Here is a 57,671-nt window from a genome sequence, read left to right on the forward strand (position 1 = left end):
ATAGAGACCACCGGTATTGTAGCCAGGCAGGAAAACGGCGTTCTGATTCTGACCGTGCCTAAAAAGCCTGAACTGAAAGTAGAAGTGGCGTAAGGGAAAGTAAAGCAAGCAGTTGTTTGAAGTAGGCCCGAAAACCTACCTCAAACAACTGCTTATTGTTGAACAGCCGCGTAGCTGGTTTCAACACACTTACATAATGCTACTAGAAGTAACATTAGTTATACAATTTGCGCCTTCCAGTAAATATAAATAGAGGGTAGATCACTCTGATAGTAGAAAGAAATAGCTTGCCATCGTTTGCTGCGCCAAGCGTATAAGTAACTGATTATAAAGTCATTAAAACAAGCAACGTAATGGATGCCGGAGGGTGGGATGTCATCTACGCCAGTGACGTGGCGCGGTTGAATGTAGTATTGGGCCAATCGTCGCAGCAGTTTATGCCAACGTTTAGCTGCAACAACACAGCCATGCAGGTTTCCTTCAGCGGAAACTTTGGCCCCTGGATGATTACACCAGGGGGAAGCGCTAACCGGATCAATGTGCAGGTACCTGTCACGCAAGGCACATTGACTGCACCGGGTTTCGTCAATTTTTCACTGACCGGCATCCAGCCTGTTATGAACATCGCCCTCGCCTTTGTTGAAGACGACACCAACACGAGCCAACAGGTCGTTTTCGACATTCGGTCAGTGGCCACGTCGCCAGCGTCAGCGGCGGATGGCGACATCTACGTAGCCAACCCCGATGTGAGCGGGTTACTGAATCAGCGCGACCCGTCGGGAACGGTGGCGAGCATGCTCGAAAGCAATTTGCCACAGTGCTTCATTGCCAACCAGGCCGCCATCTCGTTTGTGTTTGCGGCCCTGTTTACCAATCCGCAAAATCTACCCTGGCTAATACCCAAAGCGACCAGCGTTGCCTATTTCAGTTCATCAGACCAGTCGATTCAGGCCATTGCCATCCGAACGCTTACGCAATCGCCCTGGGGACCGGCGGGGCTGTCGACGGCCGTTGATCCCAGTTTGCTAAGCGCCGGACAAAACCTGTTCTACGCTCTCTCGCAGGGGGTATTCATGAAAAACCTGCTGCTGCCCGCGCTGCCGTCGGCATTGGGCAACGGCATCACTACCGACGTGTTTCAGTTCAACGGGCCAACGCAGCCGAACCAGCAAAACGCCTGCTCGATCACCAACACACGGCCGTTCAGTACCCAGTCGGTAGAGAACGCGGGGACGCACTATTACCCGCAAATCAACAGCTTCACCATGAGCATCAGCAACAACCAGATCATCACCACGGCGTCGGGGCAATTTGATGTGACGGGGCTGGCTGGGGCCTGGGTATCGTTTGACAACCTACAGGTCATCAACACGATTACGTACAACGCAGCTACGCAGAAGCTTCAATATCAACTGCTTAGCCAGACTGCGCCGTCTACTACGCGGCATATTCCGTGGGAGTACTGGTTTCTGGCGCTGGGAGCCATTATTGGGCTGATTGTCATTGCCATCATCAACATTGTGGTTACGGTGATCGAAAACGCCGTGCAGAATGCCCTGAGCGGAACCGGTAACCTGGCCGTGGTGGGGCTACCTGCCAGTACCGCAACCTGGGCCGGGGGTGGCTCCATGACCATTGCTCAGGCCGATCTGGAAAGTGCCCTGGTGATTCGCGGGCAGAGTGCATAGCCGCTGCCGCTTGGTAGTACCCTGCTCTTATTGTTTTCCATCGAACCAATTCATACACAACCAACATGGTAACGCAAGCAAACGCAATGACCACAGACAGCGGTGGCATTGACCTGATGGGCTGGGACACGGTGTTCGCCCTTTCGCTCGATGCGCTCAACGACTCCATCGTGGCGCAGAAAACCACACCGTCGGCTTTCAACGCTACCGACCCCCAGGGAGGCGCGGTGGTAACGGGCACCTGGAACCCCTGGACGATTACGGGCGGCGAAGGCACGGGCATCTACATCAAATGTCCGGTTAATACGGGGCAACTAACCGTACCTGGTATGCCCACTCCGTTTACACTCGACGGAGGCTACGTGTGCGTGGAGATTACCCTTGTACAAAGTAAGGCCACTGAGCAGCTTGCCGACGCAACGGCTCAACCGGGTACGGGAACGACGTACCAGTTTCAGGCCAATGGCAGTTCGGCAGATCCGTTTCAGCAGCCCAAGGTTCAGGGCGTTAGTTTCACCACCGTGACGGGCTATCTGGTATATGCCTGCCAGGATGCGTTCGGGGCTTATTTCAACCAAAATCTGTCGGCTTTCGACGCGGTCTTTTCGGCGGTTCGGCTGGAAGAGGAGGCCGTCGACGCGGGCAAACAGTGGCTTAAACCGGCGGTGTCGCTCTACGCCATGGCCTCGCCGGGGTCGTCGGCCACCGCATCCGGTGACGCCCCCACTACCCCCTGCGATCAGCAACAGGCGGGGGCTTATTTCGGCATCCTGAGCCTGATAGCGCCCCCGTCGGGCGCACTGCCCCAGCAGAACTTCGACCTCCAGATGTTCGACCCGTTTACCAGTACAACCCCGCCCACCAACTCGGTGTTTGCTGTTTCGGCGGCCCTGGCTATGCAAAACGTGGTGATGCAGTCGGCAGCGCTGTGCGTCAAAAATGCGTCGGTGAGTGATTTCAATATTGTCGACACGGGCATCATGGTCACGAACGTCAATACGCTCAACTGGGGTGACTTTCAACTCGACAAAGACGACCCGACCAGTATTGTCACGCCCGTGATCGCCCCCGGCAATTTTAAGCTTAGCCTCGACGGTACGCAGTTTCACCTCTCGATCACCGAGGCCCTGTTTACCACACCCGACGGCAGCTGCGACGTTAGGCTCACGGCCGACCAGTTCTTCAACTTCGGGGCAACGAAACTCGCCGACGGCAAGTACTATTTCACCCCCGACCCCGGCCTGGGAACCAACAGCATCCGGGCCGACGTAACGGCCAATAAAGGGTTCGAGATTGCCATGATCATTGAGAGTGTCGTGGTGGGTGTGCTGTTTGGTTTCCTGGGATCGTCGTTGGGTGAGGCTCTGGGCGATGCCGTGTCGTCGGCCACCTCGTCAAGCACGGAGGGTACCGTTGAGGGCACCTCCGAAGGCATTCAGAACAGCATTAACCAGATGACCGAGGAACAAGTAGAGCAGGGCGTGAGCGACTCAGTTGAGGATGCGACGAACTCGATTGAGTCAAACGGCGAAAACAGCGGCGGCAAAACTGGTATGTTTGCCAACAAGTTTAAGGTGTGGGGCGGCGTATTGGGAGGCCTGTTTGGGATTCCGGTTGGGCTGCTGCCACAGATCATGACGGCCATTTACACGGGCGAAATTACCGAGGGCAACGTGCCCACCCTCGACGACTTCGCCGCCAACTTCACGGGGGCCGTGCAGTGGCCGCAGGTGCCGAACTGGCAGGTAACGGGCGGCACGTTTCAGGGTGCCTTTCTGCTGGGAGGCAGCGCATCGGCCACGGCATCATGAACACCCCCGGCAACGACATCAGCGGCGAGATCTCCACGTTTGGGTGGGACACGGTCTTTGCTGTGCGGATCGACAACGTCAACGCGGCCATTGCCAGCCACCATACCTCGCCCACCACGTTTAGCTACACCGACCCTGCCGACGCCAACGTGTATTGCTCAGGCGGGTTCGGGACCTGGTCGGTGGTGCGTGGTGGCGACGGTGGCGGTGTAAACGTGCAGATACCGCTTGAGCAGGTGACCGGCCAGATGAACGACAACGCAGCCTACGTGGCCTATACCTGCGCGGCTGCCTCGGTGATCGTGACCGTTCGGCTGACGTATTTCGACACCAGCCAGCCCACGCAGCAGAACCTGAAGGTAAACCCCGTTAGCACCTCGCCCGATGTGCCGGTGGTGGAGCTTTATTCGAGCGATTTTTCCACGAATCCGGTCGTGCCCGCCTATGCCGTCTATGCACTTCAGGCGGCGGTGATGAACTGGTGCACGGCTAATCTGGCGGCCTTTGAACACGTTTTTTCGGTGATCGATATCAATGGTGAAGCCGACACGGGCGATTGGGCCTTTCTGAAGCCCACGTCGGTTTCGTATGCCTACGTAGATGGCCCTACTGACGACGATGCTTTTCTGGGTGTTCTAACCATGACCACGGGCACACCGTCGGGTGGATTGCAACAGGTGCTCGACACGCGCATTGTGCAGGGCACTGAAGAGGGGGCTTTTTGTTTGTCGCGGGGGTTGCTGATGAACAAACTGATACTGCCTAATCTGCAACTCCTCTGGCCCAATCTACAAACGGGCCAGGTGACTATTTCAGACGATACGCTACAGCTGAACCCCAACGAATCAGTGGCCTTGCCGCAGACGCAGTACCAGGGCAACACCTACACGCCGCAGCTCAACGAGTTTACGCTCACCATAGAGGGTGCGCAGCTTACCATTGATGCCTATACCGAAACGGTGGTGCAGGATGGGGTCACGGCCTGGTGCCGCAACGTGGAGCAATACACGATTGTGAAGGGCACCAACAGCAGCGGGCAAACCACGCTGGCCTACCAGGCGGTAGGTACGCCACAAACCAGCAACGGCCACTACATTGCCGAGTGGGTACAAATCACCGATACCATTCTGGCCGTCGTGCTGGGTATTGCCCTGGCGGCACTGGCCATCCTGTCAGGCGGAGCGGCCGTGCCGATCATTGCCATTGTGGGGGCGCTTATTGTGGGGGCCGTGGCACTCTCGCCCACCATCAACGGCATGATTCAAAACAACGATGCCCCCGCCATTGACCTGCTGCAAGAAAACATCTACGCCCCCATTGTCTGGACAGATAGTCAGGCGTTTGCGGTCAGCACAGTCGATCTGAACGGCTCACTTCGACTGGGCGGCGCGTTGGGTTTCACCACTGCGCCGCCCAGTGTGGAAAGGCCGACATAACTCGCCAATAAACGGGTGCCGAACCCTTAAACTTCTTTTAATCATGTCTGTACCATCACCAGATACAACATCTCCCGCCAACGCCATATCTACCTTTGGGTGGGATGTAGCCTTTGTTGCCACCTTTGCGCAACTGAACGCGGCGCTTGGCGCATCGGGTAGCCTGCCCACCACGTTCGCCCACCAGTTACCGCCGCCTCAGGTCGGTACGGTGTGGGGGCAATGGGCAAGCTGGACCCTTGTGGGCGGCGCACCCAGCAACCAGCTCTGGATTAACGCCGTTGTTGGCCAGGGAACGCTTACCACCGCCAGTGGGCAAACCGATATCAGTGGCTCGACCTGGACCGTGCAATTTAGTGCTGCGCTAACCAACAGCACAACCACACCCGGAGGGGGTACCGTATGGCATCTGACCGTGGCCGGGGGAGTAGATGCGCCCGTGCTGGTGGGCAAGACGCAGGTGTCTGTCACGGGGCCGGATCTGTATGTGCTGGAGGCGTTGATGGGTCAAGTACTCCTGCCCCAGGTAGCGTCGCTCGACCTGTCGGCTGTTGGCATTACTACCAACGACCCCAGTTTGGCACCAGATCAGCCCTGGCTGATGCCAACGGCGGCGGCCTTTGCCTGCGAGTCGCTACCAGCCGACGATGAGCGTGGGGGAATATATGCGCTGCTGGCCATGACCGAAAGCCGGTCGCCACTGGGCAAACAGTTGCTAGTCGACACCCGCATCCTCGACGGTGCGCCCGATGGCACCACCGGGGCATGGCTACTGGGGCCAACGTTGTTGACAAGTCAGTTTCTGCTGCCGGCTGCACAGGCGCTGGTGCAGGGATCTGATGCCACCAGTTTCAGCATAGACCCCACGGGACTTACCGTCTACAACAATGCTACCATGACCTGGGGGTCGTTTAGCTATGGCGAAGACACCAACAACACCGCCATCGTAACCCCACAGATACCGCAGGGTAACCTTGAGCTAAGCCTCGATGGGGCGGTGGTACACCTGTCGCTGACGGACATCAATTTCCCTAATCCAGCCTGGGCCGGGCCGGGACAGATTACAATTGCTTTCGATGCCGAACAGTTTATCACGTTTGCATTTGTGGTGCGCAGCGACGGTGGTTTGGTGATGGTGCCGGACTCGAAAACGTTCAACAGCACCGGCAACATCACCATCATTCCCGACAAGACCGAGATCGGGTTTCAGATTGCGCTCGATGCCGTCACCGAAGTACTGATGGCGTTTGTGGGCGGGGCTATCGAGGCGGTTGGCGAGGGTGCCAGCGAGGCCATGGAAGCAGGTACGCAGGGGGGCTACAATGCCGAGTTTGACGAGATCGAGATGGAAGATCTGGGCAACAAAGCCAACCCGGATGTACAACAGACCGAAGAAGAGGCAGCCGATCAGGCAGGTGATGCTCTGGCCAATGGGGGCGACGCAAGCTATGTGCAACAGTTCAAGAGCGCCATTATTGCCAATCGGTGGAAGATTCTGGCTACCGTTGTGGAAAAGATGGTCACGTTTCCGGTCGGGAAGGTGTCGGAGATTGCCTTGTGGGTTGCCGAAAAAGACTACGACAAGTTACCCACCCTACAGCCGTTTGTGGCCAAAGGCATAGCCCCGGTGCGCTGGCCCGGTGGCGCTACCCTTACGCCCACAGGCGGCAGTTTGGAGCAGAGCCTGCTGATCTGGGGCAAGCTGACAGATTAAACAACCTTACATTCTTTTCAATGTAACGGCAAACTCTTCACCCGGCCGCCCATGACGTCGTCGACGGGGTACTGGATCAGGAATGCGTCGGGGTCACTGTCGGTTATGATGTTGCGCAGGTTGCTGATTTCCAGGCGGGTAACTACCACATAGAGCACATCCACAGGCCGTTCCAGCGAGCCACGCTTGCCGTAGCCCTGTTCGCCTTTCAGGATCGTAATGCCCCAGCCAGCCGCCGACACCCGCTCGCGGATGGCAGCGTATTGGTCCGACACAATAAGCACCGCTGTGTATTCTTCAATGCCGTGTACGATGAAGTCGATGGTTTTGGAAGCGGCGAAATACGTGACCATCGAGTACAGCGCCAGTTCGATGGTCAGAAAAAAGGCGGCGGCCCCGAAGATAACTACGTTCAGCAGCAAAATCACGTCGCTGATTTTTAGCGTCGGCACGTTGCGGCTGATCACCAGCGCGGCCACCTCCGTACCGTCCAGCACCGCCCCACCGCGCATGGACAGGCCAATGCCCGCGCCAATGAAAAAACCGCCAAACAGGGCCGTCAACAGCAGATCAGGCGTGACGTCGGGGTAGGGGACGAACGCGATACAGGCCGACAGTCCGGCGATACCGAGGGTGCTTTTCAGGGCAAAATCGCGGCCAATTTGTCGATAGCCCAGCCAGATAAACGGCAGGTTGATCACCACAATGCCCACCGCCAGCGGCACCGCCGTTTGCGAGGCCAGCAGCATAGATATACCCGTTACGCCCCCATCGATAAACTGGCTCGACAACAAAAATCCCTTCAGCCCCAGCCCTACGCTGAGGATACCGGCGATGATAAAGGCCGCATCGCGGAGGTAGTGGGTTTTTGTTATAGTAAGCATTTGGGCATGATACATACTGGAACGTACCATTCTTAAAACGCTTGGAAGACGGTTTGATCTCCGCTTGTCAGTTTTATCTTTCGTACGGCACCTGTGCCTTCAAAGCTGTAGGCCATGCCCACTATTCGGCTGGATTGCTTTGGGGCTGGTAGCTCATAGGCCAGCCGGTCATTGACGTAAAAACGAAGTGTACGTTTGTCGCCCTGGCACCGTACGCCTACCCACTTGCCAAACTCCGTGCCGAAGGAAGCTAAGTTTGCTGTCTTGCCACTAACGAGCGTATCGAGGCAGAATAGCGTTAACGCAGCGATGCATCCTTTACGGCATAAGGGTATGTTGATGGCACTACGTTCTGTAATCAAAGCGATGGCTGTATGCTGACAGATACCCGCCCCCTGGCCACCTTCGTTTTGGAGTTGGCAGCTAAACGTAAACTCATCGGTGGCCGTGGGCTTGAAATTACCTACGTTATAAAACTGCACTGTTGGCGGAACCGGTTGCAAAGCAATGCCCTGAGCGGTGATGGTTTTGGGAGAAATACGTAAAAAATCATGTTCGATAATAGCTGCCTTTTCCAGATAAATAGGCACCGGTTTTCGATGTATTAGTCCTAGCCAGCCCGCTGTAGGAATAGTGAGCGTGTGCCTGCTGACAATCTGACGGCCTACCAGTAAACGGGCTTCGTACGAACCGGGATAATAGTACAGCGAGGTAAACTCATGCGCCGTTTTCGAGACCTGCTGTCGGCGCGCGGGGTCCCAGCTTTGTTGAATAAACACCGAATCGGTAGGCGATGCCGTTGCGTCGTAGGTGAAAATGACCGAGTTGGGAATGTCTTGGGTAACGGGGCGGCTGCCGAAGCGGTAGGTAGCAGGTACGTCTGTTTGACGGCGGCTACGAAACAGGCCTGCCCCCACCAAAATCAGTAGTAATATGCCCCCGCCAATCCAGCCGATAGAACGCCAATCGGTGTAGCGGCTGATTGAGCGACTTGCTGGTACCTGGGGTGTGGCAGGCAATGAGGTGTCAGCCTGATCAACGGCCTGACGAAACGTACGCCAATCGGCGTAGCCCGCAAATTGGGCCAGTACATTCAGTGTAGTCACGCTAGGTAGGTGGTCATAGCGTACGCGCCCCCACAGCCGGCGTAGGGTACTTACACTAAGACTTACCTGCGTCTGGACAACTATTCGCTCGCTGAGCCGTTCGAAGTCGACGCTCTGCCAGGTCTGGCTTGCCCCCCAGCCTAGTTTTTCTTCAATTTTCAATCGGCACTGATGCCAATAGACACCCTCTTTATCCATTCATTATCAGCGTGATACAACTTGAACAGAGTTGAACAATTCTTGATCAGTAGCCTTTGCTGACCCTGCCATAGCTTTGGCTTAATCAATAAATCGTCAACCTAACACGCATTCCTATGGCACCAAACGTAGTAGTCAGTATCTGTGTGTGCACGCTCAGTGTATTGTCGGTGATGGCACAACCGGCGAGATCGGCCAAGAAAGTAACTGGTACGATCAGTATACCAATGGAGCCAACGTATTGGACGTTCGATTCCAGTAAGGTTGAGTTTATCACGCACCGGTCGGTGAAAGCAGTGCGAGGCAAAAATAAGGCCTTCTATCAGCTCTTCCTTAAAGACCTACCATTCACCGATGGGACGATTGAATTTGATGTTGAACTTACCGGAGTCGGATTTCCAGGGGTCAACTTTCGCCTGTCGGCTGATAAGAAGCATAGCGAAAACGTCTATATCAGGTCGTTTGGGCCTGTGCCCCCTGAGGTACGCACGACATTGCAATATGCACCGGTTGTTGATGGCGTGAGCATGTGGGACCTGGCTGACGACTACCAAACGGGTGCTACCATCTACCAGCAAGGGTGGAACCACGTAAAGCTTGTTGTCTCCGGCAGGCAAATGAAAGCCTATGTCAATGATATGAAGACCCCTGCGCTTCATATTCCTCACCTGGAAGCTGTTACCACTACGGGGGGTCTATCACTGGCAGGAAATGTGATCTATGCCAATGTGCAAATTGACCCCACCCGTACGGAAAGCCTACCGCCCGAATCTGGCTACAACCCTTTGGCAGCAGACACCCGCTACCTGAGGCATTGGCAGGTGACGGGTGCCATCAACTTTCCCTTTGGCAAAGAGCCCTTGTTCCCATTGCCGAGCATGTATGGCACGCTAACCCAATCTGACTTGCCAGACAGTACCACGACCTGGGAGCGTATCGAAGCGAATCGAAGAGCGATGGTCAACCTGTCGAGTAAGTACGGCGGCGTAGCTAACGATGGCCGCCGACTGGCCTGGCTTAAGACCAGCGTGTATGCTGACCATGACCAGGAAAAAACAATGTTACTGGGCTTCAGTGACGAAGTCTGGCTGTTTGTAAACGGACAAATTGTTCATACCGGTAAAAACTATTTCGGCACACCAAATGCACAACAAAATGGCCGGTGCACTATTGAGAATGTCACGATACGTCTACCCTTGAAGCAAGGTGAGAATGAAATCCTGGTTGGTTTAGCCAACTACTTTTACGGCTGGGGCCTAATTGCCAGGTTTGCCGATACAGACGGTATCCGATTTAGCAACTGAAGAGGTTAAACCTCTTTAGTTGCTGAAATCTACATCCGGGCGGTCTAGTTTGCGGTCGTTGCGTTTGCGGCCGTCCTGGGGTTTGCCCAGGGGAATTTGCAGCACTAGTTTGTAGAAACGTACCTCGCGGCGACCGGTGGTGGTCTGGTAGGCAAGGGGTTGGTCGTAGATAGAGATAAACCGGCGCGAGTTGAACACGTCGTTGACAATCAACGCTACGCTGGCCCGGTTTTGCCAAAAACCTTTGCGCACGGCCAGGTCAGCGCCGTTTACAGCCTCGCGGTAGCCTTGCAGTGCCGCCACCCGCGCATCGCGGTTGATGGTGGCCTGCGCCGAGATGTTGGCGGGGAATTTGTACGTCAGGTTGAGCTTGCCGTTATACGTCCACGACGAGTTTTGCAATGTGGTCGACTGAACACTGAAGTTGCGGGCGTTGACGTTGACAAAACCGCTCAGGTTACGCCCCAGGCTAACTTTCAGGGTTTGTTCAACCCCATATTGCACCTCGGCGGTGATGTTCTGGAAGGTGGTAATGAGTACCGTCGGGTCGGTGGGCGAGGTGTAGGTAATGGGCTTTATGGTGTGGTCTTCCAGGATATAATAGGCCGTGGCAAGCCAGCTCATCTGCCCCCACGACGTGCTGTAGTTCAGTTCGGCGGTGTTGATAAATTCAGGCTGCACAGACGGGTTACCAATCGTGATGTTTTGCCGGTCGTTGGCCTGAATACCGACAAACACATGGCGGAAATTAGGGCGACCTACCTTGCGGCTCAGGCTAAGCCCGATTTCGCGGGTGGGGCTAAGCATTTTGGTGAGCGAAAACGACGGGAAAAACGCCCGAATCAGGTTCTCACCATTCTTGCCGGGGAAATAATACCCGAAGCTGCTCCCGTCGAACCGCGACAGCCCGTTCAGGCTTGACTGCTCTAGCCTCAGACCCGCCTGTAGACTGAAGTTGTGGCGTAACTTACTGGTGTACAGTATGTAGACGGCGTTAACAGTCTCGGTGATCTGGGCGTTTTGCGAATAGTTGGTGAGCAGGTTGTAAGCCTGCGTGGTGTTGTCGAGTTGGTTGAAAAAGTACCGTTGGTCGCGGGCGTAGGTAAAGCTCCGCAAACCCATTTCCAGCTTCGACGAGTCGCTTAGGGGATGAACATAGTCCAGCTGGGCCAGGTACTGACTGCCTGTGGTCTTACCGTCGATGCGGTCACGTTCGGGGTAGCCTGGCTGCGAAACGCCTGGCAACGTGCCACCATCAGTCAGCAGAGAAGTAGTGAGCCAATCGGCAGCGTTGCTAAACTGGTTGCGGGTAAACGACGTCAACAGAGCCAGTTCGCGGCCTTTTCGGGCAAAATTGTGCTTATAATCGAACTCAAGGCCGAGGTTGCTGAAGTCATTCTGAGGCACCGTTTGGCGGTTGCCGTAGCCCGTCAATGTGCGGTTGGCCGAATACGTAAAGTAGGGTTGGTTGCTCACCGTGTTGAACGCCCCAGACGCCAGCGTAGCCGCCACCGAAAATACGTTCTGCGCATTGGGCGTGTACTCCGCCGCCAGTCGCCCGTTGTGAAACCGGTTGTCGAGGTTGGTCAGCGTGTTTTGCTCGAAGTAATTCAGTGCGGTGCCCGCCGCGTCGCGGTTAATGCGCCGCACCGAGCCGGTGACGGGGTTTTGGGTGGCATTAAACGCATATAGGCCCGTGAGGCTCCACGGCCCGCGTCGCCATTCTACGTTGGCCGAGGCATCGTAGCGGCTATTGTTGCCCACCCCCAGCGTGGCAATACCCGAATAGCCCGGCGCCCGGTTTTTCTTCAGCACCAGGTTCACAATCCCGCCCGACGTAGAGGCGTCGTAGCGGGCGGGCGGGTTGGTGATCACTTCGACGGTTTCAATCTGGTTGGCCGGTATCTGCGCCAGCGTGAGTTGGGTGGGTTTGCCGTTGATATAGATCGTGGTGGCCAGGTTGCGCAGCGTGGCGTTGCCGCTTTCATCGACCGAAATAGAGGGCACGTTTTTGAGTACGTTTTCGGCCGTACCGCCAATGGTGGTCAGGTTCTTGCCCACGTCGAAGGTGCGTTTTTCCATGCTCAGCGACACCGTGCCTTTCTCAGCTTTCACTTCAACTTCTTTCAGTTGTTTTGCGTCGGGCTGCACCGATAGCGTTACGTCATTGGTACGGTCAGCTTCGCTAACTACTTTGTTTACAGTTACATAGCCAACAAACGATGCCCGTAGCGTCAGTGGTCCGGCGGGTAGTTTATCTACTGAAAAATGACCTTTGTCGTCGGTTTGGGCACCACCCACCAGGCTGTCTTTCTCGCTGACGTGCTGGTAAGCGGCCACCGTAGCAAAGGGCAGTGGTAGCTTTGTGGCCTCGTCTATCACCTGCCCGCCAATATGCCCCGGAACGGTCTGCGCCAAGGTGGGGAAGGAGAGGAGGAGAAGGTAGAAGAGATGTTTCATGGTGAAGGGGATTTTTCAGTTTAGCGTTTGATGTTGCTTCGGCGTAGCCCGGACGCGGGACCGCCCCCGCCCTGCGCCAATGCGCGAAGCAACTGAAAACTCAAAACTGTTAATGATGTAATTGATATTTCAACGCCAGGTTCACGATGCGGCCTTCCTGCGGTGCCCAAAGGGGGGCGAAGGAAGGGTTTCGCACATCGCCGGCATAGACAGGGCCGGTGAGGTTGATCTGCTGGACGTTGAACAGGTTTTCGGCATTCAGGATAATGTGCAGCGGGCCAAACATACGCTCGACGGCCAAAGCCCAGAAGTAATAATTTGGCACCGACTGGTTGTTATACAGGTACTGATCGCCCACCCAGCTCGACTCGATACCCATGCGCCATTTGCCTTCAATGTCGTAGGCCACTGTTAGCGAAAACTTGTCGCGGGGGTTAAACGGAATGTAGGTGGGCGTGCTCGTGTCCACGCGCCGGGCTTCGGTGTGGTTGTAACCCAGGTAAAACGCCAGTGCGTCGTATTCCATACGCAGGTAGGTGTCCGTGCCAATGCTGCGGTAGTTGAAGGGTGCGTTGCGGAGTTCGGTAAGCGGACGCGGGTCAGGGTCTATGGTAGGGGCAAGTAGCGCTACTACAGGGTTGCTGACGTAGGTGTAGAAAAACGCCTGATCGAGTTGCACCGAGAAATGTTCGCCGATGTTGCCCCGGTAGGCTACGTCCATGTTCAGGCCCAGCGACCGTTCGGACTGGATGTTGGGGGCCAGCGGCAGCAGGTTGCGGTAGCGGGTGCTGGCGGCGGGTTCGCCCGTGACCACGTTGGCAAAGACGTTGGGCGTTTTGTAGCCCGTGCCCACGCTCGTGCGGATGGTCCAGTGTTCGCCCGGCTTGGTCAGGATAGACAGTCGGGGCAAAAAGAAGCTACCAAACACGTTATGGTGGTCAAGCCGTAGTCCGCCTTGGAGGGTCACAACCTTGCTCAGCGCGTAGTCGTCCTGCACAAACGCGCCGACGGTATTGTAGGTGAAATCGGTCAGGAACGAGCCGTCTGTAAAGCCCTTCGTAAACTGTTCGGTAGTCAGGTTTATGCCCGTTACCATGGTGTGGGCACCGTGCTTGAGGTAATCGCTGGCTTCGGCATAGCCCGAAATCTGACTGGCGTTGAACCGAAACCCCGCGTCGTTCTGCTTCCGGTTGAACGTGCTGACGGTACCGCGCAGGGTCAGCGTGTGGTTTTCGCCGAAGGTATGGTCGTAGGTCACGTCGCCGGTATGGCGCAGCAGTTTGTTGGCCTGGAAGTAAGGATTGGCACCGTTGGGAACCGTACCTACTTCAGAGACAAACCCACCGTCGCGCCGTTCGGTTACCAGGGCATACCCCGCGTTGATACGGTTGCGGGCATTGGGCGTGTAGAACAGGCGCGGGTGAATGGTAAACTGCTCGATCAGCGGCACGTCCGACAGCCCATCGCCGTTGACGTCAACGGCGGGCTGGTTGGTGTAACCAGCAAAGAGCGTGGCCCCGAAGGTCTCAGTAAACTGCTTGCTGCCATACGCGTTCAGGTTGCTTTCGCGCAGGGTGCTCCGGTTAGCCACCACGGTCAGTTCGGGTTCAACACCCGGCCGCCGCGACACCAGGTTGATTAGACCGCCAATGGCCCCGCCACCGTAGAGCGTAGAGGCCGATCCTTTCACGATTTCCACCTGCTTGAGGTCCAGCGGCGGTATTTGCAGTACGCCCAGGTTGCCCGAAAAGCCTTCGTACAGCGGCAGCCCGTCGCGCAGAATCTGGGTATATTTTGGGTCAAGCCCCTGCATCCTGACGCCCTGGTTGTTGGTGGCCAGTGAGGTGCGCTGAATGTGAATAATCGAAATGTCGCCCAGGATGCTGCCCACGTTGCCGGGCACCACGGCGGCTTCTTCGTCCATATCGTCCTGCCCCAGTACCTCTACCTTAATCGGTAGGTCTTCAATGCGCGAATTGGTCCGGGTCGACGTGACGGTCACTTCTTCCAGCACCTCCTGGGCGGCGGCCAACCGCACCATAATGGCCGAATCAGGACTGCTGAGGGGGATCGTGAGTGCGCGTTGCTGCGTGGTATAGCCTACCAGGCTGATCTGAATGGTGGCTTCACCGGTGGGTAGGGTAAGTTTGGCCCGGCCCGCCACGTCGGTGATATCACCCACCACGGGTGCTTTTGTGGTGCGGATGGTAACGCCCATCAGGGGCTGTTGCGTGAGGCTGTCGAGTACCTGAAACGCCACCGGCGACGATTGGGAAAAGCCCGCAGTGGCTGCGCCCGCCAACAGACAGAGCGCAAAAAGTAAGTGTTTGACCATAGCGATTTGTTGTATTCAACCGTAAAGCTACCGACTGAATAGGATGCAAATCTGTGTAGAATAACTTTTCAGGCCTGAACCGTTTAGTTTGCCTAACTAGAGGGCCTGTTTCACTTCCCCCCACTCAACACGACACCAATGACTTCTGAATCGTCAGACAACCCTCATTATCATCAGCTGTCGCACACGCTCCTGTCGCTGGCTATTATCACGCTGGCTATTTATCTGGGGCAGGACATCCTGGTGCCCCTGGCCATGGCTGGTTTGCTGGCCGTTTTGCTCCGCCCGGTGGAAGGCTGGCTTATCAGGCGCGGTATGCACAAAGTAATCGCTATCAGTTTAGCCCTGGTGCTGGCTATTGTGGTCATTGCAGGCTTCACCATACTGCTATCAGTGCAGCTAAGCAACTTTGCCGAGGACCTGCCCAAACTGAAACAGCACCTGGGCGAGGTGTATCATAGTGTTCAGAGTTGGGTGCGCAGTCAGTTTCACGTGAGCTACGGGCAGCAGGCCAAATACATTCAGAAAGCACAATCCGAGACGCTTTCCAGTCTGCAAAGTGCCGATACACTGGGTATTATCACTGGTCCGCTGGGTACGCTGATTCTGCTGCCGATCTACGTGTTTTTGCTGCTGTACTACCGCACCATGCTGCTCCACTTTGTGGTAGTGCTCTTTCCGCAACGCCACGCCGACCGAGTGCGCGAGGTGCTGGGCGAAATGAAGGCCGTTATCCAGAGCTATGTGGTAGGCCTGCTGATCGAGACTACCTGCGTAGCGGTGCTCAATTCGGCAGGACTATTTCTGCTAAAAGTCCAGGATGCTATTCTGCTGGGTGTGATGGCCGCCATCCTGAACCTGATTCCCTACATCGGAGGCCTGGTGGCCACGTTGCTCACGGTGCTGGTGGCTATGAGCTACCAACCTGATCTGTCTGTCGGGTTGGGTGTGGTGGGGGTATTCCTGCTCGTACAGTTCATTGATAACAACCTGCTGGTACCGTTCATAGTGGCCTCGAAAGTGAAGATCAACGCGCTGGTGTCTATCGTGGCGGTGCTCATTGGCGGGGCGCTGGCGGGCGTATCGGGTATGTTTTTGTCTATCCCGGCCATTGCCATCCTGAAAATCATCTTCGACCGTGTCGACAGCCTGCGGGCGTGGGGCGTACTCCTCGGCGACCAAACCCCCGAACAGGAGGGAAGCAAGCTGTTCCGCCTCCCCAAACGCCGCCGCAAAGCCACTATCACCGAGGGGTAACGCAGCTAATTTCTATTCGGTGATTAGTTTTTCCTTCAGTGTAGTGAAATCACGTTCACTCATTTTTGTTTTAGCAAAACAAAGGAAATCGCCTCTGAATCTGAAAATATGATACGACTCCTTCAAAAAAGTGAGGGCCTCCGCTTTTTCAGCGTCTTGCAGGTGCACATACTCAAACAAAATAAGCGTTGGGTTATACGTTTTTAAATCGAGTTGGGAGAGAATTTTATAATCATAACCCTCTGTGTCGATATGTAATAAATCCAGGCGATTAATCTTGTTTTTTGTTAATAATTGGCTCAATGTCAGTCCATTAACGTCTGTAGCTATAATATATGGTTCCAAAATACCATCTAGATGATGCACTATGTTTCCTCTGTTGAACGAACCCAGTTGGTCATACCACGGTGGCAAGTTGGCGATGTAGTTATTGGCGTCTTCGCTTACTGAATAGAAAACCTGGTTTGTACCATCATTGATAGCGGCATTTTCAAACAGGAACCTTGAGTCTTGCGTATAATTCTTTTTTAGCCTATCAAATAAATAAGGTACAGGTTCAACAAAAAGGACCTGCCAGTTTGTGTTTTTCTTGACTAGTTTAAAGATAGGGTCGCCACTAACGCCATCGTTTGACCCTATCTGAACTATGGTTAAACTGGTATTGGCAAGGTACTTATTGATCCAGAATGTAGGCGACTCTTTATCTGGTACCAATCGTCTATACACGGACTGTATTAAATCGCCCAATTGTGACAGGCTCTTTACCAATGGCTTTGTTTCCATAGTGTTGCTTTTTACACCATCCTGCTGACTCTTAGATTGTGGCAATGATGCTGTCGGCACCTCTGGCAACCAAAACACCCGTTGTACAACTCGACCTGCACTAAAACTAGAACAATGAAAGCGTAAAACCAGGCAATATTGCTTCGCCCGAGAGGCAGGTCAGGTTGGTGATTTCTTCAGCTTCACTATCAGGGCGGTATACGTAGGCCGTTCGCGTGTCAGCATCAATTAGCCAGCCTAGCTGGCAACCATTATCCATCCAATCGACCATCTTTTGTTTAGCATCGGCCAGCCGGTCAGAAGGTGATTTCAGTTCCAGCACAAAGTCGGGGCAGAGGGGGACGAACTTACGTCGTTGCTGCTCGGAGAGTGCTTCCCAACGCGCCCGACTCACGCCCGCCACGTCGGGCGATAGCACCGACGTGTCAGGCAACCGAAACGCCGTGGATGAATCAAAGAAATAGCCCCACTTCGCTTGCCGGTTCCAGATGCCGAAGTCAATACTCAATTCAAAGTTCCGGTTGCCTGTCTCGCCACCTGTTAAGCTCATAAGTATGATATCACCGTTTTTCCGGCGCTCAAAACGCAGCGAAGGGTTGTCCTGACAAAACCGCACAAATTCGTCGTCAGTAAACCGCATGTCTTCCGCAAAATGCATCCGTACTGTTTCCATGGAACTAAACTAAGCTTTTCCTGCTAAATCGTGGCAATGGTGCTGTCGGCTCCCTCGGTCATGTCGGCGGGCACATCGGCGACGGGGGGGATGATGATTTCGTCGAAGAGCTGGGCCTGCATCACGTCGGCTTCGGTCACGTCGAAGAAGCGCTGCTGGATATTGAATGGTTCGGTGCCTTCGGCGGGTTCACACTTTTTGTAGGTGCCGTCTTCCTGTAGCTCGTAGGCATTGACGGTGTCGAGCAGGTTATAATCCAGGATCAGGATGGCCTGCTGACGTACCCGCAAATCGGCGAGGTAAAACAACGACTCGATACGCCGGTCGAAGCTGCGGACCATCACGTCGGCGCTACCGCCGTAGATCTTGGGTTCGCCCAGGTTGTGGAAGTAAAAAATGCGGGTGTGCTCCAGGTAATCGCCCACGATAGAGCGGATGGTGATGTTTTCGCTCAGCCCCTTCCGGCCCGGACGCAGGCAGCAAATGCCCCGCACAATCAGCCGGATGGGTACGCCCGCCTGCGAGGCGGCATACAACTCATCAATCACCGTTTTGTCTTCCAGCGAATTGATCTTGATGCAGATACCGCTGCTCAGCCCGCGCCGGGCGTGGTCGGCTTCGGTGCGGATCAGGTCGACCAGCTGGTTGCGCATGTCGCGGGGGGCGGTGAGCAGGTACTGGTAGCCGCTGGGCAGCGAGTGGCCCGTGATGACGTTGAAAAACTCCGAAATGTCGTTGGTATACGTCTCGCTCGTGGTCAGCAGCCCAATGTCGGTATACATCCGGGCGGTGTCTTCGTTGTAGTTGCCGCTGGAGAGGTGGGCGTAGCGCACCACGCGGCTGCCCTCGTTGCGCACCACCAATAGCAGCTTCGTGTGGGTCTTGAACCGGCTGATGCCATAGATGACAAAGCAACCCGCTTTTTGCAAACGCTGCGCCTCGCGGATGTTGTTTTCCTCATCGAAACGGGCCTTCACCTCAAACAAGACCGACACGTGCTTGCCATTTTCGGCGGCTTTCAACAACGCCTCCGTAATGCGCGACCGTTTAGCCAGGCGGTATACGGTGAGCTTGATAGCCAGCACGTTAGGGTCTTCGGCGGCCTGTTCCAGCAGTTGTAGTACGGGCTCGAAGTTGTTATAGGGGTGGTGCATCAGGATGTCGCGCTCCCGAATGGCCTCGAAAATATCGCCGATTTTTTCGCGCTCTAGCCCCACCGGCGGCACGGGTGGGTGCGGCGCGGGCATGTCGTTTTTAAACTCCGGGTGGCGGATAATCTGCCACAGGCTGGTGAAGTCGATGATTCGGGTGGCTTCGAACAGGTTGCTGTCGTCAATTTCCCAGCGTTTTTTCAGCAGGTTAATCATCCACGACGAGGCCGCCGAGGTCATGCTTTCGGCTTCTACCTCTACCCGCACCACGCGCCCCAGTCGGCGGTTTTTTATCTTCTGCCTGATCTCGTCCAGAAAGTCGACTTCGTCGTCGTCTTCGCTTTCGTCCAGGGCAAAATCGCCGTTGCGGGTGATCTTAAACAGGTTCACCGACGAAATACTCACGTTGCGGTAGAGCTTGTGAATGTGCTGGCGGACGATCTCTTCGATGGGCAAAAACACGATGGCCTCGTCGCGGTCGAAGGGCATAAACCGGGGCAGGTTGGCCGGAATCTGCACGAACGAAAGCCGCTGACTATCGTCTTCGTCATCTTCATCGCGCCGGGCCGACGTGGTGTGAGGGTTGTGCGTTACCACGCCGAAAATGAGCACCCGCGCCAGCAACACCGGAAAGGTGTGCGTATAGTCGTAGAGCATGGGCGTCAGCGTCGGGAAAATCGTCCGGTCGAAGTAATCAGTGGCTTGCAGTTGTTCGACGTCGGTGAGGTCGGCATAGCGGGCCAGCACAATGTCGTTGTCGGCGAAAATGGGCATCAGGTCGTTGACAAATACCTGTTGCTGCTCCTGGCTAAACTGCTGTGCTGCCCGAAACAGGGCCTTTTTGAAGGGGCCTTCGCGCAACCCCGAATAATCGGTACGTTCTTTATGGTAGTCGAGGTAGTTGTAGAGGCTACCAATGCGGATGGTAAAAAACTCGTCGAGGTTTGAGGCGGTAATGGCCAAGAACTTCAGCCGTTCCATCAGCGTCCGGGCGGGGTTGCGGGCCTGATCGAGCACGCGCTCGTTGAACTTTAGCCAACTCAGGTCGCGGCTAATGTAGTTACTCTGTTCTACTACATTGCTCACGCGGGCGGCGGTCTTCGGACTGGTACGGTCGGTGGCATCGGCCGTGCCTGCATCGCCCGCCCGGTTGGTGAGGCGCGAAACAATAGTGCCCAGGATGTTGCGGCTGCGTTGAGGTTGGTTAGGAGAGGACATAGGGGTAGGAGGTAAAGAGGCAAGAAGCAAGAGATAAGAAGCAAGAGACAGGAGATGCCCGGCGGCTTACTGACTCTTGTCTCTTGCTTCTTATCTCTTGTCTCTCTGTATTAACAAAAAACCGGGCCTTTCGACCCGGTTCCCGTATTAACTTATTACTAAACGTCTACTTTGGCATACTTCGCGTTCCGCTCGATAAAATCGCGGCGGGGTGGTACTTCATCACCCATCAGCATCGAGAACACGTGGTCGGCGTCGGCGGCCGATTCGATGGTCACGCGCTTCAGGCTGCGGCGGGCGGGATCCATGGTGGTTTCCCAGAGCTGCTCGGCGTTCATCTCACCCAGCCCTTTGTAGCGCTGAATGTGTACGTTCTCTTCGCGGCCTGAGCCAGCCAGTTCGCGCACGGCAATTTCGCGTTGGGCTTCGGTCCAGCAGTAGCGCTCTTCCTTGCCTTTCTTCACCAGGTAAAACGGTGGCTGAGCAATATAGAGGTACCCGTTTTCGATCAGTGCGCGCATGTTGCGGAAGAACAGCGTCAGCAGCAGCGTACGGATGTGGCTACCGTCAACGTCGGCATCGGTCATGATGATGATCTTGTGATACCGGAGTTTTTCCAGGTTCATCACCGTCTCGTCGCCCAGTTTTTCCAGCCGAACGCCCAGGGCCGTCCAGATATTCTTGATCTCTTCGTTTTCGTAGATCTTGTGCTCCAGGGCTTTTTCCACGTTCAGGATCTTACCACGCAGGGGCAAAATGGCCTGGAACGCCCGGTTACGGCCCTGCTTGGCCGACCCACCGGCCGAGTCACCCTCTACCAGATACAGTTCGCACACGCGGGGGTCGGTATCTGAGCAGTCGGCGAGTTTGCCGGGCAGGCCCGCGCCACCCATGAAGTCCTTGCGGTCGGTCATGATGCGCGAGTAAGCGAGGTCAGCGGCAATACGCGCCTGCGCCGAAATCAGCACTTTGCGCACAATGGCCTGGGCTTTCTTGGGGTTCTCTTCCAGCCAGCGTTCCAGCATTTCGCCCACGATCTGACTCACGGCGCTCACCACCTCCTGGTTGCCCAGCTTGCCTTTGGTTTGCCCTTCAAACTGCGGTTCGGCCACTTTCACCGATACCACGGCGGTGAGGCCCTTACGGAAGTCGCCGCCTTCAAATTTCACTTTGGTGGCGTTCTTCGGAATCAGGCCGGGGTTACGCTCCAGGTATTTGCCAAACACGCGGGTAATGGCCGACCGGAAGCCCTGCACGTGGGTACCGCCCTCATGGGTGTTGATGTTGTTGACGTATGACTGGACGTTTTCGCCCGCCTCCATGTTGTACACCATTGCCACCTGCGCGGGGGTGCTACCTTTTTCGCTCTCCATGTAAATCGGCTCCATGCCGTCGAGGGCGGGGCGCGATTCGTCGAGGTATTTCACAAACTCGCTCAGGCCCCCCTCCGAATGAAACGCGGTGGTGTTGATCGGGTTGCCCTGCTCGTCAAGCTCGCGCAGGTCGGTAAGCTGGATTTTGATGCCTTTGTTGAGGTAAGCCAACTCGCGCAACCGTCCGGCTACGGTGTCGTAGCGGTAGGTAGTTTCGGCGAAAATCGACTCGTCGGGCTTGAAATGAACGGTGGTGCCGGTGTCGGTGGCGGTGCCAATCTGGCGCACGTCATATTGGGGGTGGCCAATGTGGTATTCCTGCTCGTAGGCCTTGCCGTCGCGGTGTACTTCCACACGCAGCATGGTCGAGAGGGCGTTCACGCAGGATACGCCCACGCCGTGCAGGCCGCCCGATACTTTATAGGTGTCTTTGTCGAATTTACCCCCGGCGTGGAGCACGGTCATCACCACTTCGAGCGAGTCGCGGCCGGTTTGTTTGTTGAGACCCACCGGAATACCCCGGCCGTTGTCTTTCACGGTAATTGAATTGTCGGGGTTGATAGCCACTGAGATGGTGTCGCAGTACCCCGCCATGGCTTCGTCGATAGAGTTATCGACCACTTCCCAGATCAGGTGGTGCAGGCCCTTGATGCCCACGTCACCGATGTACATCGAGGGGCGTTTCCGAACGGCTTCGAGGCCTTCGAGCACCTGGATGTTATCGGACCCATAGTTGGCCCGCGAGGGGTCAGCTACTTCCTGAATATCTGCGTCAACAACTTCGTTTGTCATGCGGTATTTGTGTATGTGGTTTTTGACGAAAAAAGGTCTCGGGAAAGCCGAAAAACAGGCACGTTGAGTGCTTGTATCAGATTGTAAAAATACAAAATTAATTGGTCATTTCCCAGCGAAATAGCAAGCGTTGTCTTACTATAATGAAGTTTTCGGCATGAATAACCCGTACGCAGAACAGCTTGGAAATTAGGGCGGTTTAGCGGGTAGTTTTTGGGTAATCGAAGGAAAGGTTTTTGGGGTGGCCCCTCGCTCGTGCCAGCACCCTCAAAAATAAAAAAGCGAGCCAGTTGCCCGGCCCGCTTTCACTGTATACTGCTTACTGTAGTACTGTTCACTGAAAAATTACCACCCCTGGTTCTGCGTCAGCACCTTGTTGATGTCCAGTTCGCGCTGGGGGATGGGGAAGAGGTTGTTGCGGTCGATGAACGTGCGCTGCTCTCGTTTGAACCGCAGGGCATCACCGTTGGTGTAGTCGGGGATGTCGTTGAGGTCGCGCTCGGAACCCGCCGCCCCGAAGGCCGGAATCGGCGCAGGTTTGGCGCGGGCCAATGGCGCACCATACACAAACGTGTTGAGGCCCAGCTTGCCCGTTCCCCAGCGGCGCATGTCGAAGAGGTGAACGCCCTCATTGGCCAGCTCGACTACTTTTTCACGCCGCACCAGTTGCCGCATCTTGGCCTGACTAGCCACCAATTCCGGGGCCACGTTGGGCATACCCGCCCGCTTCCGCACGGCGTTCATGGCCGTAGTCACGCTGGCGTCGATCTGGTTCAGCTCAATTTTGGCCTCGGCGTAGGTGAGCAGGATGTCGGCGTAGCGCAAATAGGCAAAGCCCGTTTTCGAGATAAACATGTCCTGCGCATCATCCAGCGTGTATTTCGACCAGAGCAGACCCATGCCGTTCTTCACGGGGCCAAAGGCGTTGGTCAGGTCTACGTTGGTGCCGGGGGCGTAGGTGTTGTTGGTGAAATTGAAAATGGGCGTGGTGGCGTCGTAGATGTTGAATACCGCCCGCCGCCGAACGCTGCTGGCCGTGGCCGTAATCGTGTCACCATCCATCGATACGGTGAACTTCAGCCGTGGGTCGCGCTTTTCGCGGGGTTTGGCGGGGTCGTACACCTTCGATTCGTCAATGCGCTTGCCGTCAATGGCTTCGAACTTGTCTACCAGCGCCTGCAATGGGAACCGCCCCGACTGCCCGCTCAGCGTGCGTGACCCCTGCCCCAACGCGATGTACGACACGGGGTTTGCCTGGTCGGTGGGTAGCAGAAACTCAAACATGATCTCCCTGTTCGCGTTGGCTTGCTGCCCCGCCAACGTAAACAGAGCCGCGAAATTGGGGTTCAGCCCGTATACGTTGCTGTCGATTACCTTTTTGGCGGCGTCGGCGGCTACCTGATACCGGCCCAGCAGCAGGGCCAGCTTGGCCTGCGTACCAATAGCCACGCCCCGGTTCACCCGACCCCGTTCGCGCGAGGCCCAGTCGATCTTGCCGGCGGCATCGTCGAGGTCGGTGAGGAGGTAGTCGGCAATCTTGTTCCGGTCGGTTTTGCCCAGTGTGTAGAACTGCTCGGTCGTGAGCGGGTCGGTGTAGAAAGGCACGTCACCGTAGAGGCCGATGAGGTGGTAATAGGCCCAGGCCCGCAGGATTTTGGCTTCGGCCTGAATCCGGTTGAACGTGGCAGGCGCCACGGCAGCTTTGCCCCGTTCCATGCCCGCAATGACTACGTTGGCTCGCGTTACGGTCTGGTACATCTGCTGCCAGTAGGTGCCGATGGCCAGGTTAGTAGCGTCGAAATTGCCCGATGCCAAACCCGGTTGCCGCTCCAGCCCAATGTCAGTATAAAGGTCGAAAAACACCTGCGCGGGCACGTTGCCGGTCACCCAGTAGCTGGCGTTGTAGACCCCCGTGAGGGCCAGGTTCATTTCGGCCTCATTGTTAAAATACGTCGCCAGCGAAGGCGTGTCCAGCGGTTGCCGGTCGAGGTACTGGTTGCAGCCCCCCAATGAGAACAGGGTAATGGCTGCGATGAGAAATGTCTTTTTCATATGGAGTGCCCCCACCCCCAACCCCTGCCCCTGAAAATCAGGGGAGGGGAGCCGCTCCGGTGTAAGCTCCGCTTTTCTACTAAGTTGGCGAAGCTCCTGTAGAGCGGGCCCCCTCCCCTGATTTTCAGGGGCAGGGGTTGGAGGTGGGGTAATTAAAATCTCAGATTTAGTCCAACGGTGGTCGTGCGCATGACAGGGTAGAAGTCGCCGTTCTGGTCTTCCTTTTCAGGATCGAAACCTTTTTGGAAATTGGTGAACGTGGCCAGATTCTGCCCGCTGACGTAGATCCGGGCCGACCGGATGTTTAGCTTCTGCGATACCGACGCCGGGATGGTGTAGCCCAACTGCACGTTTTTCAGGCGCAGGTAGGCCGCGTTGCGCACCCAGTAGTCCGAATCGCGCCAGTTAAACGTACCCTGGTCGGTGGTGAGGCGGGGGTAGGTGGCGTTGGGGTTGGTGGGGGTCCAGGCGTCGCGGTGAATGGCAAAGGCCGACGAGATAAAGTCAGCCGAGTAGAACGCCCACGCACCGTTGCCGCTCACGTACGAATCGCGCTGCCCCACGCCCTGCAAAAACACGTTCAGGTCGAAGCCCTTCCAGGCCAGGTTGGTAGTCAGGCTATAGGAATACCGCGGAAACGGGTTGCCAATGATCGTGCGGTCGAAGCCGTTGATCACACCGTCAGGTTTACCGTTGGGACCGCTGATGTCCTTGTAGCGAATGTCGCCGGGGGCTGTGTTGGCGGCAATGTAGGGCGTTGTGGCCACGCCGTCGAGGGCATTGTCGGCGGCCACCTGATCGGCGCCTTGGTACAGACCGTCAGACAGATAACCGTAGTACGACCGCACCGGCTGACCCGGCGTAGAGATGTTTCGGCCCGAAATAACGTCCTGTCCACCCAGATCGATTACCTTGTTTTTCACGTCCGACAGCAGGCCCGTGACGCTGTATTTCAGCCCACCGGTGGTCTGATTGCGGTAGCTCAGGCTCAATTCCCAGCCGTTGTTTTGCATCGACCCGGCGTTGACAAAAGCAGGCGAGAAGCCCGTGAAGTTTGGGATGGGACGTTGCAGCAGCAGGTTGCTGATGGTGCGCTGGTAGATGTCGGCGGTGATGTTGAAATTTTTGAACAGGGTCAAATCAACACCCACGTTGGCCTGCGTCGAGGTTTCCCAGGTGATCTGGTTGTTTACAGCCGCCGTTTGGGCCACGCCGAAATTGAGCAGGTTGTTGAAGAAATAATTCTGCCCCAGGTCAAACGTAGCCGAGAAGGGATAATAAGCAGGCACTAACTCACCGGTAACGGGGTCTCGGGCCACCAGGTTCTGGTTGCCCAACTGCCCGTAAGAGGCCCGCACTTTGGCAAACGTGACGCTGTTGGCCAGGCCGTTCAGGAATTTCTCGCGGCTGATGACCCACCCCGCCGATACGCTGGGGAAGAAGCCCCACTGCCGGTTCTGGAGCTGCGAAAACCGCGACGAGCCGTCATACCGGCCGTTTACTTCCAGCAAATATTTGTTGTCGAAGGTGTAGTTGAACCGCCCGAAAAACGCCGCCAGCGCATAGTCGTTCACGCTGCTGTTGTTGCTCTGGTTGAGCGTACCCACCACCTGATACGGCTGGTCAGACGGTAGGTTGGTGCGTGAGGCACTCAGCGTTTCGGTGTAAAAATCTTCGGCCTGGAAACCTAGTTGTAATTTCAACTCGCTCAACCCCAGTGTTTTATAAAAATTAGTCTGGATCAGGTAGTTGTTCAACTGCGAGCGATTGATGGCGTCCGAAATTTGGTTTACGCCCGGATAATTCGCCACAAAGTCGAGGTTGTTGGTAGTCAGGTTGGGCCGGAACACCTGGTAGTTTTGCAGGAACCGCTTCTGAATCTGTTCGCGGCTGTTGCTCGAAAACTGCGCCTCCACGTCCATAAACGAAAACGGGCGGTAGGTCAGGTTGCCCCGGAAAATGGTGTTGGGTCGCTGGAAACGGTTGAAGCCACTAGCCTCGGCCGAGCCGATGGGGTTCCGGAAATTGCTCTGCGCCGCGTCACCATACTGGCCCGGTCCAAATTTGCCCGGTCCAATGGCTGGGTAGCCAATGGCCTGCCGGATGATGAACTCGGCGGTGCTGCCGCCGGGCTGGGTTTCGGTGGCGTTGGTGTAGATTAAATCGCCCTGGAACGTCAGGTTTTTGGTCAGCTTCACGTCGGTGTTGAACCGCAGGTCGAACCGGCGGAAACTGGTGTTGGGCGTGAGGCCCTGCTGGTTGAGAAACGTACCCGCCGCGAAGAACTTGATCCGGTCTGAACCGCCGCTGATGTTGACGTTGTGGTTTTGCATCAACCCACTGTTGCTCAGCACACTACCTAGCCAGTTGGTGTCGAAATACCGGAAATTGTCGGCGGGGTTAGCGCGGTAGGCATCAATAAACGTGGTGCTGAATTCGGGCGTGGCCGTGGGGCCAGACGTATTGGCCACCGCCTGATTCCGCAGCAGCATGTGCTCCAGTCCCGTAATGCGCTCGGGCAGGCGCGTAGCCTGCTGACTCGACACAAAACCGTTGTAATCAATCTGAATGCCGTCGGTGGCACCTCGCCGGGTGCGCACCACAATCACGCCGTTGGCCGCGCGGGCACCATAGATGGCCGCCGACCCGGCATCTTTCAGCACCGTAATGCTCTCGATGTTGTTGGGGTCGATATTGTTGAGCGTTTCGAGCGAGTTGGCGGGCTGTTGCACGCCATCAATCACGAGCAAGGGTGTAACGCCCGCAAACAGCGACCCTACCCCCCGGATGTTGATACTGGCCCCGTCGGCACCCGGCCGACCTGACTGCTGCGTAACCGTTACGCCCGGCGCCAGGCCCTGCAATAGGTTCGAGGCCGTGGCCACCTGCCGCACCACCAGGTCTTCGCGGCGCAACTGCGTCACGGCGGCGGTGAGGGTGGCACGTTTCTGGGTGCCATAGCCCACAATAACCAGTTCGTCGAGGTTGCGGCTCGACGGTTCCAGGGCTACGTTCACGGTTTCGCGGTTGCCCACGGCTACTTCGGTCGAGTTGTAGCCGATATAGCTAAATACCAGCACGGTGGCGTTGTCGACGCTGAGTGAGTAGGTGCCATTGGCGGCAGTGACGGCCCCGCGCTGCCGTGCTGTGGGGCTATTATCTTTCACCGTCACCGACACGCCCGGTAGTTCCTGCCCGTTGCTTTGGTCGGTTACTTTACCGGTGAGGGTTCGTTGTTGGGCAAAGGCAGCTGAAAAACAGCTGATTAGACCAAACAGAGTAAGAAGTACGTGTTTCTTCATAGAAGTTGATTAATACGTTGGTCGGAAAATTAGCCCTTTTACCCCTAAAAGCCTATCGAAAACGTACTGTTGGTAGACGTAGATACATTAGGTTATCTGGTAAGGCCTTGTTTCCCTTTGGCTCACATTTGCCAACCCCGCCGCATCCGGGTGGTTTCTAGGTTAAAGTTTTGGCCTTTCGCCCGAATCCAATGCAACATGCGCCTGCCCCGTTGCCCAATCCGTTGTTGCCCTACGGCCCCGACCCCTGGGCAATCTGCCACAATGGCTATTACTACTACACCCACTCTACACGCACCAACCTGACCATCTGGAAGGTGAAAGAATTAGCCGACCTCCGCCCCGACAAAGGTAAAGTCGTTTGGCAGGCACCCGCCGCTGGCCCACTGTCGGCTAACGTTTGGGCACCCGAACTGCACTATCTGGAAGATGACACCGGCCGCCAGTGCTGGTATGTTTACTTCAGCGCCGCCGACAAAAAAACGCCCGACAGGGCACGGATGTGGGTGCTGGAAAATAAAGCCGATGACCCCACCGAGGGTACCTGGACAGTAAAAAGTGAACTGAAAACGCCCGACGACAAATGGGCTATCGACGGTACCGTGACGGAGGTAGGCGGGCGGCTTTACCTGGCCTGGTCGGGCTGGCCGGGCGACAAAAACGGGCAGCAGAATATTTACCTGTGCCGGTTGAAAAATCCGTGGACCTGTGTGGGCAAGCGGCTGTTGCTATCGGCGCCAACGCATCCCTGGGAACGCCACAGCCACGATCCTGACACCAGTAATCCGCGTAATAGCCTGAAAGTCAATGAGGCGCCTGCTTTTTTGAAACATGACGACCACCTGTTTCTGGCTTATTCAGCCAGTGGCTGCTGGACAGATCACTACGCCATAGGGCTGCTGATGGCCCCGTTAAACAGCGACCTGATGAACGCCGAATCGTGGACGAAACTGCCCGACCCGGTTTTTCAAACGTCAGTGCGTAATCATGTATATGGCCCCGGTCATGGGTGCTTTTTTCATACCGATACGGGGCAAACCTGGCTGCTGTACCACGCTAACCCCGGCCCCAATAAAGGCTGCGAAAACGAACGCACCCCCCGCCTGCAACGGATCCACTGGCACCGCAACGGCCTCCCCAATTTTGGGACACCAAGGAGGTGAAAGAGTGAGTAGTGAATGGCGAAAGAGTGAAAGAGTGGCTGCTGTAGTACAATACGTCACAGCAGCCACTCTTTCACTCTTTCGCCATTCACTACTCACTCTTTCACTAGTCAATTCACCCCCACCTGCGTGATGACCGACGTGTTGCTGTTGCCAATCTGGCTGACGTTGGCCACGTTGGGCACGTAGGGAGCCGAGCTGCCTGAGTTTTGGGTAATAGTCAGGGTGTTGTCGTTGCCGCGTTGTGTGGCGAAGCTGGAGCCAACACCCTGAATCAAGTTATTGTCGCCCCACTGCGAAGCCGTAGCCTTGTTGCGGTCACCTACCTGAAACAGTTTAGCCGTGTTGTTGCTGTACTCCTGAGTGATGGTGGCCTCGTTTTTATCTGACCTGCCAGACGCTGCACTTTCGCCCTGTACAATCCTGGCTACGTTGTTGTAGCCTGCCGTAGTAAGCTCGTTCTGCGTAATGGTGGCTTTATTGCCCGATGAAGGGCCGCTGCCGGTTTTTACCTGCTCGATAGAGGCCTTACCAGTAATTCCGTACTGCTTAATGGTGGCCACCCCGTATTCGTCGCGGTCTTGTGTAATGGATGCCTCTCCGTCGAAACCCTCTTGCAGAATGGTGCCTTTTGAATGATTGCTATTTTGCTTCTGCGTGATGGTGCCTTCGTTATCGTTCGCTGTTTGTGTGATCGTGGCCGTTCCATAGTCGCTGTTGAGTTGCCCAATCGTGGCCGTGGACCCGCTGCCCCCCGTCTGCTTGATCGTGCCCGTGTTGTAGCTGCTATAGTTTTGCTGGGTAATGAACGCGTCGTTGCCGCTGGATAGCTGAGTCACGTAGGCTTTGTTGTGGTCGCTGTGGTTTGTCTGCACCACCACGGCCCTGTCGTTAGACACGCCGGCCCCCGACGCCCCCTGTTTGATGACGGCATCGTTATTGTATGACGTATTCGACTGATTGACCGACGTCTGGCGGTTGTCGTCGCCATACTGATCGATTTCGCTGTAGTTCTTATACGACGTATTGTCCTGGTTGGTGAAGGTAAGCACGTTGTTGTTGCCCCGTTGCAGAATACTGCTCCAGTTACCCCCCGCCGTCCGCACACTGGCTGCCGAGGTGGTCCCCATTATGACCCCCGTACCCTGGCCGCTGGTGTTACTCTGCGAAATAGTGGCTTCGTTGCCCGTGCCACCGCCCTGCGTAATCAGCCCCTTGTTCGACTTGGCGCTGTTTTTTTGGTTAATGGCCGCGTAGTTGCCCGCCGACCCGGTACTGTTTTGCACCGTACCGGCGTAGTTGCCGTTGTTGGTGCCGCCCTGTTTGTCCTGTTCAATAACAGATTGCAGGTAGTTGCCCGTTTGCTGCTGGCTGGCCGACTGACTGTTGCCGTTCTGGTTGAGGATGGCGGTGTTGGTTTGGGCAAAAACTGTGGCCGAGAAGATGATCAGCGCTACGCCGGTGAGGAGTACTTTTTTCATAGTGATTGATTGGAAAAATGATGGTTAGAAAGGCTCCGAAAGAGCTGATACAAACCACGTTATGCCCCAATTCACCACCGTGCCACCAGCCCTTGCCCCTGTGCCAAAAACCATCACCGCCGTGCCAAAAAGAATCACCAGTATGCCAGATTAATGAGTGAATGAGTGAATAGCTTGGACTGGGACGCATAGTCTGTTGCGCGAGCATTTATATAAACACACGGCAAAGCCGTTCCAAACTATTCACTCATTAAATACGCTCATTGTAAATACTCCGCCGGGCCTTTGCCGAAGCGCTGCTGGTATTGCTGGGAAAAGTGGCTTACCTGCAAAAAGCCCACCCGGTGTGCCACCTGCTTCACCGACGATACCTGGCGGGTTTCCAATAATTGCCGTGCCTGCCGGAAGCGCGCCTCCGACACGTATTGGGCGGGGGTTAGACCCGTAAGTCGTTTAATGGCCCGGTAAAATGTGCGGCGGCTCATGTTCAGGGCGTCGGCCAGGTCATCGGCCACCAGATCAGCATGGACAAGCCGGGCTTCCGTTAGTTCCTCCAGCCGCTCCAGCCAGGCCAGATCATCGGCCGACACCATCGGCGCTGGGCGGGTTGCCTGTGCGGCCGTAACATACATCGCTGCTGTTGCCGGTGGTGGGTCAGCCATGTCAACCGTTGCCTGCCACTGCCGTTCGCGCTGGTTGTGCAGCAGGGCCGTTACGCGGGCGGTGAGTTCGGCTTCGTGAAAGGGTTTCAGCAGATAATCGTCCACCCCCAGCCGCAAGGCACGCAACTTGTCGGCCATATCGGTGCGGGCGGTGAGCATCATCACCGGAATGGTGCGGTAGGTGGCGTGGCGTTTCAGGGCTTCCAGCAGTTGAAAACCATCCATCACCGGCATCATAATGTCGGCAATGATGAGGGCGGGTGGCTGGGGCAACCCCGCCAGCAGGGTGAGCGCCGCCTGCCCGTGCGCGGCTGTCAGCACCCGCAATGACGGCGACAGCACGGTGGTCAGGTAGGTGCGCAGGCTGGCATTATCTTCTACTACCAGCACCGTCTCCCCGGCATGAGCAGCGGTCTCTACAGGTGCAGTGCGGGCCAAATGCGTCAGCAAAATACCCTCGGTAGCTTTCCAGGCGGGTGCTGGCTGTGGGTCCTGAATTGGCGTGTCGGGCAGCATGTCGGCGGGCACCTGTATAGCAAAGGTGCTACCCTTACCCCAGTCGCTATCGACCGAGATGCTGCCCTGCATAAGCCGCACCAGTTCCTGACAAAGAGCCAACCCAATGCCGGTGCCGCCTTCCAGTGGTGCATTAGGCTGGTTTGTCTGGAAATACCGCTCAAATACGTGGGGCAGGTCGTCGGGGTGAATGCCGCGCCCGGTGTCGCGCACCCGCCACCGGAGCTGGCTGGCCGTGTAGTCAACGGTCACGTCGACGATGCCGCCCGGCGGGGTAAACTTCACGGCATTGGCCACTAGGTTCTGAATCACCTGCCTCACCTTACCAGCATCGACCACTACCGTCAATGCCTCGTCGAAGGCCATGTCGAGCCGAAGCGTGATGCCCAACTGCTGAGCCTGTAGCTCGAAGGGCTGCACACAATCCTGAAAGAAGTAGCTCAGCCGAACGGGCTGTGGTTGCAACAGGAGCTTGCCCGCTTCCAACTTGGTTAGGTCCAGCAATTCGTTCACCAGCCCCAGCAGCTGATGGGCACTTTGGTTGGCGGTCTGGATCAGCTGCTCATCGTGGGTGTCAATCCGTTTGCGGCTCAGGATACTGCTCAGTGGCCCCATCACCAGCGTCAGGGGCGTACGCAGTTCATGCGACACGTTGGCGAAAAAACGGGTCTTGGCCTGATCCAGTTGCCGTAGTTCTTCGGCTTGCCGCTGCCGCAGGGCCAGCTCGTGGCGTTCGCGGGTGCGGGTGGTGCTCAACCGGACCAGGCCAAGTAGCCCCGACCCCAGCAGCAACGTATAAAGGGCGTAGGCCCACCCAGTAGCCCAAAACGGCGGGTGGATCACCACCGCCAGTTCTTTTAGCTGATGGCTCCACTGCCCTACCGAGTTGGCGGCATTTACCCGGAACGTGTAGGTGCCGGGGGGTAGTTTGGTGTAGCTGGCCGTAGGTAGTTTGCTGACGGTCCAGTCGGGGTCGTAGTTTCTGAGCTGGTAGCGGTAGGTGACCCGGTCGGGCTGGTGATAATTGAGGGCTGTGAAGCCTATGGTCAGGTAATTCTGGTCGTGGGTGAGCCGCAATTCGGGCAGGGTATTAAGCGGCTGGGGCAGTGGCGAATGTGGTCCAAACTGGTCTACTGGCTGGTTGTTGATGGCCAGGCTTGTAAGGGCTACCGCGGGTTTGGTGGTGTCGGGCTTTATGTGCGCAGGGTCCAGGAGCACCCAGCCTTTCACCCCGCCAAACGCCAGCCGACCGTCGGGTAGGCGCAGGTGGTGAAACCGGTTGAACTCATTGCCCGGCAACCCGTCCGACACGTCGAGCAGGAGTGTATTGTGGGTGCGGGGATTGAACCGGCAGAGGCCCTGGTTGGTGCTCAGCCACAAATACCCCTGCTGGTCGGCTACTACCGAATACACCACGTTATTGGGCAGGCCTTGCGCGGTTGTAAAGATGCGGTGCCGTTTTGTGCGTTTGTCAAAGCAAATCAGGCCGTTATAACTGCCAATCCAGAGCAGGTTGGCGCGGGTGGGGTCGCGCGTCAGTGTCAGCAGATGCGTTTCTGTCATTCGGTTTGGGCCGCTGTTGAACCGCACGAATCGGTACTGTTGGGTGGTCAGGTCATAGTGAAGCAGCCCGTGTTCGGTGGTGCTGATCCAGAGCTGGCCATCATCGGCCAGGATGTCGTTGGCGGCTACGGATGACTTTCGAATAAATCGCGCCGGAAACCGCCACTGATTCAAAAGAGTATCCAGCCGCAGCGGTATTCCCTTGCCAGACACCGTCCAGATGGTGCCCTGCGCCGTCACAGAAATACCCCGGATCGCGTGATCCACACTATCAACCGTGGTAGGCATGTTGGGCAGGCGGCGAACAGCCTGGGTGCGTGGGTCATACATGAGCAGCTCCTTTCCCAGGCCCAGATAAAGCTGCCCCGCCTGGTCGAAGCTGGAGCGAAACAGATAGGACGAAGGCAACGTAGTAACCGCAAACGACCAGTGAAATAGCTTGGGCAACGACAGCCCCAACCCCATTTGAACTGCATCGGCGCAGAACGTAGTTTGGTAAGCAAAGGACTGCATGGGCGCAGCGGCTAGATCGATCCGGTGCAGCCCCTGCGTGTTGCCACCCAGCCATACCACCCCCGACCGCGCCTGGCACAACGCCGTACATAAAATGTCTTTGGGCGCCGCCCCGCCCAGCGGTTGGTATTGCCAAACAGAGCGTAGCCCCTGCCGGTCTGTGTATTGGTACAGGGTAGTGCCCAATTGCACATACTCCAGCCCATCACCGCCCCTACAGAGCCAGGGATGCACCGTGGTTGGGTAGGGGCCAAACGGGACGGTACGGACTGTAGTTGGGTGGTTCGGGTCGATGATCCGCAGCCCAATCCGGTCGTTAACCATCAGCTCGCCGTTGGTACGCAGCACCGCCCCCACCCGGCTCCATATGGGTGTACCAGTATGACTGTCGGTCATCTGTAGCGCCAGGCGAGTGGACTGCACCGTACAGCGGCCCTGGGCGTTGGGGGGCGTGAGTCGATCCAGGCCGTGCGGCGAAACAGCCCAAATGTTTCCCTGCCGGTCGCCGGTAATGGCCTGAACCGTGTCGCTTTGCAGGCTGTTTTTGGCTCTTCTGTATCGGGTAACTAATTGTTGGTGAGCATCATACTGAAATATGCCTCGTCCGGCAATGCTGCCCCACAGGTTACCCTGCTGGTCTGTGTGCATGACGGCTCTCAAGGGTAGACCGCGCAGCGCTCGGGTCAGTTTGGAAAGATGCGTACACTGCCCGGTGCGGGTGTTGAAGCAGTCAAACTCACCGCTGTCATACTGTAGCCAAAGCTGGTTGGGTCCCGCTTTGGCCAGCAAAATGATGGTGTTGCGTAAGGGCGAGGCGGGGTTGTTGGCCTGGTGGTAAAACGGAACCATCTGCTGACCGTCGTAGCGGGCCAGGCCACCTAGGGTAGCGATCCAGATGAAGCCGTCGTCGTCTTCAATAATGCTGGAAACGAATGATTGAGGTAACCCCTGTTCCACGCCAATCTCCCGGTGGGGTAGCTGCCCCAGCAGGTGATCGTTTACTTGTCCATACAGCGGGTGGCAGCAGTACAGCAGGAAGTAACAATAGCCCGATAGTTGCCGTTGGGTAGAAGCAAGTAAAGCGTTCAGAAAACGGCGGATCATGGCGTCATCAATAAGCTATAATGTTACCATGATTACGCCCGGCTATCAACTAGATTTACTGGTAGGTAACACTAGCGTACGAATTGGCTTACCCGAATGGGTTGTCATAACCTACTGATCGGCTGCGCGTTGATTAGTGCTCTACTCGTTTGGTATGTTTATGATTAGCGGAATAAGAAATTGAATTATATGAAGAATGTTTACCTGTAACAGGTTAGTTATTAGCATTTTAATTTTTTGAAGATATAATTTTGCATCATAACCAAAATTGAAAATAGTCTATGGCCATTGCCAAACAGTTTCTGAAAAGTAAGCCTGTTGCTAAAGTAACGTTTGAACTTCCCGCCGAAGCGGTCAATGGTGCGAAGGTTGTTTCGCTCGTTGGCGAGTTCAATGACTGGGACGTAACTGCCCAGCCGCTGAAGAAGCAGAAAGACGGTTCGTTCAAGACTACGGTTGAATTGCCTATCGGCACGGAATATCAATACCGGTTCATCATCGACGGTACCACCTGGGAAAACGACTGGGCCGCCGACAAATACGTAGCCAGCCCTGTTTCAGTTGAAGAGAACTCGGTGGTGGTATTGTAATTAAGAATTAAGAATGCAGAATTAAGAATGGCTCTGCCTGACCGCATAGTAGTGATCAGGCAGAGCCATTCTTAATTCTGCATTCTTAATTCTTAATTATACTGCAAAGCTATCCGACTCCACGTAGGCCTTAATCAGGGCCATTTCGCCGGCGGCACCAGCCTGCGAGTTGCCGTGCTCCATCCCGAAAATAAACGACCGGTTGGTGGCTTTGGCTTTATCGTAGACGTGTTTGAAGATGTTTTTGTAGTTGATCTCGCCCGTGGTTGGCTCTTTCCGCCCAGGATTATCGCCAATCTGGAAATACCCGATCTCGTCCCACGCCCAGTCGATGTGGGGGATAATATGCCCTTCGTTCTTCTGCATATGATAGATGTCGAAGAGACTTTTGCAGGCGGGGCTGTTTACCGCCCGGCAGATCTCGTAGGTCTGGTCAGAGGTGCGTAGGAATAGGTTCGGTGTGTCGCTCAGCGCCTCCAGTACCATCACCAGCCCCGCCGGGGCCAGGATGTCGGCACCCCGACGCAGGGCGTCGATGACGTTACCCGTTTGAATGCCAATGGGTAGATTCCGCTCGAAATCGCCCGGCACCACGGTCATGAATTTCGCATTGCAGCGTTTGGCAGTATCCACGGCTCGTTTGCAGCCGTTCAGGAAAATGTCGATGTATTCCTTCTTGCCCGCTGCCAGCGTGTTTTGCCCGTTACCCCCCTTATCGACCACAAAAACGCCCATTTTAATACCCAGGCGGGCCATTTCGGCACCCATCTTCTCCTGCAACGCCGGGTCGCGGCCCATCATGCCGTTGTCTTCAAAGGCGGTAAAACCCTGGTCGGCCATGAACTTTAGCTGGTCGATGGGGTCTTTGCCCGCGCTGTTTTCAAACATCCCGATGTGGGGGGCATAGTCGAGCTTGAACTTGTTTTTTCCAGCCGTCAGCCGATCTGCCGAAGCTGGGCTGGCGGCCTGCACGGCCGATACACCGGCCAGGGTTGCGCCCGTGGTAGCGAGGGCCGTTTTCAAAAAATCACGACGTTGCGTCATAATAAGTTTAGGAGTAAAGAGTGGTTATAAGTTAGTCTCGCCATTATTTCTTCTTCAGCGTACTCAGGTACTCCACGAGGTCCACTAGTTCGGGGGTGGTCATGGCTTCCTGGAGACCGGCTGGCATCATCGACGAGTCGATCTGCTTGGTCGAGACCACGTTGGCGGTTTTGTAGTTCTGCACCAGCCCGCCGGGGAATTTCATTTGCAGGTCGGTTTCGGTTTTGCTGGAGATAATGCCCGTTACGGTGCTGCCGTCTTTGAACTTCACTTCGTAGCCCTCATAGCCAAAACTGATGCCCGCGTCGGGGTAGAGGATGGCCAGGTATTCACCGTCTTTGCCCAGTTTTGAGCCAATCTCGGATAGTTTGGGGCCGAAATCCATACCCTCGCCGTTGATCTGGTGGCAAACTGAGCAGTTGTTTTTATACACCAGTTGCCCCCGCGTGGCGTCGCCGTTCATGGCCAGCAATTCAGTCACGCTGGGCAGTTTTTTCGCCGACGTGGTCTGGGCACCGTCCAGGTATTTGGCGGCCTCGGTTTTCACACTCTTGCGCCAGGCAGAGGCCACGCCCTGGTAGGCCGCCGCCTTCAGTTCGCCTTTGAGCTGACCAGTCTTAAGCAGGTCAAGCACCATGTCTTCGCCGTCCATGCTCCCCCCCAACGACCGCGTAGCTTCGCGCCGAAGGACCATGGGCCGTTTTTCGTCCAGCGCCACCGTTTTCAGGATGCCCAGCGAAGCCACGCTACCCACCCGACGCAGGGCCATAATCATATTCATCGCAGCGTCGGCGTTAGCCGGCCCGCCAGACCGCCCGTTGATGGTTTCCATGACCAGGTCGGTTCCTTTTTGTTGCATCAGCAGCCGTGCGGCCTCCCGCCCAATATTGTCGCTGGGCTTCAGAATAGCCAGTTGCCGGAGGCGTACATTCTCCGTGGTTGGTTCATAGCGCTGCACCAACTCAACGTATTCGGGGGTGCCATAGGTCTGGTCGAGCAACTGTTGCAGGGCCTGCGTGGCACCGCTGCTGCTTTTCACAAAAGCCGGGTCGAGGTGGCGCAGGGCCAGTTTGGTGATGGCCTCATTGTGTTGTTGCCCAATGAGTTGCAACAACGCATTCGACTTTTCAACGCCGCCGGGATTAAAATCAAACGCCCGGAAATACCGCAGCCGGTCGTCCAGCGGCACGGTGGTTTCGCCCGCCAGTTTGGCCAGTAGCGGTACCGAGGCGGCGGTGCGTGCCCGCCAAACCACGTCGCGCCCACCGGCATTGGCGAGCGGGTCGTTATTCACCTGTTTCAGGTAAGCGGCGTAATAGCTATCCCACTGGTTGTCGGCCCCAATGCCCAGTGCCTCCAGGTACCAGCGGTCTTTGCCGTCGTGCTGTGCGGCCAGTTGTGCCCACAGGCCCGGCGCTTCGGCGGCCGTGTTGCGGCGTAGGGCAATAGCGCACTCGCGGCGGACTTGCGGGTCTTTGTCGTTAACCAGTTGTTTCACCGCCCCGATCACGTCGCCCTTGGTTTCGCGGATGGTGCGCAGGGCCGTGATCCGGATGTCGGGGTTGGCATCGGTCAGGGCCATGTCGGTGTATTTCTTACCCTTGCCCGGCAGTTGGCTCAGCAGCCAGAGGGCGCGGGCCTTCATACGGGGCGACGTGGCCGACTTGTAGAATTTGGCCAGGGGTTTTTCGGCTTTGTCGCCCAGGTTGTGCAGGGCCGTCCAGCCTATGTACCGCACCGACATATTGGGGCTTTGCAGGGCCGAAATAGCCCCATCTATTGTAGAAACGTCGGTTTTGGGTACGCTCCAGGCCGCGTTCTGTGGGGCCAGGCGGAAGATCCGGCCCCGGTCCTGATCGCCCGCCTGATGTCCACCCACGCCGGGGTCATACCAGTCGGCCACCAGCAGTGACCCGTCCGGGGCCACGCACACGTCCGACGGGCGGAACCACTGATCGCGCACGCCTTCTACCAGATTATTGATCGAGGCCGTATAGCCCGCACCCGCTTTTTCCACGGCGTATGACCGCACCACGTTTGGCCCGGCGTCGCAGTGGATAATCTGATTCTGGTAGCGGGCGGGTAGGAGTGAGCCTTCGTAGACAATGATGCCCGTGGGCGAACCGGCCCCCGTTTGCAGCAGGTTAGGCACCACGCCGGGGTCGTTGAGGTGCCAGTGACGTTGGGGAATGGTCTTTTCCAGGTTAGTGCGGTTGGCACTCCAGCCCGCGCCGGTCATTTCGTCGGTGTAGCCGTAGTTGCCGTACTCCATCACGTAGTTGATCCGTACGCCTTTGTTGCCGTCGTCGTCGTTGTCGCTCTGCCAGAGGGTGCCGTACGAGTCGATGGCCACTTCGAAATTGTTGCGGAAATTCTGGCCCAGCACCTCCATCTCGCTGCCGTCGGGGTTGCAGCGAAACACCATGCCCTGCCGGTAGCTGTTTTTGTCGATGGCCTTGCCCGTGTTGCGGTCGAAGATGGGCTTGCCGTTTTTGTCCTGAATTTGCCGCCCTTCGTTGCCGAAGTTGAAATACCACTTGCCGTCGGGGCCAAACACGAAGGCGTGCATGCCGTGGTCGTGCTGATCGCCGCTGAGGCCCGTAAACAGGATCTCTTTCTTGTCGGCCTTGTCGTCGCCGTCGGTGTCGGTAAACACCCAGACGTTGGGGCTGTCCGACACGATGGCTTTGTTGCCCTGCACCCAGATGCCCAGCGGCGATTGCAGTTCAGGACCCTGGTAGAACACCTTGCTCACGTCGGCGGTGCCGTCGCCGTTTTGGTCTTCCAGAATCACCACGCGGTCACCCTCCGTGTGGGTGGGGTTGCCGTTGATGGCTGGGCGGTAGTTGTAGGCCTCGCATACCCACACCCGCCCCCGCGCATCGACGTCGATGTTGGTGGGGTTTTTCAGCATAGGTTCGGCGGCAAACAGCGTGGCGTGCAGGTCGGGCGCTACCTGAAGGCTGGCCACGGCGTTTTTGGGGTCGTGCTTATCGTCGTCGGAGAGGGTGGCGAAGAAGCCGTTCAGAAACGGAGCCGATGCCCGGCTGAGGTCGCGGTTGAGGTAGGCCCCCATAAACAGCCCTCCCGTTAATACACCGGCGGTGAGGACGGCGGCCGTGGTTTGCCGGATGGTCCGTTTCGTGCGTAACTGTATCATAGCTGTGAAAGACAGTGTGTTTATTGGCTAAAGGGTAGTGTGAGCCAATTTTAACTGGTACCAGCACAATTACGTTACTCGAACCTTGGTCAGCTAGGTATACAGTTGTGTCATCAGCCCAGCATATTGAAAATGTTGGGCAAGTCGTCGCGGTAGGAAATGCCAATCGGGATTTTCATTTCGTCAATATAAAACGTGTTCTGGCTATAGCTAGAGATGTGATTTAGGTTGACAATGAATGACTTATGCACCCGACGGAAATAGCGGTTCGGTAAGCGCTTTTCCAGCACCATAATGGGTTCATTCACCACCACTATTTTGTCGTTGCTGTGAATCTTTGAATAAATACCGTACGCTTCGACGTAGTCGATGCTATCAAAAGAAAATTTGTTCAGTCGCCGCCCCACTTTCAGGAAAATAGATTCATTTACGGTGACACTTTCTTTGTCAATAGCGATACCCATTGCCCGGTTGATACCCCGCAGGAATCGGCTCTTGGTGAATGGCTTAGGTAAGAAATCGGCCACGTCCATATCATAGCAGTCTACGGCATACTGGTTGTGGGCACTCATCACCACCACCGGTGGTAGCCGTCGGTTAGTGTTTAACAGATCTAAACTGTTGGTGCCGTTTAATTCAACATCAAGAAAAATTAAATCAAAAGGTTGGTGTAACATCATGCGGGCAGCCTGCGTGTAGGTAGACGCAATGCTTACTTCGCTATACAGTGTGAGTTCAGTCAGGTATTGTTTAATCAATAGGGCGGTAGATTCTGAATCTTCAACAACCAGACATCGGTACGTTTCCATAGGTTAGTAAGTGGTTTTGTTAGGGGGTGTTATTGTTACGGGTAGGCGAGTCGGAAAGCGGCTTGGCAATGAATGGGTAAGTAAGGGCAACGAGACCTGAACGCGGGTGCCCTTGTTGGGTTGGCTGGTGATGGTGAGTTGACCGCCATTTCTGGTGAGTAGCTCCTGACAAAGGCGCAGGCCTAGCCCCATGCCTTTTTCACCCTGGGTGCCGGGCAGCAATCCAGGCTGTTTTAGCAGCAGGGCTACCTGGTCGGGGTGCAGCCCAAGTCCGTTGTCGTCAACCAGAATAGTGCCCCAATTGTGGGTGCTATGGCCACTCAGCCAGATAGACCCGCCGGTGGGTGTAAACTTTATTGCGTTGTCGACCAGGTTACGCAGCACCGTTCTCAGTTGATTTTCATCGGCCAACACCACCAGTTCATCATCGATCTGGTTGTTGCAGGTGATCTGCTTGTAGCGGGCCATGTCTTCGGCCATTTCCAGTATATCGTCGGCCAGGTCATGCACCACTATGGGTTGTGGCAGTGTGCGTAGCTCGTTTAATTGCGACAGTGACCAGGCTAACAGATTATCGAGGTTCGTATACAGTCTATCGGTAGACAGTGTGAGCTGTTGGGTGAGCCGTTCGTTTTCCTGCCGGGTCAACTGTTTTGATTGCAGCAACAGCAGTGTGTTTTGGAGCGAGATGACCGGGCTGCGCAGGTCGTGGCTCACGATAGAAAAAAGCCGCGTTTTGGCCTGGTTAGCGGCATTTAATTCGGCAGTGCGCTGCGAAACAAGCTCATCGAGGCGGGCGTTTTGCTGCGCTAGCATGGCTGCTCGTTCAGTAATCATAGCGTCCAGTTCGGCCTGTCGTTGCGCCAGTTCCTGCTTAGACTGTGTGCTGTGGCGAATCAGCCGAATAGTAATAAGGGCGAAAAAAATACCGGTCGACCCCACGGTGCTACTCAGGCTAGGCGAATTCGGTATGGTATATACGCCTGTGCGCAGGAGCAGTGCTATAAAGCCCAGTTCGCCAAGCAGCACCAGCCCGGCACTCATCAGCAACAGCAGGCCATCGGGTTTTCGTTGCCGGGTGGCCCGCAGGCACAAGCGCAGCAACTCACCAATGAGCACCAGCCGACCAGCTTTAACGGCAATCAGCAGATATACAGACTCTTGAAAAGCTGCTACGGCGGCGAGCAGTAGTAGTAAACCACCAAAACCAAGCAGGCTGGTGAAGCGGCGTGACCAGGCCCGGTTAAACTGAACCTCCATGAAGCCCAGCATGGCTACGGCCACGATCACCTCACACGCCAGTTTCGCGAAACTGGCCCCATGGGTCAGCGCAACGGGGTAGTGGAAATGAAAAAGCCAGGAGTAGGTGCTGGAGCCGGTAACCCCCGCCACTGCTGCCGTGCTCCAGCGGTATACCTGGTCGCGTTTGAACAGGCAGGAATACGCCAGCAATGACAAAAACAATGACCAGATAATACCCAGCAGGAAGGTGCGAATTAGCGGTTCGATGTTACCGTCTGGAAGCAGCGAAGGAGACACGATGAATTAGATTAAATGTAGTTAACATGCTCGATCTTGACAAGCATAGACAGATTGGCTGCTTATCGGTCTGCTTGCTGCATTCATGAGTTTGCTGGTTCTATGAGCAGGCTGAACGGCGTAGCTCAACAGGATAGCACCCTATACAGATTCATGATAGCATTATTCTTGCCAATTCTGTAAAAATGGTTTAGGTGTTTTTAAGGTAAAAAGAGGTTAAATAGCCAGTTTATGCCTCAAAAAGGCCATTTAATACCTATTGGGGCTTTTTTAGTGTTAAATTAAAAATATAGTCTTTATGAGCGATAGAGTATATTTTACTTAGTGCTGTTTCGTAAGGAAAGAAGCGTTACACAGTTAACTTAAGCTTTCGTTGGTAGGATTATAGCGCTTAGTCTATCCTCAAAGTAGCGAATTGGAAAGCTTGTTGATCATACGTCAGCGAATGCAATTCCCGAGTTCTACTTAAGTGAAAAGTCGGAAGGCATGTGCATACAGTTAGCCTGCTGTTAAGGCTATGCGGTGGTGCGGCGTAGGTGAGTGACTAAGACAAAAAGGAAAAATCCGCAGCGGGAACTGCGGACTCTCCGGAATTCAGCCAATGCCCAGAGGGTACTGACCGGTATCTTCTGCTCTCTGTGCTAGAGCGTTTTCTTTTCTTCTTCTCTCCGGGAGGTGAGCTGTTGAACAACGGCCTCACGTCTAACGGTGTGCAGGGTACGGCCAAAACGCCAGTGGCGTGTGGCCCGGTATTACTGTTCTGGAGTTCTGACAGCTTACTAACGGTAAGGTCACGAATTTCTTATTCAACAAGTCTATCTGTTTAAGACCGGTACAACCGGTTGGTGTTTCCACCCATTTGGGCTGGGGCATGGCTGTTTTCTATACGCTGTTTTTTCGCTTGCATTCCCTTACATCCATTCACTTGCTGTTACCGCTATGAACCGACAATTACTCCCGATGTACGAACAGACATACACCCGGCTACTTTGGCCCGTGGTGATGCTATTCCAGAAAAGCCTCGTTTCGGCGTTTTTGTTGCTGGCGGGTCTGCTGATGACGATGTCCGCGCAGGCGCAAAGCCCCGGCGGCGTGGGTACCACCAACCTGAAAATATGGCTCAAAGCCGACGCCGGGGTAACCACCATCGGCGGCGGTATAAGTAGCTGGGCAAACCAGGGTACGCTCTCGTCCTATAACCTTACACAGGCTACGGCGGGTAGTCGACCGTCCAACCCCACCAGCGGCTCACGACTGATCAACTTCAACCCCTCTGTCTATTTCGACGGCGGGAATTTCCTGTTTAACAACACATCGTTCATTCCCACCAACTCACCCTACACGTTTCTGTTTGTGGTGCAGGACGAAGCCGCCGATGCCGGTTACCGCACGGTGATGTCGACGGGATCGTTTTACGATTACTTCGAATTCAATAAGAACTCAGGCACGGTGGGGGCCGCCAGCAACGGCTGGAACCCCTATGGCGTGGGTGGCAACGGCGGTGGCAGCGGCGCAGTGGGTGACCATGGCACGTTTGGCAAAGGCACCAAATACTCGCCGGCGGGTGGTGCCAACGGTTACTATAACGGTACCAACTTTACCAGCGATAGCCGCACACAGCATAGCCAGTCGCAAGTGATCGGTTTTTCATCGGCCAACAGTCAGGCATCATATGCCACGAGCTTAAGCACCTGGACCGACGGCTTCAAGGATACACCCGGCTGGAGCTACCTCAACGAATCTGCCCTACAGGCGTCATTGGTGCAGCCCTACTTTTTCAAAAATCTGTCGTTAGGTGGTGATCTAGGCGGTAACGTAGAACCCTGGATTGGTAAGATCAGCGAAGTGATTGTGCTCGATAAGACCGTCACGGACCTGGAGGCGCAGCAGATAAACACCTACCTGGCCATCAAATACGGCATCACGCTGGGGCAGGGCGGCACCAACGGCTACGTAGGCCGCAACGGTAACAACCTGGATTATATCGCCAGCAATGGCACCACGGTGCTCTGGAACGGCTTGGCCAACAGTGGATACGACCGCGATATCACTGTCATTGGCCGCGACAACGGTTCGGGGCTGATTCAGCGGCAGTCGAAGTCAATCAATGCCTCGGGGTTAGTTACGATGAGCATCAGCGGCAGCATCGCCGCTTCCAACGCCACCAACACGGGGTCGTTTGCCGATCTGAGCTTTGAAGCCATCGGCGACAACGGTCAGCCGTCGTCTTATACGACCACCTACGCCTCTAGTTTCACCGCTCCCGCACCCGTCTATTCCATGAGTCGGGTCTGGAAAGTAGATGAAACGGGCACGGTTGGTCAACTAGCCGTGAGTATTCCGGGTGGCACAGTCGGTAGTACCTACCTGTTGGTTCGTAACGACGCTACCTTCACGTCGGGCAGCGGCACCACCGAGATCCTGATGACCCCAGACGGCAACGGCAACCTGGTGGCCCTAGTTGATTTGGCCGACGGGCAGTTTTTCACCTTTGCCAAGATCATGGTGGGTCCCGGTTGCGTAACGGGCACGGTGTTGTGGCTCAAGCCGCAATCTGGTCTGGTAACGAGCGGCTCGGCCGTAACAAGCTGGGTCGATTCGGGCAGCAGCGGGGTGCAGATGACCGCCCCCAGTTCCGCCAACCAGCCTACCTATTCGGGCACGTCGCTCACCAACTTCAACCCTGGCGTTACCTTTACCAACACGGGCCTGAGTCAGCAGTGGCTGCAATCGGATGGGACTAAGTTCCAGGACCGGTCGCAGGGTACGCTGCTGACGATGGTGAAACCCACCGCCTATGCCAACGGCAACCTGGCGGGCTGGGGCAGCTCCCTCAATGAGTCCAACGACCCTTCATTTGGCTATACCGGCGGTGGGCTTCCCTTCTTCTACACTACATCATCGTCGTTTGCCTACGGTACCCTGACACCTACCCCGCTGGGCGACCCATTTATTTTCAGCGCGGGCTGGCAGAACGGGAGCGGTATCTTCCTCAGCCCCAATCCGCCGGTGCGGGTCAATGGCGTAGATGGCCCTTCTACGTTGATGTACAACGTAAACCTGGCGACCACCAAAGAGATGTTCTCGATTGGCCGCGACACGGATTACGGCGGCATCACAGGCGATTACCTGGAGGTGATGACATTCGATCACCCACTGTCTACCCTTGAAAATCAGCGAGTTGAAAGTTATCTGGCCCTGAAATACGGTATGACGTTGCCCTTCAACTACCTCTCCGGGGCGGGTACGACCATCTACGACGTAAGCAGCTTCTCAGCTAACATAACGGGCATTGGGCGAGAAGACTGCCAGCAACTGAACCAGAAACAGTCGAAGTCGGTGAACACTAATGCGTTCATTACTTTGAGCCATAATACCAGCGCAGTAGCTTCCAATGCGGCTAACGGTAACAATTTTGCCGCCGACAAAGTATTTGAGGTCATTGGCGACAACAACCTGTCGAACAGCTACAGTACCGCCTACACACCCAGCAGCTTTACCTCTGCCGCGACGGTCTTCTCGATGTCGCGTATCTGGAAAGTACAAGAAACGGGCACGGTTGGTCCGGTCACCATTAGTATTCCTGGCAGCAGCACGGGCGTTTATCTGTTGGTAAAAAGCAGTGCATCGTTTGGCTCCGGGGCTACTGAGATTCCGATGGTTTCCGATAACAACGGTAACCTCACGGCTCAGGTCGATTTTAACACTGGCGTGCAGTATTTCACCTTTGCGCAGCCGGTGTATGCGCCGGGTTGCGTAGCGGGGACGGTGTTGTGGCTCAAGCCACAGTCGGGTCTTCTGACCAGTGGTTCAGCTGTAACGGGCTGGGTCGATTCGGGCAGCAGCGGGGTGCAGATGACCGCCCCTGCGGCCGCTAACCGCCCCACTTATTCGGGTACGTCGCTCACCAACTTCAACCCTGGCGTTACCTTTACCAACACGGGCCTGAGTCAGCAGTGGCTGCAATCGAACGGGACGAAGTTTCAGGACCGCTCGAAGGGTACGCTGCTGACGATGGTGAAACCCACCACCTACGGCAACGGTAACCTGGGCGGCTGGGGTACCACCGCTAACGAATCGAACGACCCCTCATTTGGCTTCACCAGCGGCGGGCTTCCGTTCTTCTACACCACGGCATCGTCGTTTGCCTACGGTACGCTCACGCCCGTTACACTAGGTGATCCGTTTATTTTCAGCGCGGGCTGGCAAAACGGGAGCGGTATCTTCCTCAGCCCCAATCCGCCGGTGCGGGTGAATGGCGTGGATGGCCCTTCCACGTTAATGTATAACGTGAACCTGGCAGCCACCAAAGAGCTGTTCTCTATTGGCCGCGACACCGATTACGGTGGCATTACGGGTGATTATTTGGAAGTGATGACGTTCGATCACCCGCTGTCGACCAATGAAAATCAGCGGGTTGAGAGTTACCTGGGCCTGAAATACGGCATGACATTGCCTTTCAACTACTTGTCGGGCGCGAACACCACGATCTACAACGTGAGCAGTTTCTCGGCCAACGTGACGGGTATTGGGCGCGAAGATTGCCAGCAACTGAACCAGAAACAGTCGAAGTCAATTAACGCGGCGGCGCGGCTGACCATCGGTGTGTCGAACACCATCGTGAGCACCAACGCCAGCCACCCCGGTTCGTTTACCAGCAATGCCGCCTTTATCGTTTTTGGCGATAACGCCGCCACGGGCAGCACGAGCATTGCCGCCGGTGGCCCCTGCGCCCCGCCGCCCGCTGCCGACAAGATTACGAACCTCGCCTACAAAGTGACCGAAACGGGCGATGCCCCCTCGGCCAGGCTCAGCTTCGATGCCAGCGGTTTCGGCTTCAATGCCGCGTACCCAGCCTACATGCAGGTGGCGACCGACGCGGCGTTTACCAATATCATAACGAGCGTTCCATTTAGCCTCAGCAGCGGAACGGCCACGGGTACGTATGATTTTCCGGCAAACAGCACCCGCTACATTCGTTTTGCGGGAAACACCACGTCGTTGGCCAATATCTGCGTAGCACCGAAGAAGCAGACCTTTCACTGGAACACCTGGTGGTATGGCGACAAGCAGAAAACGTTGTTGCCCAACTACATCCCCCAGTCACTCTCGGCCACTGCCGACATGACCATGAGCGTGACTGTGACTGACGGCAGCAACGCCTTGCTCTACCGCCCCACGGTAGACTGGTGGCCTGTGTTTGACGGCTACGGTCTGTTTATTCCCCGGTATGACAACAGCAGTAACGAAAACAACCTGATCACGACCCGGATGCAGTTCCGGCAGGGTACGTCGACCTCGGTCGTGGCGGCGCAAACCACCGATTTCCTCGTCTATGACGTAGACGGCTGGATTGGTGGCCGCGATATCGTGAAGATCTACGGTAAGCAGGGCAGCAACACCATTACGCCACAGCTTAGCCGCTACAAACCGCTATCCTTCGATCCCCTGCAACTGAACTACCAGGGTAATCCACAGCAGGCTATCGGTTCCAACATTCCCTGGGACCTGGGCGCGTGGGCATACCTCTACGTCACCTTCAGCGAGCCGGTAGAAGAGGTTTTTGTGGAATACCGCAAAGGCAACACCTACGCATTTAACGTCTACAACGACATCCGTATCGGGCCTGTGAGCGTGACCTGCAAAGCCCCCACGCCAAAAGAAGCTCTAGCCGACAACGTCTACATCTACAAAGAGGTGTCGCCAAACCCGGTGAAGGTGGGCGACCCGGCTACGTACAAATTCACGGTGCAAAACACCAACTGCGGCGCTAAAACGATCAATTTCTCCGACAACCTGCCCAGCGGTTTGATCTGGAAAGACAGCTCATTCGTGACCTCGGAAACGATCACGGTGGGTTCGGTCAACGCCTATGGCAATGGCAGCACGCTGACCAGCACCATGACGGTGCCAGCCGGCACGAGCTACTTCTACGCCAGCGTATCGGCGGCTAGTGCGGGTGTACTCAGCAACCAGGGTACGTATAATGTGGTGGGTGGTACGGGTACTAACTATGGCACCGACGATCCAACGGTGTCGGGTACTACAGCCCAGCCCACGCCGTTGACGGTGATTGCCAACGACCCCAAAGCGAACCTGACAATTACGAAAACGGCTAGTGTGGCCACGGCTCCGCAAAACGGCACCGTGACCTACACCTTCACGATTAACAACCCCAACGGTTCGGCTGTGCTGACCACATTCCAGGACAACCTGCCCACTTCGGCCACCTTTGTGGGTGGTACGCTGACGGGTGCAGGTAGCGCCACGGTCAACGCTTATGCGGGTCAATCTACGTTGACCATACGTGGCCTGAGCGTACCGCCGGGCAACTCGACGCTGACCATTGTGGCCAACGTAAGCAGCAGCACGGTAGGCTCGGTACTGGGTAACGTGGCGCAAATTTCGCCCGACATTAACTCCGGTTATCAATCGTCGCAGCTGGCTAAGTCAAGTCCGGCCAGCACCACTATCGTGGCTGCACCGACGGTTGCTATCACCAGCCCGGTTAATATCTCGGCCAGCACTACGCCAACGATTTCGGGTACGGCCACGCCGGGGGCATCGGTAACGGTGTCGGGCACGTCGGGGCAGCTTTGCAGCACCACGGCCAACGCCAGTGGCAGCTGGTCATGTTCGGTAACCGTACCATCTGGTGTTCAGACGGTTACGGCAGTTGCCAGCAACGCCGCTGGTAACAGTACTCCGGCCACGGCGAGCTTTACGGCCACCAACGCCACCCTGCCGCTGACCGTTAGCAGCCCACCGTTACAGACGGCTACGGCTGGTTCGCCCAAGACGGGTAATGCCGCTTCTGAACTGACACCGCAGGGTGGTACAGCTCCGTATACCTACAGCAATGATACCGGCAACGGCTCGTGTACGGCTGTGGCGGGTGCCACCATGCTGCCCCCAGGCAACATGACGGTTGCCAGTGGAGGGTCTTACACCGTAGTGCCGCCAAGCACGCCGGGTCTGTACTACTACTGCATCAAAGTGTGCGACAGCAGCCCCACGCCGCAATGCATCACGAAGACATACACCCTGGCGGTATCGCCTCAGCAGGGTGCCGGTACGCTCGACTGCTCGACGGCGCAGATCACGGGCATCGTGGCGGGAACACCAGGAAACGGGGTGCTGAAACTGACCATCGCCGTGAGTACAACGGGGTCTTTGCCGGTAACTATTTCAGGGTCAGGTATTTTGGTTAACCCATCGCCCTACGCGATCACTACCACCAGCACCGGGACACAGACATTCTACATACCGATCTCCTACAATGGGGCGGCCTTCGGGCCAACCACCATCACGGTGACGGGTGCGGGTGTGTGTTCGCCTGATCTGAGTCTGGTCCTACCCAAGACGGTTAGCACGTCGGTACTGAACCTCGGACCGGCCTGTGCTCCCGCCACAGCAGCTACGCTTATTAAATAACGACAGCTTGTTCCTCGCCACTCCGGTTGCTGCGCCCACCAGCCAGCAGCCGGAGTGGGGTCGAATTCAATCGAATCAACATGATGCATACCATCAAAGACCCGATCCGAGCAGGCCGTAGTTACTGGGCGATGCTGCTGCTGAGTCTGTTGTGTTTCACGACAGCCTGGGCGCAGACTCCCACACTGCCTGCCGTGCCGACCGCTTGTGACTACACAACCGAACCGGCCAACATAACGCTGACGGCCCAAAACGTGCCCGTTGGCTATTCAACAGTCTATGTGCTGGTGAACATGACCTCCGGGCTGATTGTCCAGACCAACGCCACAAACCCGATTTTTACGGGCGTGTCGCGGGGGCTGTACTATGCCGTGGCGGCGCACTACAAAGGCACCCTCAGCAATGCCCAGGCCGGTAAGTTAATTTCCGACGTGTTTTCGTCGGAGCAATGCCTGACCTACGGCCCTACGCTGGCATTAAAAGTCTGTGCACCAGCCGGTTCCTGCGATTATGCGGTGGCCCCGACAAGCCTCACGTTTACGGCTAACAGTGTGCCGGGCGGCGTGGCTACCACCTATGTGCTGGTAGACGAGGCTACCAACCTCATTACGCAAACCGGTAGCACGCCCACGTTCAGCAACGTACCGGCGGGCGATTTTGCCGTTACATCGGTACACTATACGGGTTCGCTGACGGCCCTCACAGCGGGTAATACGCTCTATAGCGTGACTACCCAGAACGTTAACTGCCTCAGTGTTTCCAACACCATTCATATTCGGGTTTGTAACAGCCCGGTGGCCATTACCGGTCCGCCCAACGGCGGCGTAGTGGCTACCACCAACCCCGTTATTTCGGGAACGGCCTCGCCCAACGCGAGCATAACGGTGACGGGTGGCCCCGGTTCAACGGGTGGTCCATGCATCACTACGGCCAACAGTAGCGGTAACTGGAGTTGCCCCAGCCTGACGTTTACCGCTGGTCCACAGTCGGTTACGGCTACCGATGGGTCGACCTCGGCGGTGAGCGGCTTCACCGTGGCTCCGCCCGTGTCGCCCACCATTGCTATTAACAGTCCGGCTCCGGGTTCGCTCGTAGCCACGACCAACGTACCCGTGTCGGGTACGGCCACGCCGGGTGCCACGGTGGTGCTATCTGATGCCACCAACGCCATACTTTGCACCACCACGGCTACGGCGGGCGGAAGCTATTCCTGCCTGGTCAGCCTGACGCCGGGCAGCAACACCATCACAGCCACGGCCAGCAACAGCGGCGGCACGGCTAGCACGTCGACCAACGTGACAGCGGTAGCCCCACCCACGGTGGCGATTGCGAGTCCCGCCAATGGTGGCACGGCCACGACGTCGCCAACTATTTTGGGTACGGCCACACCGCTAGCCTCGGTTACGGTGCTGGCTCCGGGTGGTCAAAGCTGCGTGACAACAGCTTCGGCATCAGGCACCTATGCCTGTTCAAGCCTCACCTTCGCAGCAGGTCCGGCTTCGGTCACAGCCCTTGCGGGCAACGTAGGCGGCACGTCAAGCCCGGCTATCAACAGCTTCACGGCCGTTGGTCCGCCCAGCCTGACCGTCACCTCGCCGGTAAACATTTCGACGACCACTACACCGACGATTGCCGGTACGGCCACACCAGGCAGCGCTATCGTGATCACCGGTCCGGGACCAATCACCTTATGTAGCACTACGGCTTCGGCATCCGGCACGTATGCCTGTGCTTTGACGGCGCCATTGCCAACGGGCCAAAACACGCTCACGGTCACGGCGTCTGGCCCAGGTGGCAGCACCTCCGTGCCGGTCACCTTTACGACGGTAGCCCAGCCCACGGTAGCAATAGTTAGCCCGGCCAACAACGGCACGGCTACGCTGTCGCCCACGGTATCGGGTACAGCTACACCATTGGCTTCGGTTACGGTGCTGGGTCCAAACAGCCAGTCATGCGTCACTACGGCATCGGCTTCGGGTACGTATGCCTGTTCGAGCCTGACATTTGCGGCAGGCCCTGCCTCGGTGACGGCTATCGCGGCCAACACGGGAGGCACGTCGTCGCCGGTGGTGAACAGCTTCACGGCTATTGCGCCGCCGAGCTTAACGGTGACCTCGCCGGTGAACGTGTCAACCACAACGACCCCCACCATTGCGGGCACAGCCACGCCAGGAGCAATCATCACCATCATGGGTCCTGGTCCGGTTACGCTGTGTAGCACCACCGCCTCAGCATCAGGCACCTATGCCTGTGCGCTGACTGCGCCGCTACCGACGGGTCAAAATACGCTCACGGTCACGGCCACCACGCCGGCAGGAACCACGTCGGTGCCCGTCACCTTCACGACGGTGGCTCCGCCTACGGTAGCCATCAACAGCCCGCTGGCGAATACGCAAATACCACTCTCTCCTACGGTATCGGGCACGGCCACGCCAGGCGCATCGGTCACGGTGAGTGGTCCGTCGGGGCAGCTTTGCTCGACCACCGCCACGGCATCAGGCACCTGGTCATGCTCGGTCACGGTGCCAGCAGGCCTACAAACCTTGTCGGCAGTCGCATCTAACGTGGGGGGTGTCAGCAATACAGCTACGGTCAGTGTAACAGCCGTGGCACCGCCAACGGTGGCGATCCTGAGTCCGGTAACGGGTACTACGGTGGGGACAACCGCCGCTATTTCGGGTACAGCCACGCCGGGGGCATCGGTGACGGTGTCGTCTCCTGGCAACACGCCGGTGATCGTGATCGCTAACTCATCGGGTGTGTGGTCAGTACCAGCCAACAGCTTGGTATTCCCGCTTGGTCCGGGTGGTACGCCAAACCAAACGACCATCACAGCCATCGCTCAAAATGGGGGTGGTGTGTCGGCTCCGTCTACCGTGACCGTTACCGCCGTCGGGCCGCCCAGCCTGACCGTCACCTCGCCAGTCAACGTCTCGACGACCACTACGCCCACCATTGCGGGCACGGCCACGCCAGGGAGCGCTATCGTGATTACGGGTCCCGGACCGGTGACGCTATGTGCCACTACGGCCTCGGCTTCGGGTACGTATGCCTGCCCGGTTTCGGTGACAGCGGGCACGAATACGCTGACGGTAACCGCTTCAAATCCAGGCGGTTCAGTAGCGACGCCCATCACCTTCACAGCCGTAGCCCCACCCACGGTAGCCATTGTGAGTCCGGCCAATAACGGCACGGCCACCCTGGCTCCGACGGTGTCAGGCACGGCTACGCCGCTGGCTTCGGTCACGGTATTGGCTCCGGGCGGGCAGAGCTGCATTACAACGGCTTCAGCATCAGGTACCTATGCTTGTAGCAGCCTCACGTTTGCAGCTGGGCCATCTTCAGTAACGGCTATTGCCAGCAACACGGGCGGTACGTCGGTGCCAGCCATCAGCAGCTTCACGGCCATTGCGCCAACCAGCCTGACGGTGGTGAATCCAGGGCCATTTACAACCACCACACCGACGATTTCGGGTACGGCTACACCAGGTAGTACAGTGGTGATTACGGGTCCTGGACCAGTCACGCTTTGCGCCACAACGGCCTCATTATCAGGCACATTTGCTTGCCCTGTTTCGGTTACTGCCGGGCCTAACACCTTGACGGTAACGGCTTCAGGACCAGGTGGTTCTATAGCAGTGCCGGTGACATTTACGGCGCTGGCTCCACCCACGGTTCGGATCCTTAGCCCGGTAACGGGTAGCACGGTTGCCGTGGCCACCACGATTTCGGGTACGGCCACGCCGGGTGCATTGGTTAACCTCTACGGAAACGGCAACGTCTTCATCTGTTCGTCGATAGCCACGGTAAGCGGCAGCTTCTCGTGCCCAGCCAGTCTGTCGCCGGGGAGCAACACGATTACGGCCATTGCCAGTAACGTAAACGGCACGAGTGCTCCTGACCGCGTCACGCTGACGGCGGTAGCTTCGCCCACGCTGGTCGTAGCGCCCACGGGTCCGCAAACGAACACGGCTCCGGTTATTTCGGGCACCGCCACGCCGGGTAGTACTGTCGTCATTACGGGTCCCGGACCAGTAACGCTCTGCGCCACGACGGCCTCAGCATCTGGTACGTTTGCCTGCCCGGTGAGCGTTACGGCTGGTCCGACTACATTAACGATAACGGCCTGTAATGTAGCGGGTTGCGCCTCGTCGCCGCTCACGATTACAGCCCTCGACCCGCCCACGGTGGCCATCGTTTCACCGGCTACCAACGGCACGGCTACGCTGTCGCCCACGGTATCGGGTACAGCCACGCCGCTGGCTTCGGTTACGGTGCTTGGGCCAACTGGTCAGTCATGCGTCACAACAGCTTCGGCGTCAGGCACCTATGCTTGTAGCAGCCTCACGTTTGCAGCGGGTCCGGCCTCGGTAACGGCTATTGCGGCCAACCCAGGGGGTGTGTCTTCGCCGGTGGTGAGCAACTTCACGGCTGTTGGTCCGCCAAGCCTGACGGTAAATTCGCCCAACAGCACGTCAACGACCACTACGCCGACGATTGCGGGTACGGCCACACCGGGCAGCGCCATCGTGATCACCGGTCCGGGACCAGTCACCTTGTGTAGCACTACGGCCTCTGCGTCCGGTACGTATGCCTGTGCGCTGACCACCCCGCTACCGACCGGGCAAAATACGCTCACGGTGACGGCGTCTGGCCCAGGTGGCAGCACCTCCGTGCCCGTCACGTTTACGACAGTGGCCCCGCCCACGGTGGCCATTGTGAGTCCGGCCAACAACGGCACGGCCACCCTGGCTCCGACGGTGTCAGGCACGGCTACGCCGCTGGCTTCGGTCACGGTATTGGCTCCGGGCGGACAGAGCTGCATTACAACGGCTTCAGCATCAGGTACCTATGCTTGTAGCAGCCTCACGTTTGCAGCTGGGCCATCCTCAGTAACGGCTATTGCCAGCAACACGGGAGGCCTCTCGAACACAGCTGTCAACAGCTTCACGGCCATCGCGCCGCCGGGCTTAACGGTGACTTCGCCGGTGAACGTCTTGACGACCACCACGCCGACGATTGCCGGTACGGCCACACCGGGCGCAGTCATAACGATTCTGGGTCCGGGCAGTACGGTCTTGTGCAGCACCACGGTATCAACCTCAGGCACCTATGTCTGCGGACCGCTGGCACCGCTGCCCACTGGGCCTAACACGCTCGTGGTCTCGGCCTCGAATCCGGGTGGAGTTACCTCACTACCCGTGACGTTCACGGTCGTAGGCCCGCCCACGATAGCCATCGTTTCACCAGCCAATAACGGCACGGCTACCTTGTCTCCGACGGTGTCGGGTACGACCACTCCGCTGGCAAGTGTGACAGTGCTCGGCCCCAACAGCCAAAGCTGTGTCACAACAGCCTCTGCATCAGGTACATATGCCTGTTCGAGCCTCACCTTTGCGGCGGGTCCACAGAGCGTCACGGCAATTGCGGGCAACACAGGAGGTACCTCGGCACCGGTGGTCAACAGCTTCACGGCCATTGGGCCGCCGAGCCTAACGGTAGTCAACCCTGGTCCGCAAACGACTACCACCCCGACCATTTCGGGTACAGCCACGCCGGGTAGTACGGTGGTGATTACAGGCCCTGGTCCGGTCACGCTCTGCGCCACCACGGCCTCAGCCTCCGGTACGTTTGCCTGTCCGGTGAGCGTTACGGCTGGACCAACCACGCTGACAGTAACAGCCTCAGGGCCAGGCGGTACTACCTCAGTGCCGGTGACGTTCACGGCCCTGCCGCCGCCCACGATTCAGATTCTGAGTCCGGTAACGGGTAGCACGGTAGCGGTGTCGCAGGTAGTTAGTGGTACGGCCACGCCGGGTGCCAGTGTGGCCCTCTACGGTCCAACGCCGGGTAACCCCAATGGGCTGCTTTGCACCACGACGGCCAACTTCGCCGGGGTGTTCAGCTGCACGGTGAATCTACTGCCAGGTAGCACCACCCTCACCGCCGTTGCCAGCAACATCAACGGCACGGCGCAGGATAAGGTGACTATTACGGTGGTCGGTCAGCCTACCCTCGCGATTATTTCACCCGCCACGGGCGGTACGGCCACGCTTTCGCCCACCGTATCGGGTACGGCCACACCGCTGGCTTCAGTCACGGTGCTGGGGCCAAATGGTCAGTCGTGCATCACAACAGTTTCGGCTTCAGGCACCTACGCTTGTTCAAGCCTGACGTTTGCGGCGGGTCCAGCCTCGGTGACAGCCCTTGCGGCTAGTCCGGGAGGAACGTCGGTGCCTGTCGTCAGCAGCTTCACGGCCATTGCGCCACCAAGCCTGACGGTCGTCAACCCCGGTCCACAGACTACAACTACGCCAACGATTGCGGGCACGGCCACGCCAGGCAGTACGGTCGTCATTACCGGTCCTGGTCCAGTCACGCTCTGCGCCACAACCGCCTCAGCATCCGGCACGTTCGCTTGTCCGATCAGCTTAACGGCGGGTCCAAGCACGTTGACAGTGACGGCTTCTGGTCCGGGCGGTACTACGTCGGTGCCCCTGACGTTTACGACCGTGGCGGTTCCGACCATCGCGATTGTGAGTCCGGCCAATAACGGTACGGCCACTACCAGCCCCACGATTTCGGGTACGGCCACGCCACTGGCCTCAGTTACCGTGCTTGGCCCCAACAGCCAGTCATGCGTAACAACGGTCTCTGCATCAGGTACCTACGCTTGTAGCAGCCTGACGTTTGCCGCCGGTCCGGCCTCGGTCACGGCCCTTGCGGGTAATCCGGGAGGAACGTCGGTGCCTGTCGTCAGCAGCTTTACGGCCATTATGCCGCCGAGCCTGACGGTCGTGAACCCCGGTCCGCAGACGACGACCACGCCTATCATTTCGGGTACGGCCACACCAGGCAGTACGGTGGTGATTACGGGTCCCGGTCCGGTGGTGTTGTGTAGCACAACGGCTTCAGCATCAGGTACATTCGCCTGTCCGGTGAGTGTAACGGCTGGGCCAACTACGCTGACGGTCACGGCATCGAATCAGGCTGGTTCGGTAGCCACACCGATCACGTTTACGGCCACTGCTCCGCCCACGGTTCAGATCCTAAGTCCGGTGGTGGCGCTCACGTCGTCGCTGGCTTCGGGTACGGCCACGGTCACGCAGGTGGTGTCGGGTACGGCCACACCGGGTAGCATTGTTACGCTCAAAGGCAACGGCAACACGCTGCTGGGTATCACCTTCGCCGACGTATCGGGTGGGTTCTCATTCACGGTTAACCTGCCCGCCGGGCCAAGCAGTAATACCCTGACGGCGGTGGCTAACAATGCCGGTGGCAGCAGCCAGCCCAGTCAGATACGGCTGGTAGTGCCGGGCGTTATCGTACCACCAACGGTGCTGATTCAGAGTCCGGTAAGCATCACGACCACGGCTACCCCGGTCATTTCGGGAACAGCCACGCCATTGGCCTCCGTCACCCTCACGGGCGGCAGCGGCTCAACGGGCGGACCGGTGGTGGTAACGGCCTCGAATACGGGTGCCTGGAGCGTGTCGAGCATGAGCTTCGCCGTTGGTACACAGACCATTACGGCCACGGCCAGCAACTCAGCGGGTAACGCAGTCGCCTCGGTCAGCACCTTCACGGTGGTGGCTGCGACCAATACGCAGGTGGCCATTCCGATTCGGGTGTTCCTGCAGGGGTCGAAGGTGAACTCGTCGACGGCCACGCCTGGTCTGATGCGCGACGACCTCCGCCGACTGGCCCTGATTCCATCGATGGAACCCTACTCGGCCATGGGCTACACCCACGTGGGTGGCGGCGGTGGCGAGATGATCGCCAACTACAGTTCGGTGATGTCGGTGACGGGTGCCAATGCGGTTGTCGACTGGGTAACGGTCGAGGTGCGCAGTTCGGCTAATCCGGCCACGATTTTGTCTACCCGCTCGGCCCTGTTGCAGCGCGATGGCGATGTGGTGGGTACCGATGGCGTCACGCCGGTGCAGTTGAGCAGCCTTACCCTCGGCGGGTCGTATTTCGTGGCCATTCACCACCGGAACCACCTGGGCGTGATGACCAAAACGGCCCTGCCCATTACGGCAGGCATGCCCACCATCGACTTCACGTCGGCCATTACGCCAACCTACACCTTCAGCATCACCGACCCTCGCAGTCGGACGGTGGCGCAGGCTACGGAAGGCGGCTACCAGGTCATGTGGGCGGGTAACACGTCGGGCAACGACAACGTGGTGATTCAGGGTGGCGACAACGACATCGACCCGATCTCGTTCGACATCCTGGGCTTTGCGGGCAACACTGCCGGGCTGGCCAACTACGTGCGCAGCAACGTCTACCTCAACACTGACGTGGACATGGACGGGCAGGTAATTTTGCAGGGGGCAGGCAACGAACCCGACTTTATCATCTTCGAGGTGCTCACCCACCCGAACAACCCGTACAACTACACGAACTACATCATTCAGCAGCAGGTGCCCTGATCGGCAGCAGATGCCGTCTCCCGCCACGAGTGGGCGGGAGACGGTCATTATTCATCGTACTGAAAGCAAGTCCATTATGAAACCAGGACATCTACTCACCTCCTTGCTTTGCTGCCTG

The 57,671-nt window shown here is 56.9% G+C and carries 28 protein-coding genes (2 of these 28 cut by a window edge); 12 read left to right on the forward strand and 16 right to left on the reverse strand.

Annotation, left to right across the window (positions count from 1 at the left end; genetic code table 11):
* From J2I48_RS03590 to J2I48_RS03610, 5 genes are all read left to right on the forward strand, one after another.
* Positions 1 to 93 carry the 3' portion of an Hsp20/alpha crystallin family protein gene (locus J2I48_RS03590; RefSeq protein WP_207334022.1) on the forward strand. It extends 303 nt beyond the left edge of the window, so 93 of the gene's 396 nt are visible here — the last part of the coding sequence; its start codon lies beyond the left edge, outside the window; it ends in the stop codon at positions 91 to 93.
* A gap of 260 nt (positions 94 to 353) precedes the next feature.
* Positions 354 to 1,688 (forward strand): TULIP family P47-like protein, encoded by a 1,335-nt coding sequence (locus tag J2I48_RS03595; RefSeq protein WP_207334023.1) that lies wholly within the window; start codon positions 354 to 356, stop codon positions 1,686 to 1,688.
* 86 nt (positions 1,689 to 1,774) lie between these two features.
* Positions 1,775 to 3,499, forward strand: a complete 1,725-nt coding sequence (locus tag J2I48_RS03600) for a TULIP family P47-like protein (protein ID WP_207334024.1) — start codon at positions 1,775 to 1,777, stop codon at positions 3,497 to 3,499.
* On the forward strand, positions 3,496 to 4,935 hold the full coding sequence (locus J2I48_RS03605) for a TULIP family P47-like protein (protein WP_207334025.1): 1,440 nt from the start codon (positions 3,496 to 3,498) through the stop codon (positions 4,933 to 4,935). Before J2I48_RS03600 ends, J2I48_RS03605 begins: the two co-directional genes overlap by 4 nt.
* 43 nt (positions 4,936 to 4,978) lie before the next feature.
* Positions 4,979 to 6,649, forward strand: a complete 1,671-nt coding sequence (locus tag J2I48_RS03610) for a TULIP family P47-like protein (RefSeq protein WP_207334026.1) — start codon at positions 4,979 to 4,981, stop codon at positions 6,647 to 6,649.
* 17 nt (positions 6,650 to 6,666) lie between these two features.
* On the opposite strand, the gene J2I48_RS03615 is transcribed toward J2I48_RS03610, so the two are convergent.
* On the reverse strand, positions 6,667 to 7,533 hold the full coding sequence (locus J2I48_RS03615) for a YitT family protein (protein ID WP_207334027.1): 867 nt from the start codon (positions 7,531 to 7,533) through the stop codon (positions 6,667 to 6,669).
* Between the two features lie 32 nt (positions 7,534 to 7,565).
* Positions 7,566 to 8,639 carry a hypothetical protein gene (locus tag J2I48_RS03620; protein WP_207334028.1) on the reverse strand — a complete coding sequence of 358 codons (1,074 nt, stop codon included), beginning with the start codon at positions 8,637 to 8,639 and terminating at the stop codon, positions 7,566 to 7,568.
* A 314-nt stretch (positions 8,640 to 8,953) separates the two neighbouring features.
* Between J2I48_RS03620 and J2I48_RS03625 the strand changes: the two genes are divergently transcribed.
* Entirely contained in the window at positions 8,954 to 10,141 is a 1,188-nt protein-coding gene (locus J2I48_RS03625) for a LamG domain-containing protein (RefSeq protein ID WP_229375774.1), read from the forward strand.
* A 15-nt stretch (positions 10,142 to 10,156) separates the two neighbouring features.
* Here J2I48_RS03625 and J2I48_RS03630 read toward each other — a convergent pair whose 3' ends face one another.
* Together J2I48_RS03630 and J2I48_RS03635 are read right to left on the reverse strand one after the other, a co-directional pair.
* On the reverse strand, positions 10,157 to 12,601 hold the full coding sequence (locus J2I48_RS03630) for a TonB-dependent receptor (protein WP_207334029.1): 2,445 nt from the start codon (positions 12,599 to 12,601) through the stop codon (positions 10,157 to 10,159).
* Positions 12,602 to 12,710: 109 nt separating this feature from the next.
* Positions 12,711 to 14,936: a TonB-dependent receptor gene (locus tag J2I48_RS03635; protein WP_207334030.1), complete on the reverse strand. Its 2,226-nt coding sequence runs from the start codon at positions 14,934 to 14,936 to the stop codon at positions 12,711 to 12,713.
* A 138-nt stretch (positions 14,937 to 15,074) separates the two neighbouring features.
* Between J2I48_RS03635 and J2I48_RS03640 the strand changes: the two genes are divergently transcribed.
* Positions 15,075 to 16,193: an AI-2E family transporter gene (locus J2I48_RS03640; RefSeq protein WP_207334031.1), complete on the forward strand. Its 1,119-nt coding sequence runs from the start codon at positions 15,075 to 15,077 to the stop codon at positions 16,191 to 16,193.
* 12 nt (positions 16,194 to 16,205) lie between these two features.
* On the opposite strand, the gene J2I48_RS03645 is transcribed toward J2I48_RS03640, so the two are convergent.
* The 6 genes from J2I48_RS03645 to J2I48_RS03670 all read right to left on the reverse strand — a co-directional run bounded on the left by J2I48_RS03645 (position 16,206) and on the right by J2I48_RS03670 (position 27,537).
* Complete coding sequence (locus J2I48_RS03645) at positions 16,206 to 16,976, reverse strand: FkbM family methyltransferase (protein WP_207334032.1); 771 nt, start codon at positions 16,974 to 16,976, stop codon at positions 16,206 to 16,208.
* A gap of 106 nt (positions 16,977 to 17,082) precedes the next feature.
* Positions 17,083 to 17,649 (reverse strand): Uma2 family endonuclease, encoded by a 567-nt coding sequence (locus tag J2I48_RS03650; protein WP_207334033.1) that lies wholly within the window; start codon positions 17,647 to 17,649, stop codon positions 17,083 to 17,085.
* Between the two features lie 23 nt (positions 17,650 to 17,672).
* Complete coding sequence (gene ppk1, locus J2I48_RS03655) at positions 17,673 to 20,018, reverse strand: polyphosphate kinase 1 (protein WP_207334034.1); 2,346 nt, start codon at positions 20,016 to 20,018, stop codon at positions 17,673 to 17,675.
* A 158-nt stretch (positions 20,019 to 20,176) separates the two neighbouring features.
* Entirely contained in the window at positions 20,177 to 22,183 is a 2,007-nt protein-coding gene (gene gyrB, locus J2I48_RS03660) for a DNA topoisomerase (ATP-hydrolyzing) subunit B (RefSeq protein WP_207334035.1), read from the reverse strand.
* Positions 22,184 to 22,528: 345 nt separating this feature from the next.
* Complete coding sequence (locus tag J2I48_RS03665) at positions 22,529 to 24,235, reverse strand: RagB/SusD family nutrient uptake outer membrane protein (RefSeq protein ID WP_207334036.1); 1,707 nt, start codon at positions 24,233 to 24,235, stop codon at positions 22,529 to 22,531.
* A 152-nt stretch (positions 24,236 to 24,387) separates the two neighbouring features.
* The gene (locus J2I48_RS03670) at positions 24,388 to 27,537 is read right to left on the reverse strand and encodes a SusC/RagA family TonB-linked outer membrane protein (RefSeq protein WP_207334037.1); all 3,150 of its coding nucleotides are present in this window, start codon (positions 27,535 to 27,537) and stop codon (positions 24,388 to 24,390) included.
* A 191-nt stretch (positions 27,538 to 27,728) separates the two neighbouring features.
* On the opposite strand from J2I48_RS03670, the gene J2I48_RS03675 reads away from it, so the two are divergent.
* Complete coding sequence (locus tag J2I48_RS03675; RefSeq protein ID WP_207334038.1) at positions 27,729 to 28,700, forward strand: glycoside hydrolase family 43 protein; 972 nt, start codon at positions 27,729 to 27,731, stop codon at positions 28,698 to 28,700.
* Between the two features lie 110 nt (positions 28,701 to 28,810).
* Here the strand turns inward: J2I48_RS03675 and J2I48_RS03680 are convergent, their stop codons facing one another.
* Positions 28,811 to 30,181, reverse strand: coding sequence for a hypothetical protein (locus J2I48_RS03680; protein ID WP_207334039.1), 1,371 nt, complete (start codon positions 30,179 to 30,181; stop codon positions 28,811 to 28,813).
* A gap of 260 nt (positions 30,182 to 30,441) precedes the next feature.
* Positions 30,442 to 34,539: an ATP-binding protein gene (locus tag J2I48_RS03685; protein WP_207334040.1), complete on the reverse strand. Its 4,098-nt coding sequence runs from the start codon at positions 34,537 to 34,539 to the stop codon at positions 30,442 to 30,444.
* A gap of 281 nt (positions 34,540 to 34,820) precedes the next feature.
* Here J2I48_RS03685 and J2I48_RS03690 point away from each other — a divergent pair, with 281 nt between their 5' ends.
* Positions 34,821 to 35,129: an isoamylase early set domain-containing protein gene (locus J2I48_RS03690; RefSeq protein ID WP_207334041.1), complete on the forward strand. Its 309-nt coding sequence runs from the start codon at positions 34,821 to 34,823 to the stop codon at positions 35,127 to 35,129.
* A gap of 96 nt (positions 35,130 to 35,225) precedes the next feature.
* Here J2I48_RS03690 and J2I48_RS03695 read toward each other — a convergent pair whose 3' ends face one another.
* The 4 genes from J2I48_RS03695 to J2I48_RS28530 all read right to left on the reverse strand — a co-directional run bounded on the left by J2I48_RS03695 (position 35,226) and on the right by J2I48_RS28530 (position 41,681).
* Positions 35,226 to 36,173: a hydroxypyruvate isomerase family protein gene (locus J2I48_RS03695; RefSeq protein ID WP_207334042.1), complete on the reverse strand. Its 948-nt coding sequence runs from the start codon at positions 36,171 to 36,173 to the stop codon at positions 35,226 to 35,228.
* 43 nt (positions 36,174 to 36,216) lie between these two features.
* Positions 36,217 to 39,333 (reverse strand): PVC-type heme-binding CxxCH protein, encoded by a 3,117-nt coding sequence (locus J2I48_RS03700; RefSeq protein ID WP_207334043.1) that lies wholly within the window; start codon positions 39,331 to 39,333, stop codon positions 36,217 to 36,219.
* 113 nt (positions 39,334 to 39,446) lie between these two features.
* Positions 39,447 to 40,142 (reverse strand): LytR/AlgR family response regulator transcription factor, encoded by a 696-nt coding sequence (locus J2I48_RS03705; protein WP_207334044.1) that lies wholly within the window; start codon positions 40,140 to 40,142, stop codon positions 39,447 to 39,449.
* A 3-nt stretch (positions 40,143 to 40,145) separates the two neighbouring features.
* Positions 40,146 to 41,681, reverse strand: a complete 1,536-nt coding sequence (locus J2I48_RS28530; protein WP_207334045.1) for a sensor histidine kinase — start codon at positions 41,679 to 41,681, stop codon at positions 40,146 to 40,148.
* Positions 41,682 to 42,620: 939 nt separating this feature from the next.
* Here J2I48_RS28530 and J2I48_RS03715 point away from each other — a divergent pair.
* The 3 genes from J2I48_RS03715 to J2I48_RS03725 all read left to right on the forward strand — a co-directional run.
* Entirely contained in the window at positions 42,621 to 49,115 is a 6,495-nt protein-coding gene (locus J2I48_RS03715; protein ID WP_207334046.1) for a DUF8202 domain-containing protein, read from the forward strand.
* An 80-nt stretch (positions 49,116 to 49,195) separates the two neighbouring features.
* Positions 49,196 to 57,553 carry an Ig-like domain-containing protein gene (locus J2I48_RS03720; RefSeq protein WP_207334047.1) on the forward strand — a complete coding sequence of 2,786 codons (8,358 nt, stop codon included), beginning with the start codon at positions 49,196 to 49,198 and terminating at the stop codon, positions 57,551 to 57,553.
* Between the two features lie 76 nt (positions 57,554 to 57,629).
* Positions 57,630 to 57,671 carry the 5' portion of a beta strand repeat-containing protein gene (locus J2I48_RS03725; protein ID WP_207334048.1) on the forward strand. The gene runs 6,720 nt beyond the window's last position, so the window shows 42 of its 6,762 coding nt (coding positions 1-42); the start codon lies at positions 57,630 to 57,632; the stop codon falls past the right edge of the window.

It is taken from the genome of Fibrella aquatilis (genome assembly GCF_017353255.1).
Taxonomy (GTDB): domain Bacteria; phylum Bacteroidota; class Bacteroidia; order Cytophagales; family Spirosomataceae; genus Fibrella; species Fibrella aquatilis.

Excerpts from the sequence above, each read along its gene's own strand:
- J2I48_RS03645 (WP_207334032.1), bottom strand. The coding sequence starts at position 16,976 with ATGGAAACAAAGCCATTGGTAAAGAGCCTGTCACAATTGGGCGATTTA.
- gyrB (WP_207334035.1), bottom strand. The coding sequence starts at position 22,183 with ATGACAAACGAAGTTGTTGACGCAGATATTCAGGAAGTAGCTGACCCC.
- ppk1 (WP_207334034.1), bottom strand. The coding sequence starts at position 20,018 with ATGTCCTCTCCTAACCAACCTCAACGCAGCCGCAACATCCTGGGCACT.
- J2I48_RS03665 (WP_207334036.1), bottom strand. The coding sequence starts at position 24,235 with ATGAAAAAGACATTTCTCATCGCAGCCATTACCCTGTTCTCATTGGGG.
- J2I48_RS03625 (WP_229375774.1), top strand. The coding sequence starts at position 8,954 with ATGGCACCAAACGTAGTAGTCAGTATCTGTGTGTGCACGCTCAGTGTA.
- J2I48_RS03615 (WP_207334027.1), bottom strand. The coding sequence starts at position 7,533 with ATGCTTACTATAACAAAAACCCACTACCTCCGCGATGCGGCCTTTATC.
- J2I48_RS03690 (WP_207334041.1), top strand. The coding sequence starts at position 34,821 with ATGGCCATTGCCAAACAGTTTCTGAAAAGTAAGCCTGTTGCTAAAGTA.
- J2I48_RS03680 (WP_207334039.1), bottom strand. The coding sequence starts at position 30,181 with ATGAAAAAAGTACTCCTCACCGGCGTAGCGCTGATCATCTTCTCGGCC.
- J2I48_RS03685 (WP_207334040.1), bottom strand. The coding sequence starts at position 34,539 with ATGATCCGCCGTTTTCTGAACGCTTTACTTGCTTCTACCCAACGGCAA.
- J2I48_RS03670 (WP_207334037.1), bottom strand. The coding sequence starts at position 27,537 with ATGAAGAAACACGTACTTCTTACTCTGTTTGGTCTAATCAGCTGTTTT.
- J2I48_RS03650 (WP_207334033.1), bottom strand. The coding sequence starts at position 17,649 with ATGGAAACAGTACGGATGCATTTTGCGGAAGACATGCGGTTTACTGAC.
- J2I48_RS03700 (WP_207334043.1), bottom strand. The coding sequence starts at position 39,333 with ATGATACAGTTACGCACGAAACGGACCATCCGGCAAACCACGGCCGCC.
- J2I48_RS03695 (WP_207334042.1), bottom strand. The coding sequence starts at position 36,173 with ATGACGCAACGTCGTGATTTTTTGAAAACGGCCCTCGCTACCACGGGC.
- J2I48_RS03635 (WP_207334030.1), bottom strand. The coding sequence starts at position 14,936 with ATGGTCAAACACTTACTTTTTGCGCTCTGTCTGTTGGCGGGCGCAGCC.
- J2I48_RS03630 (WP_207334029.1), bottom strand. The coding sequence starts at position 12,601 with ATGAAACATCTCTTCTACCTTCTCCTCCTCTCCTTCCCCACCTTGGCG.
- J2I48_RS03595 (WP_207334023.1), top strand. The coding sequence starts at position 354 with ATGGATGCCGGAGGGTGGGATGTCATCTACGCCAGTGACGTGGCGCGG.
- J2I48_RS03720 (WP_207334047.1), top strand. The coding sequence starts at position 49,196 with ATGATGCATACCATCAAAGACCCGATCCGAGCAGGCCGTAGTTACTGG.
- J2I48_RS03605 (WP_207334025.1), top strand. The coding sequence starts at position 3,496 with ATGAACACCCCCGGCAACGACATCAGCGGCGAGATCTCCACGTTTGGG.
- J2I48_RS03675 (WP_207334038.1), top strand. The coding sequence starts at position 27,729 with ATGCAACATGCGCCTGCCCCGTTGCCCAATCCGTTGTTGCCCTACGGC.
- J2I48_RS03640 (WP_207334031.1), top strand. The coding sequence starts at position 15,075 with ATGACTTCTGAATCGTCAGACAACCCTCATTATCATCAGCTGTCGCAC.
- J2I48_RS03715 (WP_207334046.1), top strand. The coding sequence starts at position 42,621 with ATGAACCGACAATTACTCCCGATGTACGAACAGACATACACCCGGCTA.
- J2I48_RS03705 (WP_207334044.1), bottom strand. The coding sequence starts at position 40,142 with ATGGAAACGTACCGATGTCTGGTTGTTGAAGATTCAGAATCTACCGCC.
- J2I48_RS03600 (WP_207334024.1), top strand. The coding sequence starts at position 1,775 with ATGACCACAGACAGCGGTGGCATTGACCTGATGGGCTGGGACACGGTG.
- J2I48_RS03610 (WP_207334026.1), top strand. The coding sequence starts at position 4,979 with ATGTCTGTACCATCACCAGATACAACATCTCCCGCCAACGCCATATCT.